The 57,671-nt window shown below is 69.4% G+C and carries 46 protein-coding genes (2 of these 46 only partly in view); 20 read left to right on the plus strand and 26 right to left on the minus strand.

What is annotated here, in order from left to right:
* Nucleotides 1–892 carry the final stretch of a LuxR C-terminal-related transcriptional regulator gene (locus ACFSJG_RS10495; RefSeq protein ID WP_378485142.1) on the plus strand. Its footprint begins 1,823 nt before the window's first position, so the window shows 892 of its 2,715 coding nt (coding positions 1,824–2,715); its start codon lies off the left edge, out of view; the stop codon is at nucleotides 890–892.
* A gap of 2 nt (nucleotides 893–894) precedes the next feature.
* Here the strand turns inward: ACFSJG_RS10495 and ACFSJG_RS10500 are convergent, their stop codons facing one another.
* Nucleotides 895–2,316, minus strand: a complete 1,422-nt coding sequence (locus ACFSJG_RS10500) for an ABC1 kinase family protein (RefSeq protein WP_378485143.1) — start codon at nucleotides 2,314–2,316, stop codon at nucleotides 895–897.
* A gap of 187 nt (nucleotides 2,317–2,503) precedes the next feature.
* Between ACFSJG_RS10500 and ACFSJG_RS10505 the strand changes: the two genes are divergently transcribed.
* The gene (locus ACFSJG_RS10505; protein ID WP_378485144.1) at nucleotides 2,504–3,949 is read left to right on the plus strand and encodes a DUF4185 domain-containing protein; all 1,446 of its coding nucleotides are present in this window, start codon (nucleotides 2,504–2,506) and stop codon (nucleotides 3,947–3,949) included.
* Nucleotides 3,950–3,979: 30 nt separating this feature from the next.
* Nucleotides 3,980–4,465: a hypothetical protein gene (locus ACFSJG_RS10510; RefSeq protein ID WP_378485145.1), complete on the plus strand. Its 486-nt coding sequence runs from the start codon at nucleotides 3,980–3,982 to the stop codon at nucleotides 4,463–4,465.
* Nucleotides 4,466–4,542: 77 nt separating this feature from the next.
* On the opposite strand, the gene ACFSJG_RS10515 is transcribed toward ACFSJG_RS10510, so the two are convergent.
* From ACFSJG_RS10515 to ACFSJG_RS10535, 5 genes are all read right to left on the minus strand, one after another.
* Nucleotides 4,543–4,989 (minus strand): hypothetical protein, encoded by a 447-nt coding sequence (locus ACFSJG_RS10515; protein WP_378485146.1) that lies wholly within the window; start codon nucleotides 4,987–4,989, stop codon nucleotides 4,543–4,545.
* A 165-nt stretch (nucleotides 4,990–5,154) separates the two neighbouring features.
* Complete coding sequence (locus ACFSJG_RS10520) at nucleotides 5,155–7,098, minus strand: ABC transporter ATP-binding protein (RefSeq protein ID WP_378485147.1); 1,944 nt, start codon at nucleotides 7,096–7,098, stop codon at nucleotides 5,155–5,157.
* Nucleotides 7,095–8,828 (minus strand): ABC transporter ATP-binding protein, encoded by a 1,734-nt coding sequence (locus ACFSJG_RS10525; protein WP_378485148.1) that lies wholly within the window; start codon nucleotides 8,826–8,828, stop codon nucleotides 7,095–7,097. Before ACFSJG_RS10525 ends, ACFSJG_RS10520 begins: the two co-directional genes overlap by 4 nt.
* Before the next feature lie 173 nt (nucleotides 8,829–9,001).
* Nucleotides 9,002–11,707, minus strand: a complete 2,706-nt coding sequence (locus ACFSJG_RS10530) for a cation-translocating P-type ATPase (RefSeq protein ID WP_378485149.1) — start codon at nucleotides 11,705–11,707, stop codon at nucleotides 9,002–9,004.
* Between the two features lie 119 nt (nucleotides 11,708–11,826).
* Nucleotides 11,827–12,306, minus strand: coding sequence for an alpha-isopropylmalate synthase regulatory domain-containing protein (locus ACFSJG_RS10535; protein WP_378485150.1), 480 nt, complete (start codon nucleotides 12,304–12,306; stop codon nucleotides 11,827–11,829).
* 275 nt (nucleotides 12,307–12,581) lie between these two features.
* On the opposite strand from ACFSJG_RS10535, the gene ACFSJG_RS10540 reads away from it, so the two are divergent.
* From ACFSJG_RS10540 to ACFSJG_RS10550, 3 genes are all read left to right on the plus strand, one after another.
* Nucleotides 12,582–13,358 carry a hypothetical protein gene (locus ACFSJG_RS10540; RefSeq protein WP_378485151.1) on the plus strand — a complete coding sequence of 259 codons (777 nt, stop codon included), beginning with the start codon at nucleotides 12,582–12,584 and terminating at the stop codon, nucleotides 13,356–13,358.
* Between the two features lie 306 nt (nucleotides 13,359–13,664).
* Nucleotides 13,665–14,291: a hypothetical protein gene (locus ACFSJG_RS10545; protein WP_378485152.1), complete on the plus strand. Its 627-nt coding sequence runs from the start codon at nucleotides 13,665–13,667 to the stop codon at nucleotides 14,289–14,291.
* Nucleotides 14,292–14,751: 460 nt separating this feature from the next.
* The gene (locus ACFSJG_RS10550; protein ID WP_378485153.1) at nucleotides 14,752–15,159 is read left to right on the plus strand and encodes a hypothetical protein; all 408 of its coding nucleotides are present in this window, start codon (nucleotides 14,752–14,754) and stop codon (nucleotides 15,157–15,159) included.
* A 93-nt stretch (nucleotides 15,160–15,252) separates the two neighbouring features.
* On the opposite strand, the gene ACFSJG_RS10555 is transcribed toward ACFSJG_RS10550, so the two are convergent.
* The 3 genes from ACFSJG_RS10555 to ACFSJG_RS10565 form a co-directional block, all read right to left on the minus strand.
* The gene (locus ACFSJG_RS10555; protein ID WP_378485154.1) at nucleotides 15,253–16,260 is read right to left on the minus strand and encodes an NAD(P)H-dependent glycerol-3-phosphate dehydrogenase; all 1,008 of its coding nucleotides are present in this window, start codon (nucleotides 16,258–16,260) and stop codon (nucleotides 15,253–15,255) included.
* 113 nt (nucleotides 16,261–16,373) lie between these two features.
* Nucleotides 16,374–17,024, minus strand: coding sequence for a YdcF family protein (locus ACFSJG_RS10560; RefSeq protein WP_378485155.1), 651 nt, complete (start codon nucleotides 17,022–17,024; stop codon nucleotides 16,374–16,376).
* Between the two features lie 158 nt (nucleotides 17,025–17,182).
* A complete protein-coding gene (locus ACFSJG_RS10565) occupies nucleotides 17,183–19,411 on the minus strand; it encodes an MMPL family transporter (RefSeq protein ID WP_378485156.1) in 2,229 nt (742 codons plus the stop codon).
* Between the two features lie 140 nt (nucleotides 19,412–19,551).
* On the opposite strand from ACFSJG_RS10565, the gene ACFSJG_RS10570 reads away from it, so the two are divergent.
* Complete coding sequence (locus ACFSJG_RS10570) at nucleotides 19,552–21,294, plus strand: cholesterol oxidase substrate-binding domain-containing protein (protein WP_378485157.1); 1,743 nt, start codon at nucleotides 19,552–19,554, stop codon at nucleotides 21,292–21,294.
* A gap of 75 nt (nucleotides 21,295–21,369) precedes the next feature.
* Here the strand turns inward: ACFSJG_RS10570 and ACFSJG_RS10575 are convergent, their stop codons facing one another.
* Nucleotides 21,370–22,425, minus strand: a complete 1,056-nt coding sequence (locus ACFSJG_RS10575; RefSeq protein ID WP_378485158.1) for a serine hydrolase domain-containing protein — start codon at nucleotides 22,423–22,425, stop codon at nucleotides 21,370–21,372.
* Between the two features lie 187 nt (nucleotides 22,426–22,612).
* Between ACFSJG_RS10575 and ald the strand changes: the two genes are divergently transcribed.
* The 3 genes from ald (at nucleotide 22,613) to ACFSJG_RS10590 (ending at nucleotide 25,221) form a co-directional block, all read left to right on the plus strand.
* Complete coding sequence (ald, locus tag ACFSJG_RS10580; RefSeq protein ID WP_378485159.1) at nucleotides 22,613–23,683, plus strand: alanine dehydrogenase; 1,071 nt, start codon at nucleotides 22,613–22,615, stop codon at nucleotides 23,681–23,683.
* A 51-nt stretch (nucleotides 23,684–23,734) separates the two neighbouring features.
* Nucleotides 23,735–24,535, plus strand: a complete 801-nt coding sequence (locus tag ACFSJG_RS10585; RefSeq protein ID WP_378485160.1) for a crotonase/enoyl-CoA hydratase family protein — start codon at nucleotides 23,735–23,737, stop codon at nucleotides 24,533–24,535.
* A 77-nt stretch (nucleotides 24,536–24,612) separates the two neighbouring features.
* Entirely contained in the window at nucleotides 24,613–25,221 is a 609-nt protein-coding gene (locus ACFSJG_RS10590; protein WP_378485161.1) for a ribonuclease H family protein, read from the plus strand.
* A gap of 33 nt (nucleotides 25,222–25,254) precedes the next feature.
* On the opposite strand, the gene ACFSJG_RS10595 is transcribed toward ACFSJG_RS10590, so the two are convergent.
* The 3 genes from ACFSJG_RS10595 to ACFSJG_RS10605 all read right to left on the minus strand — a co-directional run bounded on the left by ACFSJG_RS10595 (nucleotide 25,255) and on the right by ACFSJG_RS10605 (nucleotide 28,108).
* Complete coding sequence (locus ACFSJG_RS10595) at nucleotides 25,255–26,172, minus strand: amidohydrolase family protein (protein ID WP_378485162.1); 918 nt, start codon at nucleotides 26,170–26,172, stop codon at nucleotides 25,255–25,257.
* 249 nt (nucleotides 26,173–26,421) lie between these two features.
* Nucleotides 26,422–27,423: an acrylyl-CoA reductase family protein gene (locus ACFSJG_RS10600; RefSeq protein ID WP_378485163.1), complete on the minus strand. Its 1,002-nt coding sequence runs from the start codon at nucleotides 27,421–27,423 to the stop codon at nucleotides 26,422–26,424.
* Nucleotides 27,424–27,433: 10 nt separating this feature from the next.
* Entirely contained in the window at nucleotides 27,434–28,108 is a 675-nt protein-coding gene (locus ACFSJG_RS10605; protein ID WP_378485164.1) for a TetR/AcrR family transcriptional regulator, read from the minus strand.
* 91 nt (nucleotides 28,109–28,199) lie between these two features.
* On the opposite strand from ACFSJG_RS10605, the gene ACFSJG_RS10610 reads away from it, so the two are divergent.
* Together ACFSJG_RS10610 and ACFSJG_RS10615 are read left to right on the plus strand one after the other, a co-directional pair.
* The gene (locus ACFSJG_RS10610; RefSeq protein ID WP_378485165.1) at nucleotides 28,200–29,996 is read left to right on the plus strand and encodes an acyl-CoA dehydrogenase; all 1,797 of its coding nucleotides are present in this window, start codon (nucleotides 28,200–28,202) and stop codon (nucleotides 29,994–29,996) included.
* A gap of 114 nt (nucleotides 29,997–30,110) precedes the next feature.
* Nucleotides 30,111–31,661, plus strand: a complete 1,551-nt coding sequence (locus tag ACFSJG_RS10615) for an AMP-binding protein (protein ID WP_378485166.1) — start codon at nucleotides 30,111–30,113, stop codon at nucleotides 31,659–31,661.
* On the opposite strand, the gene ACFSJG_RS10620 is transcribed toward ACFSJG_RS10615, so the two are convergent.
* Entirely contained in the window at nucleotides 31,634–31,822 is a 189-nt protein-coding gene (locus ACFSJG_RS10620; RefSeq protein ID WP_378485167.1) for a hypothetical protein, read from the minus strand. The genes ACFSJG_RS10615 and ACFSJG_RS10620 overlap by 28 nt on opposite strands.
* A 40-nt stretch (nucleotides 31,823–31,862) precedes the next feature.
* Entirely contained in the window at nucleotides 31,863–35,339 is a 3,477-nt protein-coding gene (locus tag ACFSJG_RS10625; RefSeq protein ID WP_378485168.1) for an indolepyruvate ferredoxin oxidoreductase family protein, read from the minus strand.
* A 151-nt stretch (nucleotides 35,340–35,490) separates the two neighbouring features.
* Here ACFSJG_RS10625 and ACFSJG_RS10630 point away from each other — a divergent pair, with 151 nt between their 5' ends.
* Entirely contained in the window at nucleotides 35,491–36,003 is a 513-nt protein-coding gene (locus ACFSJG_RS10630; RefSeq protein ID WP_378485169.1) for an Lrp/AsnC family transcriptional regulator, read from the plus strand.
* Here ACFSJG_RS10630 and ACFSJG_RS10635 read toward each other — a convergent pair.
* Genes ACFSJG_RS10635 through ACFSJG_RS10660 form a run of 6 tightly spaced genes read right to left on the minus strand, consistent with a single transcriptional unit; the run spans nucleotide 35,948 to nucleotide 43,262 of the window.
* Nucleotides 35,948–36,376 (minus strand): WhiB family transcriptional regulator, encoded by a 429-nt coding sequence (locus tag ACFSJG_RS10635; RefSeq protein WP_378485170.1) that lies wholly within the window; start codon nucleotides 36,374–36,376, stop codon nucleotides 35,948–35,950. The genes ACFSJG_RS10630 and ACFSJG_RS10635 overlap by 56 nt on opposite strands.
* 47 nt (nucleotides 36,377–36,423) lie before the next feature.
* On the minus strand, nucleotides 36,424–37,404 hold the full coding sequence (locus tag ACFSJG_RS10640; protein ID WP_378485171.1) for a UTP--glucose-1-phosphate uridylyltransferase: 981 nt from the start codon (nucleotides 37,402–37,404) through the stop codon (nucleotides 36,424–36,426).
* Nucleotides 37,401–38,699, minus strand: coding sequence for a UDP-glucose dehydrogenase family protein (locus tag ACFSJG_RS10645; protein WP_378485172.1), 1,299 nt, complete (start codon nucleotides 38,697–38,699; stop codon nucleotides 37,401–37,403). Before ACFSJG_RS10645 ends, ACFSJG_RS10640 begins: the two co-directional genes overlap by 4 nt.
* Nucleotides 38,700–38,713: 14 nt before the next feature.
* A complete protein-coding gene (locus ACFSJG_RS10650; RefSeq protein WP_378485173.1) occupies nucleotides 38,714–39,655 on the minus strand; it encodes a glycoside hydrolase family 26 protein in 942 nt (313 codons plus the stop codon).
* Nucleotides 39,655–41,667, minus strand: coding sequence for an acyltransferase family protein (locus tag ACFSJG_RS10655; protein WP_378485174.1), 2,013 nt, complete (start codon nucleotides 41,665–41,667; stop codon nucleotides 39,655–39,657). The genes ACFSJG_RS10650 and ACFSJG_RS10655 overlap by 1 nt, the downstream gene beginning before the upstream one ends.
* An 11-nt stretch (nucleotides 41,668–41,678) precedes the next feature.
* Nucleotides 41,679–43,262, minus strand: a complete 1,584-nt coding sequence (locus tag ACFSJG_RS10660; RefSeq protein ID WP_378485175.1) for a glycosyltransferase family 2 protein — start codon at nucleotides 43,260–43,262, stop codon at nucleotides 41,679–41,681.
* 518 nt (nucleotides 43,263–43,780) lie between these two features.
* On the opposite strand from ACFSJG_RS10660, the gene ACFSJG_RS10665 reads away from it, so the two are divergent.
* Both ACFSJG_RS10665 and ACFSJG_RS10670 read left to right on the plus strand, forming a co-directional pair.
* On the plus strand, nucleotides 43,781–47,650 hold the full coding sequence (locus ACFSJG_RS10665; protein ID WP_378485176.1) for an nSTAND1 domain-containing NTPase: 3,870 nt from the start codon (nucleotides 43,781–43,783) through the stop codon (nucleotides 47,648–47,650).
* Nucleotides 47,651–47,686: 36 nt separating this feature from the next.
* A complete protein-coding gene (locus ACFSJG_RS10670; protein WP_378485177.1) occupies nucleotides 47,687–48,613 on the plus strand; it encodes a DNA-3-methyladenine glycosylase family protein in 927 nt (308 codons plus the stop codon).
* A gap of 50 nt (nucleotides 48,614–48,663) precedes the next feature.
* Here the strand turns inward: ACFSJG_RS10670 and ACFSJG_RS10675 are convergent, their stop codons facing one another.
* Nucleotides 48,664–49,257: a helix-turn-helix domain-containing protein gene (locus tag ACFSJG_RS10675; RefSeq protein ID WP_378485178.1), complete on the minus strand. Its 594-nt coding sequence runs from the start codon at nucleotides 49,255–49,257 to the stop codon at nucleotides 48,664–48,666.
* Nucleotides 49,258–49,397: 140 nt separating this feature from the next.
* Here ACFSJG_RS10675 and ACFSJG_RS10680 point away from each other — a divergent pair, with 140 nt between their 5' ends.
* Nucleotides 49,398–50,522 carry a lipase family protein gene (locus ACFSJG_RS10680; protein ID WP_378485179.1) on the plus strand — a complete coding sequence of 375 codons (1,125 nt, stop codon included), beginning with the start codon at nucleotides 49,398–49,400 and terminating at the stop codon, nucleotides 50,520–50,522.
* 61 nt (nucleotides 50,523–50,583) lie between these two features.
* Here ACFSJG_RS10680 and ACFSJG_RS10685 read toward each other — a convergent pair whose 3' ends face one another.
* Both ACFSJG_RS10685 and ACFSJG_RS10690 read right to left on the minus strand, forming a co-directional pair.
* The gene (locus ACFSJG_RS10685; protein ID WP_378485180.1) at nucleotides 50,584–51,327 is read right to left on the minus strand and encodes an SDR family NAD(P)-dependent oxidoreductase; all 744 of its coding nucleotides are present in this window, start codon (nucleotides 51,325–51,327) and stop codon (nucleotides 50,584–50,586) included.
* 9 nt (nucleotides 51,328–51,336) lie between these two features.
* Complete coding sequence (locus ACFSJG_RS10690) at nucleotides 51,337–52,260, minus strand: 3-oxoacyl-ACP reductase (RefSeq protein ID WP_378485181.1); 924 nt, start codon at nucleotides 52,258–52,260, stop codon at nucleotides 51,337–51,339.
* 206 nt (nucleotides 52,261–52,466) lie between these two features.
* Between ACFSJG_RS10690 and ACFSJG_RS10695 the strand changes: the two genes are divergently transcribed.
* The gene (locus ACFSJG_RS10695; protein ID WP_378485182.1) at nucleotides 52,467–54,068 is read left to right on the plus strand and encodes an acyl-CoA synthetase; all 1,602 of its coding nucleotides are present in this window, start codon (nucleotides 52,467–52,469) and stop codon (nucleotides 54,066–54,068) included.
* Between the two features lie 150 nt (nucleotides 54,069–54,218).
* On the opposite strand, the gene ACFSJG_RS10700 is transcribed toward ACFSJG_RS10695, so the two are convergent.
* Nucleotides 54,219–54,701, minus strand: coding sequence for a nuclear transport factor 2 family protein (locus ACFSJG_RS10700; protein ID WP_378485183.1), 483 nt, complete (start codon nucleotides 54,699–54,701; stop codon nucleotides 54,219–54,221).
* Nucleotides 54,702–54,723: 22 nt separating this feature from the next.
* Complete coding sequence (locus ACFSJG_RS10705; protein WP_378485184.1) at nucleotides 54,724–55,593, minus strand: LLM class F420-dependent oxidoreductase; 870 nt, start codon at nucleotides 55,591–55,593, stop codon at nucleotides 54,724–54,726.
* Nucleotides 55,594–55,802: 209 nt separating this feature from the next.
* On the opposite strand from ACFSJG_RS10705, the gene ACFSJG_RS10710 reads away from it, so the two are divergent.
* The 3 genes from ACFSJG_RS10710 to ACFSJG_RS10720 all read left to right on the plus strand — a co-directional run.
* Nucleotides 55,803–56,687: an IclR family transcriptional regulator gene (locus ACFSJG_RS10710; protein WP_378485185.1), complete on the plus strand. Its 885-nt coding sequence runs from the start codon at nucleotides 55,803–55,805 to the stop codon at nucleotides 56,685–56,687.
* Nucleotides 56,688–56,773: 86 nt separating this feature from the next.
* The gene (locus ACFSJG_RS10715; RefSeq protein WP_378485186.1) at nucleotides 56,774–57,643 is read left to right on the plus strand and encodes an alpha/beta fold hydrolase; all 870 of its coding nucleotides are present in this window, start codon (nucleotides 56,774–56,776) and stop codon (nucleotides 57,641–57,643) included.
* A protein-coding gene (locus tag ACFSJG_RS10720) for an FAD-binding protein (RefSeq protein ID WP_378485187.1) crosses the window boundary here: on the plus strand, nucleotides 57,640–57,671 show its 5' end (the start). Its footprint extends 1,681 nt past the window's final position; the window shows 32 of its 1,713 coding nt (coding positions 1–32); its start codon is at nucleotides 57,640–57,642; the stop codon falls past the right edge of the window. The genes ACFSJG_RS10715 and ACFSJG_RS10720 overlap by 4 nt, the downstream gene beginning before the upstream one ends.

Consider the following 57,671-nt stretch of genomic DNA (forward strand, 5'->3'; position numbering starts at 1 on the left):
CGCCGCCGACGCCGGACTGGGATGGACGTCGATCGCCGAAGGATCCCGAGCGATGATCGACGTTCTTCGAGGAAACTTCTCTTCCGCCACAACGAGATTGGAGAGTTTCGCCGAATCGGGTGCGCTCAACCAGTTCGGTCTGCCGGTTCCGGCGCAGGCCGAGATGCTCCTGCTCGAGGCGCAGCGCAAACTGAGACCGGCGGCGGCACTGGCGTCCGAGGTCTGTTACACGGCAACAGGCCTCGGGCTGTACGGCTGGTTTCCGTCGCTCGCCGTCGACTGTGCCCGTATCGCCCACCGCACCGCGGACGACGCTCTCGCTGATCAGATAATTGCGGGGCTCGCCGAGATGCCCGAGCCGGCACCCGAGGCTCGTCTCGGTCCGATCGCGCTGGCCCGCGCACTGTGCTCGGGTGATCCGGAGCGGATCGGCGTGGCGTCGACCGACTGCGCCAGAGCGGCACACGACCTGGGTGATGCCCTGACCGAGGCGGCCGGCTGGGAGGAGGCTGCCTGTGCCGCGATCGCTGTCGGCGACAAGTCCACGGCACGTGACCACTCTCGTTCGGCGCTCGTCATCACCCAGAACATGGGTGCCTCGGCGTTGTCCACGAGGATCACGTCGCGGTTGCGGGCGCTGGGCCTGCGACTGGACCCGCGCGCGGTGCGGGATCGGCCGCGCACCGGCTGGGACAGCCTCACCCGCACCGAGGTGACCATCGCCGAGCTTGTCGCAGCAGGTCTCAACGGGGCCGAGATCGCCCAGAAGTTGTACATCTCCCAGCGCACCGTACAGACCCACGTGTCCCATGCACTGGCCAAGATGGGGTTGCGCACCCGCGTCGAGCTCGCCGCTGCCGTTGCCCGCAGAGACCCCGAGCCGGCCCTCTGACGTCAGTCCTCGGGCAGGACGACGCCCAGTTCCGCGGCGCGTGCCGCGACCTCCTCGGGGAACACGTTGCGGAACAGGTACAGGTCGGTGCCCATCACCCAGCCGGGTGCCATCCGCGTCGCGTACCGCTCGAAGTAGCCGAGTTGTTTCCCGAACAGCACCAGTTCCTCGGGGCTCGCGACACCCCACTGTCGGCCGATCGTGACGAGCGCGCCGATCAGGGAGCTCAGCTTCAGCTCACCGAGGTCGTTCGCGAAGACCGGCGCCAGGACCGAACCGACCTGGGCGCCGATCTCCGCGTCGGAGGCGTCGAGCTCGGCGGTGTAACCGAGCGAACGGATACCGCGCGCGACGGCGGAGTAGTCGCCGTCGAGCAGCGTCGCGTGGAACATGTTGCGCAGGATCTCCCGCCACACCTCCGGCAGTTCCCCGACGATGCCGAAGTCGAGGAGCGCGACGCGGCCGTCGTCGAGCAGCCACAGGTTGCCCGCGTGCACGTCACCGTGGAACGGGCCGTGGATGGTGATCGCCTCGATCCACGCCTTCACACCGCGTCGGATCAGCAGTCGGGTGTCGATGCCGGCGTCCGCACCGGGGGATCCGGGCTCGATCCTGTCGAACGGGATGCCGTGCATCCGTTCCATGCAGATGACGCGCGGCCCGCAGTACGGCCAGTACACCTCGGGCGCGGTGACGCCGTTGTTGTCGCCGAACGCGCCGAGCGCGTCCCGGAACCGGGTCTGGCGGTCCGCTTCGACTGCACTGTTGAGCTCGGTCATCGTCGCGTTGTGCAGGTCGCGGATGATCGCTGTGGCGTTCGCGATCCGGAAGAAGTCGTGCAGGCGTTCCAGTTGACGTGCACCCCAGTACGCGGTCCGCAGGTCAAGCAGCATGCGGTGACGGATGCCGGGCCGCTGCACCTTGATGACCGCCTCGCGGCCGTCGGGCAGGACGCAGGCGTGAACCTGGGCGACCGACGCCGCCGCCAGCGGACGGTCGTCGAACTCGGTGAACAGCTCGCCGATCGGGTGTCCGAGGTCGGCCTCGATCACCGCGCGCGCCTGGTCGGCGGGCACCGGCGGGACGTCGTCGAGGCAGCGCAGGCACGCGTTCGCGAGCGGCGGCGGGAACATCCCCGACGACGACGCCATCAACTGCCCCAGCTTCACGAACGTGGGGCCGAGGAACTCGAAGCCGTTGACGACACCCTCGGACGCGGCGTCGGCCCACCCCATGTTCCGGCGGGTCAGCGGCTTCGTGACGGTCGCGAACAGGGCGCATGCGGTGATCACGACACCGACGACCAGCGCCCGCCACAGCTGTGCGGGGCCGAACCGGTCCAGGTCGGGGATGTGGACCGTCAGCGAGTCGGCCGGCGGCCCCGACGAGTACGGGCCGATCGGGCGGGGCGGGGAGTCGTGCACCGGTCACCTCACTTCGGGTTCAGCCCGATCAGAGTAGGAGACGGACGCCGATCCGTCGATCACCCGTCGGACCCGATGCCCGGGATCGACGCGGTTGCGGTTTCGTGGCGATGTCGGGCGGGCGGCGCGTCCCGGCGGGCGGCGGGCCGTGTCGTCGGGCACGCTGTTGCGACCGGAGGAGGTGACGATGCCCGTGCGGATGGTGGCGGTGGCGGCGATCGCGACGGTGGTCGCGGCGAGTGGAGTGATCGGCGGCCCCGCGGCGGCGGCCCCGGTGGTCGGAACGGGACCGTGCGCGTCCGACCCGCCGGTGGAGCACGAGTCGATCATCCCGGAGAAGCTGGACATTCCGATCCCCTATCCGTGGATCGAGCCGGTGCCCTTCCCCGCACCCGAACCGGCACCGGTCCGCATCACCCCGGAGCCGCTACCCGCGGACCCGTGCCAGAGCCCGTGTCCGGACCTCACCGACGTGCCCGACCCGATCGGCGGACTGTCCTCGCAGATCGGCATCCCGGAGATCGGACTGGAGTTCAACCCGTTCGTGTTCGGGATCCCGGTCCCCGGCCCCGACCAGGAGACCCCGCCGCCGCCCGAGCCGGCCGACCCCGACGTCGAGCCAGGACCGACCGCGCCGAAGCGGCCGACCCCGGAGCTCGGTGAGGTCGGCATGGTCGCGAAGGTGACCGGTGCGAGCTCGACCAACCGCACCGACAAGCGATGGCAGGTCAACGGCACCGACCTCGGGATCATGTGGGAGTCCCGGCCCGGTGAGGTGGCCGTCGCGTTCGGCGACACCGTCGGGCGAGGCTTCCATCCGCCCGGTGGGCAGGGTGACGACTGGCGGTCCAACGTGCTCGGCTTCAGCACCGACACCGACCTCGCCGACGGCCTCACCATCGACACCTTCGTGCAGGACAGCCGCTGCCACGCGGCGGAGGTGCTGAGCAGCCGCAAGATCGACAACGTCGAGATCACCACGATTCCCACGTCGGGTTTCGCGATCGGGTCGCGGCAGTACATGAGTTACATGTCGATCCGAACCTGGAACAGCATCCCGACGACGTGGTTCACCAACCACGGCGGTATCGCCTACTCGGACGACGGCGGGCAGACGTGGACGAAGGACCCGTACGCGCGCTGGGACAACATCTTCGGTCTCGGCCGGTTCCAGGTCGCGGCGATGGTGCCGCAGGGCGGCTACGTCTACATGTTCGGCACCCCCAACACGCGGCTCGGCGAGGTCGCGCTGGCGCGGGTCCCGGAGGGCGACGTGCTCAACAAGTCCGCGTACCAGTACTGGAGCGACGGCGAGTGGACGCCCGTCGGTGGCCCGCGCGCGGCCACCCCGATCATCCGGGGGACCGCGGGTGAACTGTCCGTCGACTACGACGAGACGCGCGGCGTCTGGCGGATCAGCTACCTCGACACCCTGCGGACCGGCATCACCCTGCGCGAGTCCGACGCACCGCAGGGCACCTGGTCGGACCCGGTGCGGATGGTCGGCGTCGAGGACTACCCCGAGTTGTACGGTGGGTTCATCCACCCGTGGTCGACCGCCGAGGACCTGTACTTCACGCTGTCGACGTGGTCGGACTACAACGTCTTCCTGATGCGCGCCGAACTGGACTGAGCGCGGCGCCCGAGTACGAGGAGTACCGCCGTGCAGCAGTGGCCTGCGGACTGGCCGCGTCCGGCGAAGGACATCGCGACGGGCACCGCGGTGGCGGTTACCGCGGCGGTGGCCGGCGAGGCCGAGGCGTTCACCGACGCGGTGGACCGGCTGCTCACTGCCGACGCCGATCAGGTCCGGTCGGTGCACTCGGCGATGGTCCGGGAACTGCTCGAGGACACCCACGCGGACGGGCTGTCGGGGGAGGCGGTGCAGGCGGTGCTCGAACGCTGCGCCCGCGCCGCCGCCCCGTGGGCGCCGAACCTCGACGTGACCGCGCTCGCCGTCGTGCTGACGGGCGCGCTCGGCCTCACCGACTACGACGAGGACACCCTGCGGGTGGGCTGGCCGGTGATCCTGCCGCACGCGCTGCTGGTGGTCGCCGATCTGGTCGCCGCCGGCAAAGCCCCGGTGGACCGGTACCTGCGTCGCGCGATCGGCGAGATCGCGCGCGCCGAGACAGTCGAGATGCCCTGACCGGGTCGGTCGAGATGCCATGACCGGGTCGGTCGAGTGACGTCCTGACCGGGTCGGTCGAGTGATGTCCTGAACCGTTAGGAAACGGCCTGCTTGACGAGGGCGCGGAGCCGCGTCTCCACCACGTCCGTCACCGCGACGACCGCGAACGACGTCGGCCACATGTCGCCGTCGTCCAGGTTGGCCTTCTCGTCGAAGTTCACCGTCGGATACCGGGTGTCGAACTTGGACTTGGGCTGCACGAACATGACGACCTTGTCGTCGGTGTCCGCGTAGGCCGGGAACCCGTAGAACGTCTTCGGTCGCAGGTCGGGAGCCTCCTCTCCGACGATCCGGTGGAAGGTCGTGGCAACTTCGCGGTCGATCCCGGCGAGTGCGTCGATCGCGTCGACGCACGCCTCGAGCTCGCGGGCCTGCTTCGCGGCACCCTTGAGGCCCTTGGTCGAGCGCAGCTCTGCGGCGCGCTGCTTCATCGCGGCCTTCTCGTCGGCGGAGAACCCTGTGTTTTCGCTGGTTGCGTTCATGACAGCCACGCTACGACGGGCCGGCCGGGGCCGCTTCTCGATTCCTGATCGGTTCGTCGGCAGAAGCGCGATGTTCCCTGATGTCACATCGGGTCACCTCACGACCCTCGATGTGACATCAGGGAACCCCCGGGGAACCGGGAACGATTGGCGGAGCGGGCGGCGTCAGCCGCCGTGCACTACGACGACCTCCGGATCCTCCTCGATCGGCCCGGTGAACTGGCTGATGTACAGGTCGCGGTAGGCGCCGCGCGCGGCGAGAAGTTCGTCGTGGGTGCCCTGCTCGACGATGTGGCCGTCTTCCATGACGACGATGACGTCGGCGTCGCGGATCGTCGAGAGCCGGTGCGCGATGACGAAACTCGTCCGGTCCGTGCGCAGGTTCGCCATGGCCTGCTGGATCAGCAGTTCGGTGCGGGTGTCGACGGAACTCGTGGCCTCGTCGAGGATCAGGATCACCGGCTTGGCGAGGAACGCGCGCGCAATCGTGATCAGCTGGCGCTCACCGGCGCTGACGCCGCCGCCCTCCTCGTCGAGCACCGTGTCGTAGCCGTCCGGCAGTGCCCGCACGAAGTGGTCGACGTGGCTCAGCTCCGCGGCCTCCATCACCTCCTCGTGCGACGCGGACGGGTCGCCGTAGGCGATGTTCTCGTAGATCGTGCCGCCGAACAGCCACGAGTCCTGCAGCACCATGCCGGTGCGTTCGCGCAGGTCGTCCCGCGTCATCGCGTGCGAGTCGACCCCGTCGACGCGGATGGTCCCGGAGTCGACGTCGTAGAACCGCATGATCAGGTTCACCAGCGTCGTCTTGCCCGCACCAGTCGGCCCGACGATCGCGACCATGTGCCCGGGTTCCGCGGAGAGCGTGAGGTTCTCGATGAGCGGCTTGTCAGGGACGTAGCGGAACGACACGTCGTCGAACTCGATCCGGCCGCAGTTCGTGTCCGGGGTCTGCGGGTGCGTCGGGTCGGAGACCTGCTCGTCGGCGTCGAGGATGTCGAAGATGCGCTCCGCGGAGGCGACACCGCTCTGCAGGAGGTTGAACATCGCACCGATCTGCGTGAGCGGCATCGTGAACTGGCGCGAGTACTGGATGAACGCCTGCACCGAGCCGAGGCTCAGCGAGCCGGACGCCACCTGCAGGCCACCCACGACGGCGATCGCCACGTAGTTGATGTTGCCGAGGAACATGATCGCCGGCTGCACCATGCCGGAGATGAACTGCGCCCGCCAGCTCGACTCGTAGAGCTTCTCGTTGCGGGCGTCGAACTCCTCCTCGACCGCGGCCTGGCGGCCGAACGCCTGCACCAGCTCGTGACCGGTGAACGCCTCCTCCACCTGTGAGTTGAGCTTGCCCGTCGACGACCACTGCGCCAGGAAGTGCGGCTTGGACCGCTTCGCGATCAGTGCCGTCGCGACGATCGCGAGAGGGACGGTGGCGAGCGAGATCAGGGCGAGCATCGGGGAGATCCAGAACATCATCGCCAGGATCGCGACCACGGTGAGCACCGAGTTCAGCAGCTGCGCGATGGTCTGCTGGAGGCTCTGCGACAGGTTGTCGAGATCGTTGGTGACGCGGCTGAGCAGGTCTCCGCGCGGGGTGGTGTCGTAGTAGCGCAGCGGCAGCCGGTGCAGTTTCGCCTCGACGTCCGCGCGCAGTCGGCGGATCGTTCCGACGACGACGATGTTCAGCAGGTAGGCGCCGATCCACGACAGCACCGACGCGCCCACGTACAGCGCGAGCACGACGAGCAGGGTGCGCCCGACGGCCGTGAAGTCCACGCCCACGCCGGGGGTGACGTCCATCGAGCTCACCATGTCGGCGAACGTGCCCTGGCCCTGCTCGTGCAGCGCCGTCACCGCCTGGTCCTTCGTGACGCCGGCCGGGAGCATGCCGCCGATGACGCCGTTGAAGACGAGGTCGGTGGCGTGCCCGAGGACGCGGGGTGCGAACGCGTTGAGAACCACCCCGACGACCGTGGCCGACAGGATGGTCACCATGAAACCGCGGTAGGTGAGCAGTAGCCGTGCGAGCCGCTTGATCGACGGGCCGAACGACCGCGCCTTCGTCTGTGAGGGGGCGCCCATCGGCCCCCGGGGGCCCGTCACGACTGTTCCTGCACGGCGAGCTGGGACTCGACGATCTCGGTGTACGTCGGGCAGGTGTCGACCAGTTCGTCGTGTCTGCCCAGCCCGACGACGTGACCGCGGTCGAGGACGACGATCTGGTCGGCGTCCATGATCGTCGACACCCGTTGCGCGACGATGATCACCGCGGACTCCCTCGTCTCGGGACGCAGCGCCGCCCGCAGCCGGGCGTCGGTGGCCAGGTCCAGCGCGGAGAACGCGTCGTCGAACAGGTACACGGCCGGCCTGCGGACGAGTGCGCGGGCGATGGCCAGGCGTTGCCGCTGCCCACCGGAGACGGTGGTGCCGCCCTGCGCGACCGGGGTGTTCAGTCCCTGCGGCATGGCGCGGACGAAGTCCTCGGCCTGCGCGATGCGGAGGGCGTCCCACACCTCGTCGTCGGTGGCGTCGGGGCGGCCGTGCCGCACGTTGGACCCGATCGTCCCGGAGAACAGGTAGGCGCGTTGCGGCACCAGCCCGATCGCGGACCGCAGCGCGGCAGGGTCGAGGTCGCGGACGTCGGTGCCGCCCACGAGCACCTGGCCGGCGGTGGCGTCGACGAGCCGGGGGACCAGGCCGATCAGGGTGGTCTTGCCGGATCCGGTGGACCCGACGATCGCGGTGGTGGTGCCCGGCTCCACCCGGAACGTCAGGCCCTCCAGGACCGGGGTGTCCGCGCCCGGGTAGCGGAACTCGGCGCCGCGGAACTCGACCCGCGCCGGATCGCCCGTGAACCCGACCGGGTCGGTGGCCTGCGCGACCGACGTCTGCGTGTCCAGGACGTCGGAGATCCGCTCGGCGCACACCGCGGCACGCGGCGCCATCATCGCGAGGAACGACGCCATCATCACCGACATCATGATCTGCATGACGTACGAGATCATCGCGGTCAGGGCCCCGATCTCGACGGTGCCGTCGGACACCTGGTGACCGCCGAACCAGATGATCGCAACGATGGTGACGTTCGAGATCAGCAGGACCGCGGGAAACATCAGCGCCATCATGCGTCCGACCCGCAGTCCGGCGTCGGCGAGAGAGTCGTTCGCGACCGCGAACCGATCGATCTCGTGCTGTTCACGCACGAACGCGCGGACCACCCGGATGCCCGTGATCTGTTCGCGCATGATCCGGTTCACGTCGTCGAGGCGCGTCTGCATCGCACGGAAGCCGGGGATCATGACGCGGATGATCATGGCCATCACGACGCCCAGGATGGGCACGGCCACCACCAGGATCCACGACAGTCCGGGTGCGACGTGCACGCCCATCGCCACGCCGCCGATGCACATGATCGGTGCCATCACCAGGATCGCGGCGCTCATGACCAGCAGCAGCTGGATCTGTTGGACGTCGTTGGTGGCGCGGGTGATCAGCGACGGCGCGCCGAACGTCCCGACCTCGCGCGCGGAGAAGCTGTTCACCCGGTGCAGGAGGTCGTGCCGGATGTCGCGGCCCACCCCGAGTGCGGCGCGGGCTCCGAAGAACTGCCCGACCACGGTGCACAGCATCTGCACGAGGGTGACGGCGAGCATCCATCCGCCGATCCTCAGGATGTATTCGGTGTCGCCCTTCGCGACGCCGTTGTCGATGATGTCGGCGTTGAGCGTCGGCAGGTACAGCATCGCGGCCGTCGCGACGAACTGCAGCGACACGATCGCGACGAGGTGGCGGCGGTACCGCGACAGATACGTTCTGACGAGTGTGGTCAGCACGACGGCCCCGGGAGGTCACGAATCCCGAGCAGTTTCTTGCGGCTAGTCACGAAGCCCCCACACCCCTGTCCGATTTGGGCGATCCACGGCCACAACGACTTCGGTGGCACGTGGACGGTCATTGCGCGAGTGTATTCCCGGCGTCGGATCGGGACCAGTGAGTATCCGGGTGGTCATCGCCAGACCATCCTGACGACGGCCTTGCGGATCTCCTCGACGACCACGATCGACGCGGCGACGGCGATCGCGAACGCCCACTGCTCACCCGTGAGCGCGGTGGTGTCGAACAGGTCCTGGAGGAACCCGGCGTTGACGACGGCGACGTGCAGCACCACGACCGCCACGAGCGCCACCCAGATGGTGTGGTTGGTGAACGTCTGGGCGGAGAACACCGAACCGCGGTCCGAGCGCACGTTGAGCAGATTGAACACCTGGTAGAAGACGAACGTCGTGAACGCGAGTGTCGTTGCGAACAGCGGATTGTCGGCATCCTCCGGGAAGACGTCGTCCGCGAACTCGAGAACCAGGATGGTTCCGACCGCCATGACGACACCCAGGGTGAGGATGCGCAGAATGCGGTTCCGGGTCAGCAGGGGCTCGTTCGGCCGGCGCGGTTTCTCCTTCATGATGTCCGGGTCCGTCGGGTCGACGCCGAGGGCGAGGGCGGGTGGTCCGTCCATGATGATGTTGACCCACAGGATCTGTAGCGCGGTGAAGGGTGCGCCGCCAGCGATGCCGAACACGCCTGCGGCGAGGAAGATCAGCACGAAACCCCAGGCCGTCGTGAGCTGGAACTTCACGAACTTGACGATGTTCTCGTAGATCCCGCGCCCCTCGCGGACAGCGGCGACGATGGTGGCGAAGTTGTCGTCGGTGAGGATCATCTTCGCGGCGCCCTTGGACACGTCGGTACCGGTGATCCCCATCGCGATACCGATGTCGGCCTGCTTGAGGGCGGGAGCGTCGTTGACGCCGTCGCCCGTCATCGCGACGACGTTGCCGCCCGTCTGCAACGCCTCGACGTACCGGATCTTGTGCTCCGGCGCGACCCGGGCCAGGACCCCGAAATGTGCTGCGCTGTTCTGTAACTCGCCGTCGCCGAGGTCGTCGAGGTCGGTTCCGGAGACGGAGTCGCCGGTGATGCCGAGGTCGTGGGCGATCGCCGACGCGGTGGTCAGGTGGTCGCCGGTGATCATGTGCACCTCGATACCCGCCTCGTGCGCGACCTCGATCGCCTCCCGCGCCTCGGGCCGCGGCGGGTCGAGGATGCCGACGACGGCGTACACGGCGAGGTCGCTGACGGACTCCTGCAGCGCGTCCGCGTCGTCCGGGAGGCCGTCGAGCGTGCGGCCCGCGACCATCAGCGTGCGCAGGCCCTCGCGGGCCATCGCGTCCACCGCCTCGGCGATCGTTGCGCGGTCGTCGTCGGTGAGCGGGCGGTCGGTGTCGCCGACCCGGACCCGATCCGCGCGGGCGAGCAGGACACCGGGGGCACCCTTCGCGTAGCAGCGGACCCGTTCGTCGCCTTCGGGGGTGACGGTGGTGTGGAAGGTCGCCATGAACTTGTAGGCCGAGTCGAAGGGGACCTCGGCGAGCCGCGGATGTGCCCGGCGCGCCCCGGGAACGTCGATCCCGCCCTTCTCGGCCAGCACCACGAGCGCACCTTCGGTCGGATCCCCGACCAGCGTCCCCTCGGTCACGGACGCGTCGTTGCACAGCGCCATCGCGAGGAAGCCGCGCCGCATGTCCGGTACCGGTTGTTCGCCGTCGGAGAGGAAGGTGCCGGTCGTCGAATAGCCCTCACCGGTGACGCGGAATCTCTGCCCCGCCGATTCGAGGCGGCGCACCGTCATCTCGTTGAGGGTCAGCGTGCCCGTCTTGTCGGTCGCGATCTGCGTCGTGCTGCCGAGCGTTTCGACGGCTGCGAGCTGCTTGACGATCGCGCCGCGTTTCGCGAGCCGCGATGCGCCCATCGCGAGTGTGAACGCGACGACCGCCGTCAGCCCCTCCGGGATCGTCGCGACGGCGAGCGAGACGGCGGTCAGCAGCAGGTCCGACCACGACTCGCCGCGGGCGAGGCCCAGGGCGAACACGATCACGACGACCACCAGGGCGATCACCGTGAGCAGTGTCGCCAGCTGGTCGATCCGGCGTTGCAGGGGTGTTTTGTCGGTGCCCGCGTCCCCGAGCAGCGTGGCGATGGCACCGATCTGGGTGTCCATCCCGGTTCCGGTGACCACCATCGCCGCGCGCCCGCGGGTGACCTCGGTGTTCATGTACAGCATGTTGGCGCGGTCCCCGATCGGCAGATCGGGATCGTCGAGCGCGTCGACGGTCTTGTCGACCGGCTGTGACTCACCGGTCAGCGCGGACTCGGCCACCTGCAGGCGCGCGGCGTCGACGATCCGGCCGTCGGCGGGGACCGCGTCACCCGCCTCCAACAGCACGATGTCACCCGGGACCAGTTCGGTTCGGGGAACCTGCTGCTCACGGCCGTCGCGCCGGACCCGGGACTGCGCGACCGACATGTCCCGCAGTGCCTGCAGACTGTCCTCCGCGCGGGTCTCCTGCACGTAGTTGAGCACCGTGTTCAGGGTGATCACCGCGAGGATGACGACCGGTGTCTCCCATTCCTTGGAGACGAGTGCGCTCACCGCGGCCGCGACCACCAGCACCAGCGTCATCTTGTCGGCGAGCAGTCGGACGATCTTCCGCAGCGCCGACGCGCCCGCCTCCTCCTGCAGCACGTTCTCGCCGTGCTCGGTGCGACGACGCACGACCTCGGTATCCGACAACCCCCGGTCGGCGTCGACTCCGAGCTCGGCGAGAAGGGTGGGCACGGGCGCGGTGTGGACCTCGCCGGACGTGGTCGCAGTCATCGGTTTGCTCCTGCCGAAGTGCCTACACGGGTGAATCGGAGGGTGCCGATCTCACTGTAGGAGCGGGCGAGCGTGGGTGCAGGCGGAGCGGGTCCGTGGGCGCGTCGCCGGTGCCGACCTCAGCCGTGGAGCAGGTTGGCGCCCGCGATCATCGCCTCGATCGACGACTCGGTGGCATCGGAGCCGAAACCGATCGCCCAGTGCCGCCGGCCGTCGTGCTCGCACAACAGCACGGTCGCGGTCCGGTCGGCGGCGATGCGCAACTGGTGGAAGGAGAGGATCTCGATCTGGAAGCCGGCCTCGTACAGCATCGAGGTCAGCGCGGACACCGGGCCGCACGCGGTCGCGGTGGCCTGCGTGATGACGTCACCGATCGCGAGGGTCGCCCGGAACTCGCTGTTCCCTGCGCCGAGCGGGGTCGTCGACCAGCGACCGGAACGGATCGGGCCGCCCGACGAGGAGTAGGTGGCGAGGAAGGTGCGCCAGCTCATCCCGGCGCACTCGGCGCGCATCTCGGCGGGCAGCGGCATGCCGAACCGGACCGAGAAGGGGTCTGCGGCGGTGGCGAAAGCGTGAGTGGTGTTCGACGAGGCATTCATGGGGGTGGTCTTCCTGGAATGAAGGGAGGACCAACGCGTAGCTCTACGACCCGCAACGAGGGGTCGGTCCGGATCAGACCCCGCTGCGGCGGCGAACTACGAGAATGCGCGTCATGGCCGCCACCATAGGCGGGTTCGTGAGGCTGTGCAACAAGCGTGTCGCAATTACCAAACTGGACGCTTGTCTTATATAACGGGTGCGAAGGTGGCGGACACCTGGCATCACTCCAGCAAACCGCCGTGCCCGCTCGTTTCACTGTCTCCGGAGGATCTGCATGTCACGCAAGTCGATGCGCCGCGCCGCATCTGTCGCCACCGCTACCGCCCTGATCGCCGGTGGCCTCCTGGTCGGTGCGGGTGCCGCAACTGCCGCCGGGGCGTCCGACCTCCTCGGTGGTGGGTTCTCGGCGGCCGCCGCCGAGCAGAAGCCGCACGCTGCCACCAAGACCACGAGCAACATCTCGGTGACCAAGCAGGTCGTCGGTAACGGCAAAGTCGCGCCCGGCCAGAAGGTGACGTTCCGGACCACGTTCACGGTCCCGAGCGGCCTCGACCGCTACATCACCAAGATCAAGGACGTTCACCCTGCCGGCTTCCAGTACGTCGAGGGCAGCGCGACCATCAACGCCTGGCACCTGATCGGCGGACAGAAGACCGAGGGTGTCACGCCGGAGGTCAACATCGAGGGCAACTACGTCCAGGTGGGCAACCCCGGGGGCTGGCTGATTTCGACCACCGGCTCGAAGACCGTGACGTTCGAGGCGACCTATCTGGTGCCCGCGAACGCTCAGATCGGCGCTGCTCTCGACAGCGGCCTGGGCTTCGACGTCCAGTTCTTCGCGACCAGTCAGGGTTGGGACCCGATGGGCGTGTTCGCGACCATCCGCACGCCGAACCTGGGTGAGGGCGCGGCCACCGGATCCGCCGGTCTCGGCCTGGGGTCCTCCGACGGCGAAGGCGGGACCACCGGTTCGGCGGGCTCGGCGATCATCGAGGATCCGGCCGGATTCGTGGCCGACGTGATCAGCGGCGTCGTGGCCAACGGCAGCTGACAACTCGACGACGAGGGGCCGTCCGGCGTGTGCCGGGCGGCCCCTTTCTCGTCGAAAGGCGCGACGCCGGGCGGGGTGGCGTGCGACGGTTCGGGTGAAACGGAAGCGCGTGTCCGGGCGATGTGTGTGATGAGGCGGCTCTCGTCCAGCACAACACGGCCCTATGGGCATCCGAAAAGCTCAGTCCTACAACATTTTTGATTCTCCAGCGGGAATCGGTCCGCATTCTTACGATGACCCGACGCACGTTCGTCGAGACCGGGGACCGATGCGCGGCGCGCCCACCCGAATGAATGGAGATCCTGCATGTCCCGTACCACGTTGCGTCGTGTCGTATCCGTCGCCGCTGCCACCACGCTGCTCGCCGGCGGCCTCTTCGCCACCGCGACCACCGCCTCTGCGCAGTCCTCGATCCTGGGCGACTTCGGTTCGAGCGCGAGCGTCCCGGACATCCCGGCTTCGGCCACCGTGAAGGTCGACAACCTCTCCATCACGAAGTCGATCGTCGGAGTGAACTCGATCGCGATCGACGGCGAGGTCACCTACCGCACCACTATCTCCGCCTCCGACGGCCCCGACCGGCTGATCAAGCGACTCGTCGACCTCAACCCCATCGGGCTGCTCTACGTCGAGGGGTCCGCCAAGGTCACGGCCTGGCAGGACGGCCAGATGGTGACCTCTTCCGTCGACGCTGCCGCGTCCGTGGACGTCGGAACCGTGGTCAGCAACGCCGCAGGCTGGCTGGTCTCGGCCATCGGCAACAAGTCCGTCACGTTCGAGGTCACCTACTCGGTGAAGGACCTCAACTTCACCCCGGGCGTCTTCGACAGCGGCCTCGCCCTCGAGGTCGACGGCATGGCCGAGCTCGAGTGGCCGGAGATGGGCGTCAAGCTCAACCTCGTCGGCTCCGGAAACTCCATCTTCTCCAGCTGAGCGTCGAACGGGCCGTTGTCGGGGCATCCGCCGAGTGCGGACCCCGGCAACGGCCCGTTCGCGTCGAAAACGAGGACGCGCTCGCCGCGTGGTGTTTCACGCTTCAACTGGTGCGACAACGGTATTCGCATTTCCGTCCCGGACCGGTCGATCGGCCATACGCTGGTCCGGCGCGGGCGGGGCCGGGGGTGACATGGCACCGAGGTGCCGCGTTCGATCCCTACCGAACGGAGTACACGTGTCTCGTGTTTCACGACGACGATTCGCTTCCCTGGTTCTCGCCTCGGCCCTGCTTACCAGCGGCCTCGCAGCGGGGGCGGGCACCGCAATCGCCGCGCAAGACACCAGTTCGGGTCCGGCCGTTGGCACGACCTTCGACAACATCTACGTCCAGAAGGGTTCGTCAGGATCGGGCAAGGCCGTGTCTGCCGCTCCGGGCGCAGAAATCACCATTCACAACTTGTTCCTGACCCGCGAGGGTGACGACCGGATCCTCACCCGCGTCACCGATCATGTGCCGGCAGGCTTCGAGTTCGTCGGCGCGACGCTTGCGATCCGTGGAGGCGATCTCAGCTACCAGCTGATCCCGGTAACTCCCGAGGTCGGTGCAGGCGTCGTCACGGTGGTGGCGTCCGGTGCGGGCTGGTCGGTCCCCTCGACAGCGGGATGGCTCGAGTTCGTCGTCACCTACCGTGTTCCGCAGACCGCGCCGTACGGAGCCGTTTACGACACCGGTACCAGCTTCGATCTCGCCGGTGGTGACGACAGCGTGAACTGGAATCCGTCGGGCCTCCAGGTGCGCATCACACCCGACTTCGGTTCTGTCGACTTCGGCTCCTCGTTGGGCGGACCGGCCCAGCAGGGCTGATGCACAGGGACATCGCGCTCGAACGGGCCGTTGTCGCCGGCATCCGCCCAGCGCGGATACCGGCAACGGCCCGTTGGCGTCGAATGCGCGGGCTCAGGCCAGGTCTTCCTCGTCCCCCGGCTCGACGTGCCGCAGTCCGCGGTAGGCCTCCTCGGGGGTGCGGCGTCCGGCGACGACGGCCTCGACCTCCGACGCGATGGGCATCTCCACGTCGTGGTCGCGGGCCAGCTCCATCACCGTCGGCGCGGTCTTGACCCCCTCGGCGACCTGCCCGAGCTCAGCGACGGCCTGCTCGGTCGTCATGCCCTTCGCCAGGTACTCGCCGACCCTCCGGTTCCGTGAGCTGGGACTGATGCAGGTGGCGATCAGATCCCCCACCCCCGTCAGTCCGGAGAACGTCCGGGGATGTGCACCCATCGCCTCGCCCAGCCGGATCATCTCGGCGAGACCGCGCGCGAGCACCATGGCGCGGGTGTTGTCGCCGACGCCCAGACCGTCGGCCATGCCGGACGCGATCGCGACGATGTTCTTCAGGATTCCCCCGAGTTCACAGCCGAGGACGTCGGTGTTGCGGTACACCCGGAACACCGGGGACGCGAACAGCGGTTGCAGCGCGGTGGCCACCCGCTCGTCCTGCGTCGCGACGACCGAGGCGGCGGCCATGCCCGCCAGGATCTCCTTCGCCAGGTTCGGGCCGGCCAGCAGCCCGACGGGATGCCCGGGCAGGCATTCGGCGATCACCTCGGTCGGCCGTTGCCGGGTTCCCGGTTCGAGCCCTTTCGCCAGCGACAACACAGGCACCCAGGCGCGCACCTCGTTGGAGATCTCGTTCAGGGTCTCCCGGACGGCATGCGAGGGCACACCGACGACGAGGACGTCGGCCTCGTGCGCAGCCTCGACGATGTCCGACGTCGCCCGCAGGTCGGCCCGCAGCGGGTGATCGCCGAGGTAGCGGGTGTTTCGGTGCTCGGTGTTGATCTCGTCGGCGGAATCCGCGTCCCTTGCCCACAGCAGCGTCGGGGTGTTCCGTGCGGCCAGTGACGCCACGGTCGTCCCCCACGACCCCGCGCCCAGGACGACCACCCGTACCGGCCGTGCCATCAGCGATCACCCCGACGTGCGTTGGCAGTCATGATCTCAGGCTGCCATCGCTGTTCGCGGCACGGCTGACGATTCATCGAATCGAGACCGCATCCGGACCTTGCCTCGCACGGTCAGAACGGTGCGACCACCCCCGCGACAGGGATCCGGCCCGCGACGGCGGTGCGGAAGTCGACCATCGCGCGCTGCAGGTGGTCGGGGGAGGTGACGACTACGGCGCTCGTCGCGCCGCGTCCGGCGAGGATGCCGTTGGTGTTGCGGGCGTTCTCGACGGTGGACCGGGAGGTGTTCTCCTCGGTGATCCGGAACCAGGGGATGCCGTTCGCGATCAGCCAGCCGCGCATGGCACCGGCCTCGGTGACGCCGTTCTTCGGCACACCGCCCGAGACGATGATCGGGGACAGCGGGTAGCGGCGGGCCACCTGGAGTGCGGCCTGCAGGCGGGAGATCAGCACGGGCCGCATCGTTCCGTCGGCGTGCAGGCCGGCGCCGAGGACGACGATGTTCGTCCCGAGTTGGTTGATGTCGAGGACGACGGGGAATTGGGTGGTGAGGGTTTCCAGGCGGGTGCAGCCGACGATGGCGTCACGGACGGGGCTCTGGCAGCCGCCGACGGTGGACAGGACGCCGTTGATCAAGGTGGTGGGGGTGATGTCGGCGTTCGCGGTGGCGGGAACGGTGACGGCGGCGGCGGAGGCGAGAAGCGCGGAGAGCGCTGTGAAGGTGAGGCGTCTGAGACGCCTCGATTTCGAATAGTGCTGCATGACACTCCTTTTCGTGTGGAATTCCCCCGACGGAAGGTGGTGACAGCCTTCGAGTGTGCCTCAGTGAGGCGGGCTGCGCACAACCTTCGGTCAAGTCGGGCGCGTCGCGTCGGCGTGTCGTACCGGACGGACTCTGGACCGAGCGTCCGGTCTGTTTCTCAGCGTTCGCCGCGGGCCAGTGCGGACGGCCACCAGATCGAGCGCCCGATGTCGTGGGACAGCGCCGGAACCAGCACGCTGCGCACGACGATCGTGTCGAGCAGGACGCCGAACGCGACGGCGAACCCGACCTGGGCCAACGGGACCAGGGGAAGTACCCCGAGGACGGCGAAGGTCGCGGCGAGGACGATCCCGGCCGAGGTGATGACGCCGCCGGTGACCGCCAGTCCGCGCAGCACGCCGGAGCGGGTGCCGTGCTGTAAGGCCTCCTCGCGCACCCGGGTCATCAGGAAGATGTTGTAGTCGATGCCGAGCGCGACGAGGAAGACGAACGCGAACAGTGGGAAGGACGCGTCCGCTGCGGCGAAGTGGAAGACGTGGGTGAAGACGAATCCACAGACCCCTAGGGTTGCTGCGAACGAAAGAACCACCGTCGCAATGAGAATCACCGGCGCGAGCAGCGCCCGTAGCAGCAGTGCCAGGACGACGAAGATGACCGCGAGCACGATCGGGATGATCACGTTGCGATCCCGGACGGACGCGGCCTGCACGTCCGCGGTGGCCGCGGTGTTGCCGCCGACCAGGGCATCGGCGCCGGGTATCGCGTGGAGGTTCTCGCGGAGGCGTTCGACGGTGGCGAGCGCCTCCGGGGTGTCGTAGCCGTCGGCGAGGGTCACGTTCACGACGGTGCGACCGTCGATCGGCGCGACGGTGAGAACATCTGGTGGGCAACCTGACTGGGCCGGGGCGCCTCCTCCGGCGCCGAGCCGCGCCAGGTCGGCGAGCTTGGCGTAGTCGACCTGCAGGCACACCGCACCGGGCCCGGCTGCGACGCCCGGGGTGGCCTCGGCGGCCGCGATCACCGCGTCGACCTGGTCGGCGTTCGTCACGACGACGGCCGGGGCGCCGGTGCCGGGATCGAAGTGTTCGTCGTAGATCTCCTGCCCGACGACGGCGTCGGGTTTGGTGGTGAAGTTCTCCCCGGCTGTCAGTCCGCCGGTGTTCAGGCTGCCGATGCCGATTGCGCACAGCACGACGAGCAGGGCGGTCGCGCCGATCCAGGCGGGACGGTCGCGGCGCCCGACGGCGGTCGCGATGCGGCCCCACATGCCGTGGGTGGCGAGGTCGGCAGCGTGATCGGGGTGCGGGACCCGGGGCCAGAACACCCACCGGCCCGCCACGGCCAGGGCGACCGGCAGGAAGGTCATCATGACCAGGTAGGTGCAGCCGATGCCGATCGCGGCGACCGGGCCGAGGCCCCGGTTCGAGTTCAGTTCGGAGAAGCCGAGGCAGAGCAGTCCGAGGACGACCGTCGCGGCGGACGCGGTGATCGCAGGCGCGGATTCCCGCCACGCCCGGATCATCGCGTCGAACCGGTTGGGGAAGGTGTGCAGTTCCTCGCGGTAGCGGGCGATCAGCAGCAGCGCGTAATCGGTGCCCGCGCCGAGGACGAGGACCATCAGGATGCCCTGGCTCTGGCCGGTCAGCGTCAGCACCTCGGCCTTGGCGAGGAAGTAGACGATCATCGACGACAGTCCCAGCGCCAGCCCGGCCGAGAGCAGCGGGAAGATCCACAGCACCGGCGAGCGGTAGACGACGAGCAGGATGGCGATCACCACCAGCACGGCGGCGAGCAGCAGGGTGCTGTCGAGGCCCTCGAACGCCTCGATGAACGCGACCAGGATGCCGCCCGGGCCGGCGGGGAGGACCTCCAACTCCGCGGTGGCCGCGGCCTTCGCGGCATCCATGACCTGCCGCTCGGTGGCGGCCAGTTCGTCCCCGTTGACGGTGGTGCCGTCGGACTTGGCGACCAGCGGGACGTACAGCGACGCGGTGGTGCCGTCTGCCGAGTACTGCGGCGGCGTCATTCCCGCCGCGTCCACGCCGTTCACCTCCGCGACCGCCTTCGCCGCGTCGGCGATCGCGGCACGGTCGGCGTCGGTCAGTGGCCCGTCACGGTGGAAGACGACGAAGCCGGGGATCGTTTCGACGGACAGGAACCGCGCCGCCTCGTTCGCGGCGATCGTGGACTCGGCGGACTCGGGCAGGAACGAGGCGTTGTCGTTCTTCTGCACCTCGGCGAGCCTGGACTGGAAGCCGCCACCCGCGCCGCCGACGAGGAAGACGAGTACCGCAAGGGCGATGACGGTGAACACGGGCCAGCCGCGGCGCGGCGCGGTCGGCTGTGGCTCCTCGGCAGAGTCGGCGTCCAGCTTCGAGTCGGTCATCGGGGTCTCCTCGAATGCGGAGTTCGGGCAACACCAATGCGATCGAGTACACCACGGCGGACACGCCGATGGTGGTGTGACCGGACCGCCGCGAGCAGTTTCGATACCAGTGGCCTTGAAATTGCTCTATCTTGTCCGGCATGACTTCATCGGACATGTCCAGGCGGAACTTCCTCGCCGCGGCCGCGGGTGCGGCCGCACTGACCACGGTCGGCTGGACCCCCGCCCATGCCCTGTCCTCGGACGACCCGCGCGTGACCCTGCCGACGCCACCGTCCTTCCCGGACGGCATCCCGCTGTTCCAGCAGGGCTACGAGAACTGGGTGCAGGAGATCGTCTTCGACGAGGTGTGGACCTGTACCCCCGCCGACGCGAAGGACGTCGTGCGGCTCGCGAACTGGGCGCACGCCAACGGCTACCGGCTGCGCCCACGCGGCACCATGCACGGCTGGAGCCCGCTCACCCTCGTCCCCGGCCAGGACGTCGAGAAGGTCGTCCTCGTCGACACGCTGACCCGGCTGAATCACGTCACCGTCGACGCCGCCGCCGAACCCGGCCGCGCCACCGTGACCGCAGGCGCAGGCGCGCTCCTCACGGCCGTGCTCACGGCGCTCCAGGACCACGGCCTCGGCTGGGCCAACTCGCCCGCCATCGGGGAACTGTCGATCGCCGGCATCCTCGCGATCGACGCCCACGGCGCGACGCTGCCCGCCGACGGCGAGACCGTCCTGCCCGGCGCCTCCTTCGGCTCCATCAGCAACCTGATCACCCGGCTGACCGCCGTCGTGTGGGACGGCGGACGCGGCGAGTACGTGCTGCGGGAGTTCACTCGCGCCGAGGACGCGATCCGGCCCCTCCTCACCCACCTCGGCCGCACCTTCGTCACCGAGGTCACCCTGCAGGCCGGACCGAACTACCGACTGCGCTGCGAATCCAGCACGGACATCCCCTGGCGGGAACTGTTCGCCCCCGCCGGATCTCCGGGCCGCACCTTCGAGAGCTTCGTCGCCCGTTCGGGCCGCGTGGAGGCGATCTGGTTCCCGTTCACCGACACCCCCTACCTCAAGGTCTGGACACCGACGCCGACCAAGCCGCCGCAGTCGCGGGAGGTGACCGGCCCGTACAACTACCCGTACTCCGACTCCATCCCGAAGCCCCTCACCGACCTGCTCGGACAGATCGTCGCGGGCGTCGGGTCGGCCACCCCGCTGTTCGGGCAGACCCAGCTCGCGACCTTCCAGGCCGGACTTGCCGCCACCGGCGGCCACGACCTGTGGGGCTGGTCCAAGGACGTCCTGTTCTACCTGCGCGCCACCACCCTGCGGATGACGGCGGGCGGCGGCGTCGTCCTGACGAAGCGGGCCGACATCGCCCGCGTGATCAACGAGTTCGTCACCTGGCACCACGCCCGGCAGCAGGAACTCCAGGCGCAGGGCCGATACCCGATCAACGGCCCCTTCGAGGTGCGACTGTGCGGCCTCGACGACCAGTCCGAGGTGACGGTGGAAACGTCCGGACCGCCGACCATCTCGGCACTGCGCCCGCGTCCGGACCACCCCGAATGGGACACCGCGATCTGGATGAACGTCGTCGGAGTGCCCGGCACTCCCGGTATGTCCGCGTACTTCCGGGAGATGGAACGGTTCATGCGTGCGAACTACAGCGGCGACTACGCCACGTTCCGGCCCGAATGGGCGAAGGGCTGGGCGTTCACCGACGACGCCGCCTTCCAGGACGCCGAGACCATCGACTCGGTCATCCCGGACACCTACCGGGCGGGCGTTCCGAACGGCGACGACTGGGACTCGGCGCGGGCCGCGTACAACGCACACGACCCGCACCGGATCTTCTCGAACCCGTTGCTGGACAGGCTGCTTCCATAGGGCATACCTCCCGATCCCTTGTCGGCGCACCTGGTGCATCCGAGAGGGATTGCGAGACATGCCCTCGGCAACCGATCAGTCGCCCAGGGTCTTCAGCAGGTCGAACGCGCCGTTCTCGAGGCCTGCAAGCCTGTTGGTCGCGATGACGAGCGCCCGGCCTGCTTCCCGGTCCAGGACGATGACGCTCTCGAATCCGCCTGTCCCGCCGCTGTGCACGGTGTACTCGCGGCCGTCGCGTGAGATGACCGCCCACGACATCGCGCTGCGCACGCCGAAGGGCCGGTCCCAGCGCGGGGTCATCGCCTCGGCGCCGGGAGCGGTTCCGTCCAGCAGGGCCCGGGCGTAGCGCGTCAGATCGGGGACTGTGGAACGGAGCCCGCCCGCAGGGGAGTAGGCGTCGATCGGCCAGGCGTCCATCGGCCTGCCCTGCTCGTCGAAGCCGGTGCTCGCATCGGCAGGGAGGTCGCTCGCGGTGAGCGGCAGCCAGGTGTCGCTCATGCCGAGCGGTTCGACGATGCGCTCGCGCAGCAGCGTCGTGTAGTCGGTGTGGGCAGCCGCCGCGACCGCCTCGCCGAGCAGGGCGTAGCCGAGGGTCGAGTACCCGAATGCGCCCCTCGTCAGCAGTGGCGCGCAGCGAGCGTGGGCGAGGAGCTCCTCACGGTCGAAGCTGAACGGGTTCTTGCCTTCGAGTTGCCATTGGATGCCGCCCAACACCATGTTCGGGGCGATGGCGAACTGCGGCAGGCCGGACGTGTGCGCGGCCAGCTCGACCAGCGCCACGTCGGCCACCGGGGTACCGGCGACCGGGAGAAGTTCCCCGACCTTGGTGTCCTCGCGGACTTCGCCGCGGGCGACGGCGTCGGCGAACAACTCGGCGGTGAACGTCTTTGTGATCGACCCGATCTCGTACTCGGAGTCCTCGGTGGTACCGAAGTAGGCGTACCGGACTCCGGTGGCGTCGATGTACGCGACACCCGCCTGGTCGTGGGGTGCTCTCTCCAGGATCGGGCGGGCGGCCTCGGCCAGTGCCGCGTCGCCCGTCCCGGTGAAGGGAGCGAGCGCACCGGCCCCCGGTGCGATGCCCACGGTCAACGCGATCACGCAGGCTCCGACGATTCCTGACCTTCTCATGCAGACAATTCCCCCCATAGAAACGACAACGGTCGGTTTGTTGTCGGATCGACAACGGCCCGCGTTACCGCGCACCGCATCGAGACCAAAGAGTTGTTGGTGGGAGGCCCGGCGGATCGCGCGGGGATCACATACTGGAGTTGGCGCCCTCCGCGCCGTCCGGTTGCGCCGAATCGAGGTGGCCACCATGAGGATCGGGATCCCCCGCGAACTCAAGGACCACGAGTTCCGCGTCGCCCTGACCCCGGCCGGGGTGCGTGAACTCGTCGCGCACGGGCACCGGGTGCTCGTCGAGACCGGCGCCGGTGACGGATCGTCGCTGTACGACTCCGACTACCGCGCGGCGGGCGCCGAGATCGCCCCCGACCGCACCGACGTGTGGGAGGACAGCGACCTGGTCCTCAAGGTGAAAGAACCGATTCGCGAGGAGTATTCGCTGCTGCGCGCGGATCAGGTGCTGTTCGCGTACCTGCACCTCGCGGCGTCCCAGGAGTGCACCGATGCGCTGCTTGCGGCGGGCACCACCGCCATCGCGTACGAGACGGTCCGAGGGCCCGGCGGCTCGCTGCCGCTGCTGGCGCCGATGAGCGAGGTGGCAGGTCGGCTCGCCACGCAGGTCGGGTCCTACCACCTGATGGCGCCCGGAGGCGGTGCCGGCGTCCTCATGGGCGGGGTGCCGGGCGTCCGGCCCGCAGACGTCGTCGTCCTCGGCGGCGGGGTCGCCGGCCGGAACGCGACCGCGATGGCCGTCGGCATGCACGCCTCCGTCACCGTCCTCGACATCGACCCCGCCCGGCTGCGCGAGCTGGACACGCAGTACCGCGGTCGGGTCCGGACGATCGTCTCGACGGCGCACGACGTCGAACAGGCGGTCACCGAGGCCGACCTGGTGATCGGGACCGTGTTGATCCCGGGTGCGCGCGCCCCGAAGCTGGTGTCGAACGAGGCGGTGTCACGGATGCGTCGCGGATCGGTGCTGGTGGACGTGTCCGTCGACCAGGGCGGCTGCTTCGAGGACACCCGTCCCACCACCCACGCCGACCCCACGTACCGGGTGCACGACAGCGTCTTCTACTGCGTCGCGAACATGCCCGGCGCGGTCCCGCACACCTCCACCTACGCGCTGACCAACGCGACGCTGCCGTACGCCGTCGCGCTCGCCGACCTCGGCTGGCGGGACGCCACCGCCGCCGACCCCGGTCTCGCCGCCGGCCTGGCCACTCAAGGCGGCTCCGCCACCTGTGCGCCTTCCTGGTAGCTCGCACTACCAAAAAGGCGCACAGGCACCGGAGGTGCCTAGGGTGAGGGCATGAGCGACGCGATCGAGATCAGCAGGGACGGCGACATCGTCACCTGGACCCTCAACCGGCCCGAGACCCGCAACGTCATCTCCGAACCCGACATGGTCGCCGCGTTCGAGGACGCCGTCGCCGCCGTCAACGCCGACCGCACGGTCCGCGTCGTCGTGCTCGCGGCGAACGGCCCCGCCTTCTCCTCCGGCGGCAACGTCAAGCACATGCGGGACCGCGTCGGCATGTTCGGCGGTGCCCCCGCCGAACTGCGCGACGGTTACCGAGGCGGCATCCAGCGCATCCCGAAGGTGCTGTACCACTGCGAGGTTCCCGTGATTGCCGCAGTCGGTGGGCCCGCGATCGGCGCCGGCTGCGACCTCGCCCTCATGTGCGACATGCGGGTGGCGTCCACGGCGGCGAAGTTCGCCGAGAGTTTCGTCAAGCTCGGGATCATCCCCGGCGACGGCGGAGCCTGGCTGCTTCCGCGGGCCGTCGGGCTGGCGCGGGCCGCGGAGATGGCCTTCACCGGCGACGCGATCGACGCGGAGACCGCCCTCGACTGGGGACTCGTGTCGCGGGTCGTCGAACCGGACGAGCTGCTGCCGACCGCGCGGGCACTCGCGGAGCGGGTCGCGGTGAACCCGCCGCAGGCGCTGCGGATGACGAAGAAGCTGATCCGTGAGGGGCAGCACCAGAGCCTCGAATCGCTGCTGGAACTGTCCGCCGCGATGCAGGCGCTGGCACATCACACCCGCGACCATCACGAGGCCGTGGCGGCGATGCTGGAGAAGCGACCGGCGGTCTTCACTGGGGAGTGACGCCATCCACGAAACGGTGGTGGGAGATTGGCCACGTCCGCACCTTTTGTCGTCCCGTCACCGTAAAGTGTGCGTCCGTGATCATCGTCAGTACGGACGGCTCCTGCCTGCGGAATCCAGGTGGCGCGATCGGCTGGGCTTGGGTCAACCATCACGGACCGAGCCGGTCGGGTGGTGAGCGGTCGGGCACCAACCAGATCGCCGAGTTGCGTGCATTGCTCGAGGCGATCCTCGCCCACCCGGGCGACGAACCGCTGCTGATCGAATCCGACTCGCAGTACGCGATCAAGTGCGCGTCCGAATGGGTCAAGGGCTGGAAGAAGAAGGGCTGGCGCACCTCCTCCGGCGACCCCGTCAAGAACGTCGACCTGATCCGCGACATCGACGACGCCCTCGCCGCCCGGACGGGACCGGTCCGGTTCCGATGGGTCCGAGGACACGTCGGCAATCACTACAACGAGGAAGCGGATCGGCTCGCCGGTGAGGCGGCCCGTGCCGTCGCGGCGACCGCCGCGCACACCCCGCCGCCGCGTCCGGTCGTGGACCGCGCCGTCGCGCCTGCCGGTGCCGCCGGGTCCCCCGCGAAGAGGACCCGGCAGATCCGTCGCCGGCCTGCTCGCGTAGCCGAGCCCGAGCCCACGTTGTTCGACCTGCCGGCCGACTCCAAGGAACTCACGCTCTTCTGACGCCCCGAGCCGGCTTCCGGCGGGCGCGGGCGGTCAGAGCCCGAACACCCGCACCGCGTTGTCGTGGCAGACGGCGCGCACCCAGTCGTCACCGATGCCGAGGCGGGCGACGGCGTCGAGGGCGTGGACGTACGGGTACGGGATGTTCGGGAAGTCGCTGCCGAACAGGATCCGGTCGCCGAGGTCACGCAGCCGGTCCGCGTCGGCGGGGTCGGACGGGGCCATGTCCCCGATGAAGTCGGTGAACGCCATCGTCGTGTCGAGGAGAACGGACTCGTACCGGCCCGCCAGGTCGAGGAACGCCGCGTACTCCGGCATTCCCATGTGCGCGATGATCAGCGGCAGTCGCGGGTACCTGGCCATCAACTTCTCGATCCGGTCCGGTCCGGTGAACCGTCCCGGGGCGGGGCCGGAGCCGCAGTGGATGACGATCGGAACCCCGGCGTCCTGGATCTGCCCCCACACCTCGTCGAGCAGTGGGTCGTTCGGGTCGTAGTCGCCAACCTGGATGTGCGACTTGAACACCCGTGTCCCCGCCGCGAGTGCGTCGGCCACGTAGCCGGGCGCGTCGGGCTCGGGGTAGAAGGTGCTGGTGTGCAGGCAGTCGGGGTTGCGGGCGGCGAACTCGACGGCCCACTGGTTCAGCCACGCCGCCATGTCGGGACGGTGCGGGTAGATCATCGACGTGAACGCGGAGACCCCGTACGACCGCAGCCGATCCAGTCGGACGTCCTCGTCGTGCCGGTAGTGGATCGGCCACACCGCGCCGGTCAGCGGACCGGCCGAGTCGAAGTACGCCCAGACCTTGTCCATCACGCGTTTCGGCATGAAGTGGGTGTGGACGTCGACGATCCGGTCGAGGCCGTGGTCCGCGCGGAAGCGGACGACCGCCTCGACGTCGGCCTGACGGTCGTCCGAGGCCGCCGATTCGAGGTCGTGGGATTCGCACATGGCCCCACCCTGTCACGACCGGTGGGAGTGTCGGTCGACGGTGCCGGGCTGCGCGGGGGATCCTGAATATGATCACTGACACACCGACGAGAGGAACGTGCATGATCACCAACGCGATCAACTGGATTCTCGGCTCCTGGGGCACCGTCGCCGCAGGTAGCAGCGGCTATTACCTCCAGCCGGGAACCCTGCCGTTCGGTCTCTGAGCAGTGCACCCGCCGGGCCGGCATCCGGCCCGGCGGGACTCCGTCAGAACCCGCCCGCGACCCTGACCACCGCGCGACCGGTCTGACCGCCGCCGCGAATTCGATCCAGCGCCGCCGGGACGTCCCGCACCGCGACCTCCTCCGTGAGGGCGTCGAGGTGCCGGGGACGCAGGTCCGACTCGATCCGGCTCCACAACGCGCGCCGACGGTCGTTCGGCAGCTGCACAGAGTCGATGCCGAGCAGGTCGACGCCGCGCAGGATGAACGGCATCACCGTCGTGTGCAGCGCGGCGCCACCGGTGAGGCCGCTCGCGGCGACCGCGCCGCCGTACTGCACGGTGCTCAGCACGTCCGCGAGGGTGGCGCCGCCGACGCAGTCCACGCCGGCGGCCCACAGTGCCTTGCCCAGCGGGCGCGGCTTCGCGTCGGGGTCGGCGGGCAGGCGCCCGATGACGCGAGCGGCGCCGAGCGACGTGAGCAGCGCGTGCGCGGACTCCTTGCCGGTCGACGCGACCACCTCGAACCCGGCGGCGGCCAGGAGGTCGACGCTGACGCTGCCGACACCGCCGGACGCGCCGGTGACCACGACGGCACCGTCGTCCGGCGTGAGGCCCCGGTCGAGCAGGGCCTGCACGCTCAGCGCAGCAGTGAACCCGGCGGTGCCGACGAGGGCGGCCTCGCGGGTGGTCAGCGAGGTGAGCGTGACGACCTGGTCGGCGGGGACGCGCGCGTACTCGGCGTAGCCGCCGTGCCGGGCGGTGCCGACGTCGAAGCCGTGCACGACGACCTTCGCGCCGACGGCGACGTCGGGGGAGTCGGAGGCGACGACCTCGCCTGCGATGTCGATGCCGGGAACGATCGGGTACTCGCGGACCACACCGCCGCGCGGTGTGACGGCGAGTGCGTCCTTGTAGTTGACGCTGGAGTACTCGACGCGGATCAGCACCTCGCCCGGGGGTAGCGCGCTGTCGTCGAGGGTGTCGGCGGTGAGGGTGATGGCCCCGTCGGACTCGCGGGCGACGAGGGCGGTGAAGGTGAGGGTCACGGAATCGAGACTAGGACGTGGGGGCGGGCGGTGTGTGTGCGACCGGGACGCCGAGCATGGCCGCGGCGAGGTCGGCGTACTGCTCGACGAGGATGTCGGGGTCGGTGCGCCTGCCGGGCTGGTACCAGCGGGCGACGTCGATTCCCATCGACAGGATCGCGCGTGCCGCGGTCGGGACCGAGGGGACGGTGAAGTCGCCCGCGTCGACCCCGGACTGGATCTCGTCTCGGACGAAATGCTCGGTCTCCCTGCGGATGTCGGCGATCTCCCGATAGTGGTCGTCGGTCAGCGCGCCGATCTCGTACTGCGCGACCCGGCAGACGGTGTGGTACCGGATGTGCCAGGCGGTGAAGGTCCGCACGAGTGCGCGCATGCGGTCGGTCGGGGTGTCGGCCTGGTCGGCCGCGGCGCGGATGGCGTCGAGCACGCCGATGTGCCCGATGCGGCTCACCTCGTGCAGCATCGCCTCCTTGGAGGGGAAGTGCACGTACAGCGCGGCGGGGCTGAGGCCTGCGCCCTCGGAGATGTGCCGGGTGGTGGTCGCGTGGTACCCGCGGTCGGCGAAGGCCGCGACGGCCGACCCGATGAGGCGACGCGCCACATCCGAGGTGACGCCGGTGAACAGCACGTCCACCTCGGGTGCGTCGCGCTCGAGAGAACTCGCGGGTGCGGATGGCTTGCTCATGGGAGCCTCTCTGCGGGTGGTGCGATGCCTTGACATCATGCACCACCGACGGTCTACTAAGTGAGCGCTTAGTAAAGGAAGGTGTCCCGAAATGACCACCGCACCGCTGTCCCGTCGCGACCTCGACTTCCTGCTCTACGAGTGGCTCGACGTCACCTCCCTCACCGAACGCAAGCGTTTCGCCGAGCACTCCCGCGAGACGTTCGACGCGGTCCTCGACCTCAGTGCGGACATCGCGGTCAAGCACTTCGCCCCGCACAACAAGAAGGCCGACGCGAACGAGCCGCACATGCGCGCCGACGGCAGCGTCGAGATGATCCCCGAGGTCGCCGAGGCGCTGAAGGTGTTCGCCGACGCCGGGCTCGTCGCCGGACAGTTCGACGAGTCGCTCGGCGGCATGCAGCTGCCCGCGGTGCTGGCGCGCGCCTCGATGGCGTGGTTCCAGGCGGCCAACGCGAGCACGTCGTCGTACCCGTTCCTGTCGGTGGGCAACGCGAACCTCCTCGTAGCACACGGCAGCGAGCAGCAGATCGACACCTTCGTACGGCCCATCCTCGAGGGTCGGTTCTTCGGCACCATGTGCCTGTCCGAGCCGCAGGCGGGTTCCTCGCTCGCCGACATCACCACCAAGGCCGTGCGCCAGGACGACGGCACCTATCGGCTCACCGGCACCAAGATGTGGATCTCGGGCGGCGACCACGAGCTGACCGAGAACATCGTCCACCTGGTGCTTGCGAAGGTTCCCGGCTCGCCGGCCGGCGTCAAGGGGATCTCGCTGTTCGTGGTGCCGAAGAAGCTGGTCGAGGAGGACGGCTCCCTAGGCGAGCGCAACGACGTCACACTCGTCGGCCTCAACCACAAGATGGGCAACCGGGGCACCACGAACACGCTGTTGAACTTCGGCGACGGCACCCACACTCCCGGCGGTGAGGCCGGGGCGGTCGGCTACCTGGTCGGCGAGGAGAACAAGGGCCTGTCGTACATGTTCCACATGATGAACGAGGCCCGGATCGGTGTCGGATTCCTCGCGATCTCACTCGGCTACGCGGGCTACCTGCAGTCGGTGGAGTACGCCGCCACCCGCACCCAGGGCCGCGCCGCGGGTGACAAGGATCCGTCGTCCGCGCCGGTCCGGATCGACAGGCACGCCGACGTGCGCCGAATGCTGTTGGCGCAGAAGGCGTACGTCGAGGGCGCGATGGCGCTCGGTCTGTACTGCGCGAAGCTCTTCGACGACCAGGAGACGGCGGAGGGCGAGGAGGCCTCGCGGGCCGCGCTGCTGCTCGACACCCTGACCCCGATCGTGAAGAGCTGGCCGTCGCAGTGGTGTCTCGAGGCGAACAGTCTCGCCATCCAGGTGCACGGCGGCTACGGCTACACCCGCGACTACGACGTCGAGCAGTTCTACCGGGACAACCGTCTGAACCCGATCCACGAGGGCACGCACGGCATCCAGGGGCTCGACCTGCTCGGCCGAAAGGTCACGATGGGCGGCGGCTCCGGCCTCGCCCTGCTGGCCGAGACGATGGGGGCGACGATCGCGCGGGCGAACGCCGTCGGCGGGGCGGCGGCCGAGTACGCGGACCTCCTCGGCGCCGTCGTGGGCCGCGTGGCCGCGACCACCGGAAAGCTCTGGGGTACGGGTGATCCCGAGGTCGCACTGGCGAACTCGTCCACCTACCTCGAGGTCTTCGGGCACATGGTGGTGGCGTGGATCTGGCTGGAGCAACTGCTCGCCGCCGAGGGCTCCGAGGGCGACTTCTACGACGGCAAGCGGGCCGCGGCCCGGTACTTCTTCCGGTACGAGCTGCCCCGGACCGGTCCGCAGCTGGACCTGCTGGACAGCCTCGACCGGACACTGCTCGACGTCGACCCGGCCTGGTTCTGACGCTTCGGCGGCCATGATCCGACCCGTCGGGTCATTTGATTGGGAAACGACCCACGCGAGCCGCCTCCTGGGGTATGAACGACTGAGAATTGACGTTCACTTCAGGAGGCGCTCGTGTACGTGGGGAACTTTGTCGACAGCACGCCCGACAAGCCGGCGATCATCCGGCCCGCCACCGGCGAGCAACTGACGTATCGCGAGCTCGACGAGCGGTCCACGCGCCTCGCCAAGTATCTGCGCGCAGCCGGTGCGAAGCTCGGCGACCACCTGGCCCTGATCTCCGGGAACGACCTGAGGGTGCTCGAGGTGTACTGGGCGGCCGTTCGGTCCGGGCTCTACATCACCGTCGTCAACTGGCACCTCACGCCCGCGGAAGCGGCCTACGTCGTCAACGACTGCGGAGCGAGCACCCTCATCGTGTCCGCTGACGTCGCCGACGCGATCGACCTTGCCCCCGACGCCTTCCCGAACGTCACCAGCCGTCTCGTCTTCGGCGGCGCACTCGACGGTTTCGCGGACTACGAGCAGACCCTCGCCGCGTACGACGCGTCACCACTCACCGACCAGCCGCGCGGCCAGGACATGCTGTACTCGTCCGGCACCACCGGCCGCCCCAAGGGCATCAAGCCGAAGCTGACGGGCGGTCAGGTGCACGACACTCCCGACCCCTACACCGCGGTGTTCGCGCCGCTGTACGGGTTCGACGCCGACACCGTGTACCTGTGCCCCGCGCCGCTCTATCACGCTGCGCCCCTGCGCTTCGTCGGTACGATCACGTCCGTCGGCGGCACCGTGATCCTGATGGACCGGTTCGACGCCGAGCAGGCACTCGACCTCATCCAGCGCTACCGCGTCACCGCGAGCCAGTGGGTGCCGACGATGTTCGTGCGCATGCTCAAGCTGCCCGCCGAGGTTCGCGACCGGTACGACGTCTCCAGCATGAAGGTCGCGGTGCACGCCGCGGCCCCGTGTCCGCCCGAGGTCAAGCGGTCGATGATCGAGTGGTGGGGTCCGGTGATCAACGAGTACTACGCCTCCACCGAGGGGTCCGGCGCCACGTTCATCAACAGCGAGCAGGCCCTCGCGAAGCCCGGATCCGTCGGCCACGACGGCGTGCTCGGCATCGTGCACATCTGCGGCGACGACGGCGTGGAACTGCCGACCGGGGAGATCGGAACCGTGTGGTGGGAACGCGACGAGCACCCGTTCGAGTACCACAACGCCCCCGAGAAGACGAAGGAGGCGACGCACCCCGACCATCCGACGTGGACCACCAGCGGCGACATCGGCTACCTGGACGAGGACCGCTTCCTGTTCCTCACGGACCGGGCCGCGTTCATGATCATCTCCGGCGGCGTCAACATCTACCCGCAGGAGACGGAGAACGTCCTGACGCTGCACCCGCTGGTCTTCGACGCGGCCGTCATCGGGGTGCCGAACGAGGAGATGGGCGAGGAGGTCAAGGCGGTCGTCCAGTTGGAGCCGGGCACGGAGCCGAGCGACCAACTTGCCGCAGAGCTCATGGAGTACGTCCGTGAGCGGGTCGCGCACTACAAGGCACCCCGTAGCATCGACTTCACCGACTCGCTGCCGCGTACGCCCACCGGAAAGCTGGTCAAGCACCAGCTGCGGGCGCGCTACGTCTCCGCACCCACCACCCGCTGACCCTTCACCTCATCCGGCACCCACCACCACTGGCTGAACGCGGCGTTCATTCGTTTCAACGAGATGGACGCCACGTTCAGCCGGAAGGGGATGCGGAGAGTCGCCTGCGGATTGATATGGCTGAAAGTGGCTTTCATGCGCATCAGCGAGATGAAAGCCACTTTCAGCCATGGGTGGGTTGTGGTTCGGGGCGGGGGTGGGTCAGGGCGTGGTGACGCCGAGCTCGCGGAGGCGGGCGCGGTAGGTCTCGACGTTGCCGAGCTTGACGGACTCGTAGCCGCGTACCAGGTCCGGCAGTGCCGCGATCTCGACGGCCCGGTCGTACGACTCGACGGTCAGCGTCGCCGCCAGCTCGCGCACCGTCTCGGTATAGTGCGCCAACAGTTCCCGCTCGACTCGGCGTACGTGGGCGTAGCCGAAGGGGTCGAGCTTCGTGCCGCGGAGCACCTTGCCCTTCGCAAGGAGCTTGAGTGCCCCGTGCGACTTCGGTGCGAACCCGATCTTCTTCTTACGGCCCAGGGCGCGCAGCGCGGGCGGGTGCAGCTTGTACGTCAGGCGGGTACCGCCGGCGACCTGCGACTCGACGTCCGCGAGGAACTCGGGGTCGACGAGCAGGCGCGCCACCTCGTACTCGTCCTTGTACGCGGTGAACTTGTGCAGGCCGCGGGCCACCGCCTCGCTGAAGTCCGTGCGTTCGGTGACGGCCCGCTCGGCCTCCCAGATCGCCTGCACCGCGAGGACATACCGCAGGGCAACCTTCTCGGACTGGAAGTCGACCAGATCCGCGGCGCGCAGCCCGACGAGGCGACGGACCTCACCGTCCAGCGTTGTCCCGGACAGCAGTTGCGCAGGAACGGCTTTCGGTGCCCGCGGCGTGTGCTCGGTGGCGGCGTGAAACGCATCCGGGTCGGCGACGGCGACGCGTCCCCAGCGGAAGGCCGCGAGGTTGGTGGCGACGGAGACCCCGTTGATGCCGATGGCCTCCTCGATCGCGTCGGCCGGGATGCGCAGTCCACCCGACTGGTATGCAGCGCCGATCAGCAGGAAGTTCGCGGATGTCGTGTTGCCGAACAGCTCCTGTGCGGCGGCGAGCGCGTCGAACGAGGACACCGTCCGGGACACGGCGCCGACCCGGTCCAGCAGCTGCTGCTCCTCGGGGTAGCGAACACCCTTGTCGTACACCATCGCTCCGGTCGGGGTCCGGCTGGTCGACGCGACCGTGACCGTCGACGAGGGATCGCCGAACGAGAGGTTCTTCGGAGTCGCGGTGGTGAGCAGGTCGAACGCCAGGATCGCGTCTGCGCTGCCCGGGGTGAGCCGGTTCGACGGCTCCAGTGTGCCGGTGCCGAAACGCAGGTGCGAGACGACGGGGCCGGCCTTCTGGCTCAGGCCGATCTGGTCGAGCGACTCCACCTCGTAGCCGGCGCGCAGGGCCGCGGTGCCGAGCACCTGGTTCACGGTGACGATGCCGGTGCCGCCGATGCCGACCAGGTACACGTTCTGGGTTCCGGTCGGCGCGCTCCGCGTGGGGTCCGGAACCGCGGGCGGTGTCGGATGGGACTTCTTGGCGGACTTGGCCTTCCCGGCCTTCGCTTTCGCCGGCGCCTGCTCGACAGTGACGAAGGAGGGGCAGTCGCCGTCGAGGCAGGAGTAGTCGGTGTTGCAGGACGTCTGGTCGATCCGCGTCTTGCGGCCGAACTCCGTCTCCACCGGCTGCACCGACAGGCAGTTCGACTTGGTGCCGCAGTCGCCGCAGCCCTCGCACACCGCCTCGTTGATGACGACACGTGTCGTGCGTTGGGGGAGGGTGCCGCGCTTGCGCTGTCGGCGCGCGTCGGCGGCGCAGTGCTGGTCGTAGATCAGCACCGTCACGCCGTCGATCTCGCGGAGCATGCGCTGCGCCTCGTCCAGTCGGTCGCGGTGCCACAGCAACGTGCCCTTGGCGAGTTGCTTCCTGTTGTGCCGCTCGGGCTCGTCGGCGCAGATGACGATCTTCTTGACGCCCTCGGTCGTCAGCTTGTGGGTCAGCTGCGGCACCGTCAGCATGCCCTGCGCGTCCTGGGCGCCGGTCATCGCGACGACCTCGTTGTACAGCAGCTTGTAGGTGATGTTGACGCCCGCGGAGACGCACGCCTGGACGGCGAGCTGTCCGGAGTGGAAGAACGTGCCGTCGCCGACGTTCTGGAACATGTGCGGGATGTCCGTGAACGGGGCCTGCCCGATCCACTGGGTGCCCTCGCCGCCCATCTGGGTCAGGCCGGTGACCTTGCTGTCCTCGCGGTCCGACAGGGTGACCATGGTGTGGCAGCCGATGCCGCCGCCACCGATCGACCCCTCGGGGAGTGCCGTGGACCGGTTGTGCGGACAGCCGCTGCAGAAGTACGGGGTCCGATTGGTGGGCAGCACCTCCAGCGACAGCTGCGGCGGCAGTGCGCGCGTCGTCTCCACGACGCCGCGGAGCACGCGGCGCAGCGGTCCGGCCAACCGGCCTGCGGTCAGCTCACCGTCCATCGGCATCAGGGGCCGCCCGTCCGCGTCCCGCTTGCCGAGGATCTGCGGCGTGCTGTCGGTGCCGTAGAGGATCTCCCGGATCTGGGTCTCGACGAATGCAACCTTGTCCTCGACCACAACGAGGCGTTCGAGACCGGCAGCGAACTCGAGGACCCGTTCGGCGGCGAGGGGGGTCGGCATGCCGATGCGCAGCAACCGGATTCCGGCGCGGTGCATCGCCGGTTCGTCGACGCCGAGGTCGACCAACGCCTGACGCAGGGCGTCGAAGGTGGTTCCGGTGGCGGCGAATCCGATCCGCGCCGACCGCGGGTCCACCTCGACGACGTCGAGTCGGTTGGCGTCGGCGTACGCGCGGACCAGTGCGGTGCGAGGGCCGTGCAGGTCGGCTTCGGCGATGATGCTGTCGGTCGGCGCGGCCATCGGACGCTGCAGGTAGGTGAAGGGGCGTCCCTCCCACTCGACTCCGGGGACGGTGATGTCGAGGTCGGAGAGGGTGCCGTCGATGCTCCAGGCGCCGTCGGCGACGTCGGCGACGATCTTCAGGGCGACGACGCAGCCCGACGCCCGGGACAGCGCGATCCCGTGCATGCCCATGGTGACGATCTCGGCGGCATTGCGCGGGAACAGGACCGGAATGCCCATGGCGGCCAGCGACCGTTCGCTGACGGCGGGCACGGTGGACGACTTCGAGGCCGGGTCGTCGCCGACGAGGAGCAGCATGCCGCCGCGCGCGCTGACGCCGTACATGTTCGCGTGCCGCAGAGCGTCGGTGGCCCGGTCCACGCCGGGCCCCTTGCCGTACCAGACGCCGACGACGCCGTCGTGGGTTGCGGTGCCGCCGAAGGCGCTCAGGTCGGCCTGGCTGCCCCACACGGAGGTCGCGGCGAGTTCCTCGTTGAGTCCGGGGACGAAGGTGATGTCGTGTTCGGCGAGCACGTCCGGCATCCCCGACAGCATCTTGTCGACGGTGCCGAGGGGGCTGCCCTGGTAGCCGGAGACGAACGTTCCGACCCGGTGGCCGGACCGCAGGTCCCGCACGTGCTGCTCGACGAGGAGGCGCGCGATGGCCTGGACTCCGGTCAGGAGCACCGGGCCCGTTCCGGGCCGGTACCGGTCGTCGAGGTCGTACGGTCTCGCGACGGACGGGCGGTCGGCGAGTTCGGTCATGTTGCGGCACCTTTGCTGGTGGCGGTGGCGACGAAATGCGTTCCTGAGGTGCAGCAAGGATGAAATGAGGTGTCGTCCGCGTCAATAGTTGGCCGATCAGCGTGGCAGTATGCTCAGTTGTGACCCGCATCACGACGGAGGGGCTAGCACCGTGATCAGTATCGACGAGCTCGACGCCGCACTGCTGGAACTGCTCACCGCCGATCCGCGGGCGCAGATCATGGATCTCGCCGCCCGGCTCGGCGTCGCCCGCAACACCGTCGCGTCCCGGATGCGGCGGCTCGAGGAGACCGGGGTGGTGTCGGGCTACCGGCCGGATATCGACCTCCCCACGCTGGGCCTTCCGGTGCTGGCGTTCGTCGGCGCCGAGACCGTGCAGGGCAGGATCAAAGCCGTCCTCGAGGAACTGCGCGACGTCCCCGAGGTCCTCGAGGCGCACACCACCACCGGCCGCGAGGACCTGCTGATCCGCATCGCGGCCCCCTCACACGAGGATCTGCTGCACGTCCTCGAACGGATCCTCGGCATCGACGGAGTCGCACACACCTCGACCACCCTGGTCCTGACCACGGGAATCAAGTACCGCACGCAGCCCCTGATCGACCACATCACCCACCAGGCAGGGCACGGCCGGTCTGCGGCAGGTGGACAAGAGGAGCGCTGACCGTGTCGCTCTCGGCCGGCGCGATCAGCTGTACGGGCGCTCGGCGGAATCCCGGCCTGCCCACCGCGACCGGCTCGCAGTTCGGCGCAGGCGAGTGTGCGATCCGGTGGAGCACGACCCTCCGGTCCGGGTCGGCGACGTGCTGGAGGTCCACGCCGGCACGGATGCCGTAGCGGTCGTCGCAGGTCCGGGCGTCGTCCGCGCACTGGGCCCGCACCGGGCACCCGACGCACAGCGCGGCGATCCGGGCGGTCACGATCCGGGACGTGCGGGCCGGCGGGAACCACCACGACTCGGGAGTCCGCGCGCAGGGCCGACCCGGGTCGACCCACCAGCTCGCGTCGTCGTCCGGTCGCGGGATCGCGGTTCCCACCAGTGGCTCCTCGTTGTCGGTGGCCCCGCGGCGAGTGCGGGCTCACCTCACTCTCGTGGGTCGGCGTCGCCGGCACCAGGGCCGAACGTCCCGGCTCCCCGGTCCAGCCTTTCGTCGAGCCACCGGCGCAGAGGCGGGCCGTACTCGTCGTGCGACAGCGCGAAGTCCACCGCGGCACGCAGGTATCCGCCCGGGTTCCCGAGATCGTGCCGATCGCCGCGATGCACCACCACGTGCACCGGATGGCCCTCGTCGATCAACAGGGCGATCGCGTCGGTCAGCTGCAGTTCCCCGCCCTTGCCCGGCGGCGTCCGGCGTAGCGCGTCGAAGATGGCCCTGTCGAGGACGTATCGCCCGGCCGCCGCGAGCGTGGACGGGGCGTCCTCGACGTCCGGCTTCTCGACCATCCCCACCACCCGGAGGACGTCGAGATCACCCTCGGCATCGTCGCCGTTTCCCTGAGCAGCGACGACGTCGAAGACGCCGTAGGCGCTGATCTGGTCCTTGGGAACGTCGATCGCGCACAGCACGCTGCCGCCACGCTCTGCCCGTGCCCGGGACATGGTCTCCAGGACGCCGCGCGGCATCACCAGGTCGTCCGGCAGCAATACCGCGATCGCATCCTCGTCGTCCCGCAGGACCGATTCCGCGCACGCGACAGCGTGTCCGAGCCCGCGGGGTTCCTCCTGGATCACCGACTCGACGGACAGCAGCCCCTGCGCGCGGCGGACCTTCTCCACCAGGTGCGTCTTACCGCCCGCACGCAGCCTGCTCTCCAACGCCGCGTCCTCCGCGAAGTGGGCGACCACCCCGTCCTTGCCTGCGGACGTCACGATCACCAGCCGGTCGGCCCCCGCCTCGGCGGCCTCGCCCGCGACGAGTTCGATTGCGGGAGTGTCCACCACGGGCAGCAACTCCTTCGGCACGGACTTCGTCGCGGGGAGGAAGCGGGTGCCCAGGCCGGCGGCTGGAACGATCGCGGTGCCGATTCGTGTGGCGCCGGCGGTGCCGATGTGTGTAGCGGTCATGACCGGTACTCCCATCCCGCCGTCTGCCAGCGTTGCCGATCGAGGCACAGGCGGCCGTCGACCACGGTTCTGCCGCGGGTCACCGCGGCGACCGCGCGCGGGTCGAGGTGCACGAACTCGGGCCACTCGGTCAGGACGAGGACGGCGTCCGCGCCCTCGCACGCGTCCATCGCCGAGGACGCGTAGTCGAGGGTCGGGAACACCCGACGGGAGTTGTCCGCGGCTTTGGGGTCGTAGACGGTGACGGTTGCGCCCTGAAGCTGAAGCTGCCCTGCGACATTCAGTGCCGGTGAGTCTCGGACGTCGTCGGAGTTCGGTTTGAACGCCGCGCCGAGGACGGCGATGCGGGCACCGAGGAGCGATCCGCAGGCGTCGCGGGCAATATCGACGATGCGACCGCGGCGCCGCATGTTCACACTGTCCACCTCGCGCAGGAAGGTCAGCGCCTGATCGGCACCGAGTTCGCCGGCACGTGCCATGAACGCCCGGATGTCCTTCGGCAGGCATCCGCCGCCGAATCCGAGTCCGGCGTTGAGGAACTGGCGACCGATGCGGGGGTCGTGACCGATCGCCTCGGCCAGCGCGGAGACGTCGGCGCCCGCGGCCTCGCACACCTCGGCGACCGCGTTGATGAACGAGATCTTGGTGGCGAGAAAGGCGTTGGCGGACACCTTCACGAGTTCTGCGGTGGCCCGATCGGTGACGAGGAACGGGATTCCCTCCTCGATCAGTGGGCCGTACACCTCGCGGGCCACCTGTTCTGCGCGCCCGCCCGGGACGACGCCGAGCACCACTCGGTCGGGATGCAGGGTGTCCGCGACCGCATACCCTTCGCGCAGAAACTCGGGATTCCAGCTGATCTCGACGTCGATTCCCGACGCGAGCGCGTTCGCCCGCTCCGCGAGCCGTTCGGACGTGCCGACCGGCACCGTCGACTTGCCGAACAGGACGGCGTCCCCGCCGAGCCTCGGGACCAGGTGGTCGACGACAGCGTCGACGTGGCGGAGGTCGGCTCCCAGGTCGCCCTTCTTCTGTGGTGTCCCGACGGCGATGAAGTGCACGTCACCCCAGGCGGCGGCCTCCTCGTAGGAGGAGGTGAACGTCAGGCGGCCGAGGTCGATGTTGCGGCGCAACACCTCCGCGAGCCCGGGTTCGAAGAAGGGGACCTCTCCGGACTCCAGTTTCGCGATCCGTCCGGGGTCGACGTCGACACCGAGGACGTCGTGTCCGAGTTCCGCCATGCAGGCGGCGTGGGTGGCTCCGAGATAGCCGGTGCCGATCACTGTCATTCTCATGGGTGCAACACCTTTCACCAGATTCTCAGAGCGTGTCGTGCGGTGGCGGTAGTGGCGGGCGTACTGGTGAGCCGCCAGTCGGGCTTCTCGGCGTCGTCGATTTCGAACCACACCAGCCCGCTGACGCGGGTCGTGCTCAGGTAGTCCACGAGGCCGGTGATCCAGTCGTTCTTGTCGGGTCCGGGAGCGCAGCCGGTCTCGTTGATCCACAACGGTTTCGAGTCGTCGATGGCGTCGATGGCCGCGAAGGTGGGACCGAAGACCCCCTCCGGGGACAGGTGCGCGGTGCCGTACTCGGCGGCACTGTAGCCGTCCACCGCGGTCACGTCCACCACGTCGCTGCCGGGATAGCAGGCCGCGAGGAGCGTGGGGTGGTCCGGGTGCACGATGTTGGGACACCACACCCACCGGACGTTGGTGGCGCCCTCCTCGGCGAACACCCCGTGCAGCCATCGCCACGTCTCGACGAAGAGGTCCGGAGACCCACGGTTGACCGTGACGGACCACGGGTACCAGTCGCTGTTCATCTCGTGACCGAATCGGAGCAGCACGTCCCCGTCTGTGCCTGCCGCTGCGCGCGCCCACTCGCGAACGTACGGCTCGTGGTCGGCGAGTGCACCGAGTCGGTACGCGCACTGCTCCGCACCTCGTGCGGGATGCCAGGGCTCCCAGGTGATCTCCGGGGTTGCGCCCATCTCCCGGATCGCGGTGACCGCTGCGGTGGGGAAGGGGTTTCGCCACTCCCAGGCGTCGAACAGGCTGACGACGTCCACCGTGCGGCCGAGGGTGGCGCCGATCCGGCCTGCGTGGTCGGCGCTCGCCGGCGACGTCCCGGTCGCGGAGACCCCGAACAGTCGAGGCCCCACGTTGCCCGAGAGGCGAGAGAGTGCGGTACCGAGCACGGCCCCGCCCACCGCTGCTCCCCCGAGCGTCAGCAACGCGGACCGCCGCGACATCACCGGATCCCCTGACTGTCGAGGGCATCGGACAGTGCGGGAGCCAGAAGGCGAGCCGCGGTCGCCGACAGGTGCGATTCGTCCCGGTAGAGCAGCGTCCCGTTGCGGACTGCAGCGCAGTCGTTTCCGTCGCACAGGTAGCCGTTCAGATCGACGACGGAGACCCCGGACAGGTGACCCGAGGTGGTGCCCGCGATCACCGGGTCCACCCGGTCGGACGCCGAGAACGAGCACGCCGCCCAGTCGTCCAGAGCGGACGAGATGCACTCGGGTACATCGCTTCCCGGGTACGGGGTGTCCCGGATGTAGGTAATGCGTGCACCCGAGTCCCGGAGTCGGTCCAGGCTCGCCGCCCAGGCGCTCAGCAGTTCGTCGTGCTGTGGGATGTACATGTTGAGGGACGACAGCACGATCAGGCTCGGACGCATCGCGACGATGCGGTCGATCTGTTCGGCGCGCCAGTCGGTGCAGTGCGACTGCGAGAACCGGGCCGACTCGCCGGCGCGGGGCGCGATGTCCGGCACCGGGCATCCGGACTGGGCGATCACGGTGAGTTCCCAGCCTCGTTGCTCGGCGAGCACCTGCAACGTGGGCTGCCACTGGTGCGCATGGCTGTCGCCGAACAGCACGACGGGGGTCCCACCGCTGACCCCGAACGTGCAGTCGGGCTGCGTGGACGTGCGGTCCAGCAAGCAGTCGGCGCGTTCCGGGATGTCGGCGCGTGCATCGATGGGTACGGGATTCACGGCACCGGAGTTCGCGGTGGTCGAGGTCCCGAACACCTGCGAGAAGCTCGCCGCGGTCGGGGCCTGTGCGCCGGTGCTCAGCTCGTCCACCGCCCGCGTCCCGGTGGCGAGTACGACTGCGGCGGCGACGACGGTCGCGGTCAACCCGACCGCGGCCGCGGCAGGCATCCGCGACTGCAGGTCCCGCGACCGCATCAGCGGCGCCTCCACCAGCAGGTACGTCGCGGCGGCGAGTGCGAGGGAGACTCCCGAGAGAGCCAGCTTCGCCGGCCAGCCCAGCTCGCCGAGGTACGCCTCGGCCACCACCAGGACCGGCCAGTGCCACAGGTACCAGGAGTACGACCACCGTCCGATGATCCGGAGCGGCGGGGTCGACAGGAGTTGTCCGGACACCGATCTCGGGCCGGCCGCGATCAGGGCGACCGTGCCGAGCGTCGGCACGACCGCTGCCCAGCCCGGGTACGGGGTGTGGGAACCGAACACGACCATCGAGGCCAGCACGGAGAGCAGGCCGACGAACCCGACCGCATCGGCGGCGAACGTTCTGGAGGCGAGCCAGGTCCCGCCGAGCGCGAGGAGTGCACCGGCCCCGAACTGCCATGCCCGGGTGTACGTCGCCATGTATGCCAGACCGGAGTTCGTGTACGTCAGCCACAGGGATGCCGCGAACGAGCCGGCGGTCACCGCGCCCACGGCCGCGACGGTCGCGGTGCGCGGCGACCAACGGACCCGCCGGGCGACCCAGAACACGCCGATCAGCAGCGCAGGCCACACCAGGTAGAACTGCTCCTCGACGGCGAGCGACCAGAAGTGCAGCGCGACACTGTGATCAGAGGATGCCGCCAGGTAGTCGTTGCCCTGTGCGATGAACCGCCAGTTCGACACGTAGAACAGTGCGGCCAGCAGGTCGAAGGCGGAGCGGAACACCCCGAGCAGGGGGAGCACGAACCAGATGGCGACCGCGGACGCGGCGATCACCAGTGCCGCGGGCGGCAGGAGGCGGCGGGCGCGGCGGGCGTAGAACGCGCCCAATCGGATCCGGCCGGTGCGTTCGTGTTCCCGGATCAGGAGCCCGGTGATGAGGAAGCCGGAGATCACGAAGAAGACGTCCACGCCGACGAAGCCCCCCGTGACGGTCGGGACCCCGGCGTGGAACAGGACGACTCCGAGGACGGCGATCGCGCGCAGTCCCTCGATGTCGGTGCGGAATCGCGATCGGGGCGCGCCGTCCGCAGGCGCTGTGGGCTGGGTGAGTGTCGTGGTCATGACGGTCCCCCTCAGAGCCACGGAAGCATCAGGTCGAAGCCGCCGAGCGCGACGACGGCGAGCAGGACGATGACGAGGGTGTACGCGACGGCCTCGTAGCCGCTGATCCGGTTCTCCGTCGCCGCGACGGCAGGGGCCGCGGGCCGCCGCGGCGGGCCGATCACCTCGAGGGTGCGCAGGAACGCCACGAGCAGCGGCAGCGACAGGTACGTGTAGCCGAGGAGGAAGATCGCCATCATCCAGAACTCGGTGACGCCGTAGTGGACGACGTCGTACCCCCACGCTCCCCAGGACGCGACGAGCCCGACGGCGATCGTCACGGACCCGAGGATGCTGATCGTCCGGGCCAGGGAGCTCTTCTTCCCGACGGCGCCCGTCGCGACCCAGCCCTTGGTGCGTCCGGTCAGTTTGTGGGTGATGGCGAGCGCGTGGCAGAAGCTGTACGCCATCTGCACCCGCATGACCTCGAACCGCCACGTCGACTTCGACACCCGCGGCAGCAGCACGAAGTACACCCAGGCACCGGCCAGGAACGGGACGAAGTGGGCGGCGCGGACCTCGAGGGGGACGAAGACGGCCATGATGACGCCCGGGATGTGGATCGCGAAGACGTTGATCGCTGTCGAGATGTAGTACATGAATCCGGCCCAGAAGCAGATCCGCTGCCGGAGGCTCAGCGGATGCCGATGCGCGTTGCCGCTGCGCAACAGGGTGATGGACCCGTTGCACCACCGGTACTGCTGGTTGAGGAACCCGGCCGTGTCGGACGGGCACAGTCCCTTCGACACCAGGATCGGGACGTACTGTGTCGCGAAGCCGGCGCGGAGCAGGAAGATGCCGGTGTGGACGTCCTCGCTGTGCTCGATCTGGGCGAAGCCCCCGGTGGCGGCGAGAGCAGCCCGGCGGTAGACGGCGCAGGTGCCGACGCAGATCGGCGCGCCTGCGGCGTCCCGGGACGGCTGCACCCACCGGTAGAACAGCTCCTGGGTCGCGCCCGCGGTGCGTTCGAGCCAGTTCATCGACGGCGAGGTGTCGAAGTACTGGGGGCTCTGCACGATGCCGACCTTCGGATCGTCCATGTAGGGGACGAGGTGGTCGAGGAAGTCGGGACGCGGGCAGAAGTCGGCGTCGAGCACGACGATGAACTCGCCGTCCGTGCTGTCGTACGCGTGCTGCAGGTTGCCTGCCTTCTTCATGTGTCCGCGGTTGGGGCGGACCAGGTACCGGAAGCCGTGCGCGCGGGCCTCGGCCGCCACTTCGGGTCGGTCGGCGTCGTCGAGGACCCACACCGTGAGCTCGCCGGACCAGAGCATGCGCTCGACGTGGTGGTAGGTGTTGCGGAGGACGTCGAGATCCTCGCCGCACGTCGGGAGGAAGACGTCGACGGACGGTCCGACGGGGTTCTGTCGCGCCCAGGTCTCGACCGTGCGGCGGTGCGAGTCGGCCGAGATCCGGCGCCGGTTCCACCCGGACAGCGCGGAGATCACCGATCCGCAGATGTTCACGGCCAGTACGGCCAGCAGCGGCCACAGCCACACGCTGTTGGCGGCGAAGCGCGCGAGGCTGAGCGCGGCCAGCCCGAACGCGACGGTCATGCACACCTGCACCCAACGGCGTTGCGGACCGAGATATGCGTAGAGCTCGGAATCGTCCGGTGGCGAAACAGGGCCTTCCGGAATTCGTGTCGAATCGACTTCCGGGCGTAATTCGATGGTGGTCGCCGTCATCCCCCGACCCTTCTGAGAAGAAATGGTGTGGGTGAATCCGCCGGAGAAATGCGCTGCGAGGGAGCGGCGATCTCTCCGGCGGATTCACGAATTGCACGCCACCCCTCCGGGGCCCGAGGCCACCGGATCCGTCGTGCAATGCGCCAAGTATCGGCGGCGGGCCGGCCGTCACGCGGGGCTTGATCGCATGGTCGGAGCGTTGTCGCAGTTGACGGCGCACAAAGTTCCGTCCGGTCCGGACGCGGTCCGGCGACCGCGGAATCCGCGCCCAGGTGCGGATTCGTGACGTCGGTCTCAGACCCCTGGGCAAACGCCGTCCGGTCTGGAATAACAACTGCGCGCGCCTCCTTCGTGAGGGCGCGGACCACTCGAATTTCGGAGCCCACATGGACACCCACCCGGACAGTGAGAATCCAAGGGTTCAGTTCGCCGCCAGATTCGCGCTCCTGTACGAACTGGCGGGCCGGCCCGTTCTCAAGAGACTTGCCGATCGGGCGAATTCCACGATCGTCACGACGGACACCCGACGCACGTCGTTCGTTTCCGCTCAGCGCCTTTCCGACTGGCGCAGCGGAAAGAACGTCCCCGCGCGTTTCGACGGACTCGCCGCGGCCCTGCGCGTCCTCGTCGCGGCGGCCCGCACTCGGGCACCGGAGCCGCCCGTCGACGGCCTGTACTCGCTGCACCGGTGGCAGGCCCTCTGGGAGCGGGCGCAACGGAGCAACCCCATCGCGTCGGCTCCCACGACCGCCGCGACGCCACCACCCGAGGTGGCGGGGGAGATCCCCAGCCCCTATCGCGGTCTCGCGGCGTTCGGTCCCGACGACAGCGCGTTGTTCTTCGGCCGGGGCCGCGCGACCGCGGCGCTGCTGGCGAAGGTGCTCGACGACACCGACGAACTCGCGATGACGTTCGTGGTCGGGGCGTCCGGGGCAGGCAAGTCGTCGCTGCTGCACGCCGGGCTGCTGCCGGCGCTCGCCCCGGAGCGGTCGGCGATCGAGCTCTCACCCGGCCGCGACCCGCTGGCCGCCCTCGACGCGGCACTCGAATCGCGGCCGGGTGGTCCCTGCATCCTCGTCGTGGATCGCTTCGAGGAACTGTTCACCCAGTGTGGCGACGAAACTGCGCGGGACAGTTTCGTCGAGCGGCTCGTCGCCCTCGCCCGCGACCGCCGGTACCGCGGTGAGCGGGTCGACGCGGTCGTCGCTGCCGTCCGCGCCGACTTCTACGAGCACTGCCTGCGGATCCCCGACCTCGCGCGGTGCCTCGAACACCATCAGATGGTGCTCGGGGCGATGACCCGCGACGAGATCGCGCTCGCCGTCACCGGACCCGCCACCCTCGTCGGGGTCGACGTGGAACCGGGCCTCGTCGACGTCGTCGTGCGGGACCTCGGCGTCGGCAGCGGAGCCGGGACGGCGTCACAGGGCCACATCGGGGCGCTGCCCCTGCTCGGGCACGCGATGCTCGCCACCTGGAACGCGCGCACCGGCCGCACCCTGACCGTCGCCGCGTACGAATCGGTGGGCGGGGTCCGTGGCGCCGTCGCGCGAACCGCCGAGGAGATGTGGTCCACGCTGACCGCACCCCAGCGCGACGCGGCGCGGCAGATGCTGCTGAACCTGGTCACCGTGTCCGAGGACGGCCGCGACACGCGCCGACGGCAGTCCCGTGACCGGCTGCTCGACGTGTTCTCGGACACCGGAGCCGCGACGACGGCACTCGGCGCGCTGACCGCCTCCCGGCTGGTCACGGGGGATGCGGCCGGTGTCGAGCTGACCCACGAGGCCGTGTTCGAGGCGTGGCCGCGGTTCGCGGAGTGGCTCGACGAGGACCGCGCGTACGCGGTGCTGCGTCAGCGGCTCGACCGGGACGCCGAGGAATGGCTGCTCAGCGGCCGTGACCCTTCTCTGCTGTACCGCGGACCGCGACTCGACTCGGCCACGACCTGGGTGTCGGACGGCTCCGGGAACGTCGGGGCCGCGGCCCGAGAGTTCGTCGAGGCGGCGCGGGCGCAGGACCGGGCGACGCGTCGGTGGAAGGGCGGCATGGTCGCCGCACTCGTGATCGTCACCGTCGTCGCGACAGTTCTCGCGATCACCGGACAGATCCAGCGGGCCGCATCCGACCGGCAGCGTGACGACGCGCAGTTCGCCGAGGTGCTGGCTCAGGCGGCGCGCGCCCAGAACTCGGATCCGTCGTTGTCGGCGCAGTTGTCGATGGCCGGCGCCGACATGAGGCCGGACGACGCGACGGCACACGCGCTGGTGCTCGCCGGTCAGAACGCGCCGCTGGCACGTCCGCTGACCGGCCACGACGGCGCCGTGTACGACACGGCGGTGGCGCCGAGCGGCATCGTCGCGACCGCCAGCTACGACAGGTCCATCCGGCTGTGGGACCCGGTTTCCGGTCGTTCGGTGGGGGTGCCGCTGACCGGGCACACCTCCTGGGTGACCAGCGTCGCGTTCAGCCCGGACGGCACCCTCCTCGCCAGCGGCAGCGGCGACGGGACGCTGCGGCTGTGGGACGTCGCCGACCCCGAACGGCCGAAGCCGATCGGCGGACCGGTCACCGGGCACACCGGCGCGGTCTACATGGTGGCGTTCAGCCCGGACGGGCGGACGGTCGCCACCGCGGGCGACGATTCCACGGCCCGGTTGTGGGACGTCGGGAACCCGCTCGCGGTCGTCCCGCTCGGCACGCTCGCCGGGCACACCGCACCCGTGCGGTCCGTGGCGATCTCACCGGACGGGCGGACGGTCGCCACCGGCAGCGACGACGGCACCGCCCTGTTGTGGCGCATCGGGTCCGGCCGGCCGGTGCCGTGGGGGCCGCCGCTGCGCGCGCGTTCCGACTCCGTGCACTCCGTCGCGTTCAGTCCGGACGGGCGGCTGCTCGCGACGGGCAGCGACGACCACAGCGCCAGGATCTGGCGGGTCGAAGATCCGAGTGCACCGACGCCGGGCAGCACGCCGCTGATCGGGCACGAAGGGGCCATCTGGTCGGTGTCGTTCAGCCCGGACGGTCAGTCGCTGGTGTCGGCGAGCTGGGACGGGACCGCCCGCGTATGGGGGCTCACGGACCCGGACCGTCCCACCGACCTCGGTGGACCGCTCGTCGGCAGCAGCGGCGGACTGACCACGGCCGACTTCACCCGAGACGGGTCCGCGGTGATCACCGGCGGGCAGGACGGCGTGGTGCGGGTCTGGACCCTGTCGGCCGCGGTCCTCGCCGGGCACACGCGCCGCGTCGCCACCCCGGCCGTCGACGGCACCGGATCGGTGATGGCGACGGGGTCGCTCGACGGGACCGTGCTCGTCTGGGACATCGGCGACGGTCGCACGCCGACGGTCCGGCAGCGGTTCCGGTCGCTCGACGGGCTGGGCATCGAGAACATCGCGCTGGCCGCGGACGGGGCGACGCTCGCGACGTCGAGCATCGGAGGCGGTCGGGTGCAGCTGTGGGACCTGGCCGCCGCCGCGCCCGAGCCCCTCGGGCCGCCGCTGGAACTCGCTGCCCGCTACACCCACGAACTCGCGTTCAGCCCGGACGGCGGACTGCTCGCGACCGCTGCCGACGACCTGTCCGTGCAGTTGTGGCGGGTGCAGGACCGGACCCGTCCGACCCGCGTCGGGTCCCCGCTGACCGGTGCCGCGGGGTGGGTGAACGCGGTCGCGTTCAGCCCGGACGGTTCGACGCTCGCCGCCGGCAGCAGCGACAAGACGGTCCGTCTGTGGGACGTGTCGAACCCGGACATGGCGTCGCCGTCGGGCGTTCCGCTGGAGGGACACGACGGCGCGGTGAACTCGGTGGCGTTCGCACCCGACGGGCGGACGGTCGCGAGTGGCGGCGACGACCGCACCGTGCGGTTGTGGAGCCTCGACGATCCGGCCGGGAACGAGCGGATTCTCCACGGGCACACCAGTACCGTGCGATCGGTCGCCTTCAGTCCGGACGGCCGCACGCTGGCGAGCGGGAGCGACGACCAGACGGTGCGGATCTGGGACGTCGACGGTTCGGAGCACGCGGTGGACGGCCGCTCGATCGTCCCCAACGGCACTGTGCGCTGGCGAGTGGTGTTCGACCCGGCGAGCGATCGGTTGTTCGCGGCCGGGGAAGGCGGTGCGGTGCGCTCGCTCGAACTGGACAGCGATCGGGTGGCCGACCGGATGTGTGCGGCGACCGACGGAACCCTCACCGAGGAGCAGTGGTCGCAGGTGCTGCCGAACCTCCCGTACCGGCCGCCCTGTGACTGATCGCCGCGCGTCGGTGCGCCCGCCTAGGCTGGCTGCATGACTGTCTCCGCCGACCCGCTGGAGACGCTGCACACCAGCGACCGGCCGCTGCTGATGGCGGCGACGCTGGCGCCACTGGGGCGCGGTCGCGGCGATCCGTGCCATCGCGTCACCGCCGACGGATCGCTGTGGCGGACGACCCTGATGCCGAGCGGGCCCGCGACGTGTCGACTCGTGCAGGTCGACCGGTGTTCGGTGCGGGTGACGGCATGGGGCGACGGCGCACACGAGTTCCTGGACTCGGTGCCGGATCTGCTCGGAGAGTGCGACACCGCAACGGATTTCGCTCCCGAACACCCGATCCTGGTGGAAGCGCATCGACGTTACCCGGGGCTCCGCATCCCGCGAACGGGCCGGGTCCTCGAGTCGCTGGTCCCCGCGATCCTCGAACAGAAGGTGCACGGCATCGCGGCGCGGGCCTCGTGGCGCCGCCTGGTCACGGCCCACGGTGAGGATGCGCCCGGTCCGGCGCCGACCGGGATGCGCGTGCCGCCGCCCGCCGAGGTGTGGCGGCGCGTCCCGTCCTGGGAGTTCCACCGCGCCGGCGTCGACCCGAAGCGGTCGCGGACGATCGTCGCGGTAGCCGCCGTCGCGGATCGCCTGGAGGAGGCGGTGACGCTGTCACCGGTCGACGCGGCACGCCGGTTACGGATGGTGCCCGGGATCGGGCAGTGGACCGCCGCCGAGGTCGGGCAGCGGGCCTTCGGAGACGCGGATGCGTTGTCGGTGGGGGACTTTCACCTGGCCGCGATGGTGGGCTGGTCGCTCCTCGGCCGCCCGCTGGACGACCCCGGCATGGTCGAGTACCTGGAACCCCTGCGCCCGCACCGCTACCGGGCGATCCGCCTGCTGGAGGTCAGCGGCACAGCGGTGAAGCCGAAATTCGGCCCCCGAACCGCCGTCACCGACCACCGGTCGCGCTGACGCGCCTGTGCGCACTTCTGGTAGTGGGGGCTGCCAGAAGTGCGCACAGGTCACGGCGCCTGGAGCACGGCGAGGGCAGTGCTGAACAGTTCGCGGCGCAGGTCGTCGAGCGGCACGACCGGGTCGTCCTCACGTTCCCACGCGGCGAGGGCGCCGATGACGTAGCGGCCCATCAGTGCCACCCGCCGGTCCCGCGAGTCCTCGGGAAGGTGGTGGAGTGCGTCGCGGATGTCCATCAGGAGTGCGTGCACGACCATCACCGACTCGGTGCGAGGCTGGTCGGCCTCGGCTTCGGCGTCGAGTGTCAGGTAGTCGAGGTTGATGGTGGCGAGCCACTGTTCGGAGAAGCGGGCCCAGTAGCTCGGGCTGTGCCGGGCCATGTCTGCGACGAGTGGGTCGAGGTATGCGCGCATCATTGCCTGCAGGTCGAACCGGTCGTGGTCGCGGGCGTCGGCGACGAGTGCGGCGCGTTCGATGTTGATCGGAATGGTGTGCGAGTCCCACACCGCGAAGAGCAGTTTCTCCCAGGACCCGAAGTGATAGGTGACCGCGGAGTTGTTGCGCTGACCGGCCTCCTTGACCACTTCGCTCACCCGCACTCCGTGGAGTCCGCGTTCGGCGACGAGGCGCTCGGCGGCCTGCACGAGCGACTCCCTACCCCTTGACTGTTGCGTCCTTGTCACGGTACTAAGAAATCCTTCTTAATCGTAATCGAGGTCACATCGCCCTCGTTTCTGTGTCCGGAGGCATCATGCACCCCTTTGGTTCCGCTTTCTCGCTCCGCATGATAAGAGGGATCGCGGCCGCTGCGACCGTCTGGACGGGCTCCGTCTCGACCGGCTCCAGCGACATCGTGCCTGTTCCCGAGGCCGGCGACGTCGTCTCTGCGCAGCCGCTCACCAACGCGGCGGTGCTGCCGAGTGCGGCCCGGAGCGAATCCATCAGCTACATGTCGGAGAACGGCAGCGGCAACCCGATCGTCGTGACAGGCACCGTCGCGATTCCGGCGGGTACCGCCCCCCAGGGCGGCTGGCCGGTGCTCAGCTGGGCGCACGGCACCACCGGCATCGCCGACCAGTGCGCCCCCTCGCGGGACACCGTCGACGGCCCGGTCCACGACTACGTCGGCGCAGTGAGCGCCACCCTCGACGAGTGGGTGAAGGACGGATACGTCGTCGTCCAGACCGACTACGAGGGCATGGGCACCCCCGGCGACCATACCTACCTCAATGCGCGGTCCGAGTCGAACGCCGTGACGGACATCGTCAGGGCAGCAAGGAATCTCGACCCGAGTATCGGCAACCGGTGGGTCGTCGGCGGCCACAGCCAGGGCGGTGCCGCGGCGATCAGTGCCTCCGAACTGGCCGTCGACTACGCGCCCGAGCTCACGCTGCTCGGCGCGATCTCGGTCGCACCGGGCAGTGGTCTGAGCCAGACCCCGACGTACATCAAGTCCGGCAACCCGGCGATCGCGCCCGCGCTGGCGTTCTACCCGATCATCCTGCTGGGTGCGGCCGCCGCTGATCCGGCCGTCAAGCCCGAGGAGATCGCGACCGCGGAGGCCGAGCCCCTGATGGCCGCCGCACGCAACGGCTGCATCGCCGACATCCGTGCGGCGATCCCGTCGGTGCCGGTGGACAAGGCGATCCGCCCCGAGGCAGACCTGGGTCCGTGGACGCAGTACCTCGTTGCACAGGAGCCGGCCAACGCGTCGCCGAAGGTTCCGGTGCTCGTCGCGCAGGGCACCACCGACACGCTGGTTACCCCGGCTGCGACCGACGTCGTGGTGAAGAGCCTGCGGGACAAGGGCGCTCAGATCGACCTGCGCACCTACGAGGGGGCCGATCACCGTGCCAGCGTCGGCGCCTCTCTCGAGGACGCGCAGGCGTTCGCCGCGTCGCTTCGATAGTCGCCTGCGGCGACCTGTGCGCACTTTTGGTAGCTCCCACTACCAAAAGTGCGCACGGGTGTCAGCGGAGCTTGATGCTGCCGCCGTCGACCATCAGGGTCTGGCCGGTCATGTAGCTCGCGTCCGCGCTGGCGAGAAACACTGCCACGCGGCCGATGTCGGACTCCGGGTCGCCGAAGCGGTGCAGCGGAGTCTTCGCCAGCAGCATCTCCTCCACACCGGGGTTCGCCTCGATGTACGCCTGCACGCCCTCGGTCAGGGCCAGCGGCGAGATGACGTTGACGTTGACGTCGTCGGCGGCCCACTCGTTGGCGGCGACTCGGCTGATGGCTCGGATCGCCTCCTTCGCAGCGGCGTACGAGCCCTGCGTGAGCTGTCCCTCGATGCCGGCGCCGGACGCGAAGTTGATCACGGAGCCGTGATTCGCGGCGAGCTGCGGATGCGCGGCCTTCATGAGCCAGAACGTCGGGTAGAAGCCCGTGCCGAACGACAGGTCCAGCATCTCCTGCGTGGTCTGCAGGAGCGGCGCCTGGCGGGAGGCGTGCGCGTTGTTGACGAGCGCGTCCACCTTGCCGAACGCCTCGACCGCAGCCGCGACGATAACCGCCGCGTTCTCCTCCTTGGAGATGTCCACGTTCAGGAACCGTGCAGCGGAACCGATTTCGTCCTCGAGTGCGCGTCCTGCCTCGTTGGCGATGTCGACGAAGAGGACCTTCGCGCCCTCCTTGGTGAAAGCGCGGACGATGCCGCGGCCGATGCCGCCCGCACCGCCGGTGACAATGGCGACCTTGTCAGCGAGTCTCATGTCCGTGCCTCAGTCGACCGCGAGCGCGGCCTTCTCGAGCTCGGCGACGCTGTACGCGGAGTAGGTCTCGTACTTGCCGCGGCCGGTGAAGTACGAGGACAGCTGCTGGTCGAGCTCGTCAACGGTGAACGCGGAACCGGCTGCGTCGAAACGGTTCTCCACCTTCGGGGCGGCCATCAGCGCGACCATCTTGCCGTACACGACGAAGACCTGACCGGTGATCTCGTGAGAGGCGGGGGACGCCAGGTAGGACACCAGGGTGCCGACGCGCTCGGGGGCGAGCGGGTCGAGGCCGGTGTTCGCGCCGTCGGCCTCGCCGAACGCCTCGGCCGTCATCGCGGTCCGTGCGCGCGGGCAGATCGCGTTGGCGGTGACGCCGTAGCGGGCCAGGCCCTGCGCGGTGGACAGCGTCAGCGCGGTGATGCCCGCCTTCGCGGCGGAGTAGTTGGGCTGGCCGGCGGAACCGAACAGGAACGCCTCCGAGGAGGTGTTGACGACGCGGCCGTACACGGGTCCGCCTGCGGTCTTGCTCTTCTCCCGCCAGTGCACGGCGGCGGCGTGGGAGGTGGCTGCGTGGCCCTTGAGGTGCACGCGGATCACGTCGTCCCAGTCGGACTCGGTGAGGTTGAAGATCATCTTGTCGCGCAGGATGCCGGCGTTGTTGACGAGGATGTCGAAGGAGCCGAAGTTGGCGACGGCCTCGTCGATCATCCGGGCGCCGAGCGTCCAGTCGGAGACGTCACCGGTGACGGCGATCGCCTGGCCGCCGGCGGCGCGGATCTCCTCGGCGACGGCGTGGGCCGCGTCGCCCATGTCGTTGACGACGACCGCTGCCCCGGCTGCTGCGAGGGCCAGCGCCTCGGCGCGTCCGAGTCCGGCGCCGGCGCCGGTGACGACGGCAGCGCGGCCGTTCAGGCTGACGGTTTCACCCATCGAATGTCTCCCATGCTCGTGGTCGCGGTTCGTTCCGCGGGACCCTGTCATCCGAAATTAGTATTCGTTCTACTTTCGGGCAATGTCCGGTCCCGGTGGCAAGGACTTCCGTGGGCGGCGCCGATCCTGCTCTGTGGGAGTGGTGCGAACCACACAGGGCCCGGCTGGGAGCGTGCCATCACAATTCGTTTCACCGAAAGGTCACCATGTCGCTGAACCTCGCAGACCTGTTCGAAGCTGCCGCGGATACCGTGCCCGAACGCACCGCCATCGTGTGCGGCGACGAGCGTCTCACCTACGCCGAGCTCGACGCCGCAAGCAACCGACTGGCACACCACCTCGCCGATGAGGGAATCGGTCCGGGTGACCACGTCGGCATGTACATGCGCAACAGCATCGAGTTCGTCGAGGCACTGCTCGCGTGCCTGAAGGTCCGGGCCGTCCCGATCAACGTCAACTACCGCTACGTCGACGCCGAACTCGCCTACCTGTTCTCCAACGCAGAGATGGTGGCCGTCGTCGCGGACGGCGAGTTCGCCGCCACCACTGCCGCCGTGCTGCCGCAGGCTCCGACCGTGCGGCACGTCGTCACCATCGGAGACACCGGCGATGTCGAGTGGGGCGACGTCACGGCCGTCGACTTCCACGCCGCGGTCGCGGCGCAGTCCGGTGCCCGCGACTTCCCGGAACGCAGCGCCGACGACCTCTTCATCGTCTACACGGGCGGCACCACCGGCATGCCGAAGGGCGTCATGTGGCGCCAGGAGGACTTCTTCCATGCAGCGCTCAGCGGTGGCAACCCGTTCGGCGACCCCTACGACGGCACCGAGGCACTGGCGGCGGCGGTACCGCACATTCCGCCGATGACGTGGGTGCTGACCGCTCCACTGATCCACGGCGCCGCGCTCTACTCGGTGTTCACCGCGTTCTGCCTCGGCGCGACGCACGCACTGATGCCGAGGTTCGACGCCGAGGAGGCGCTGCGCATCGTCGAGCGGGAGCGCGCGACGACGCTGACCGTCGTCGGCGACGCGATGGCTCGTCCCGTCGCGGACGTCATCACGCAGCGGGGCTCGGACTTCGACCTGTCCTCGCTGCTCGTCGTCAGCTCCGGCGGGGCACTGTTCTCCCTGTCGGTGCGTGAACAGCTTGTCGCGGAGATGCCGGGACTCACCGTCCGCGACGGCTTCGGTGCGTCGGAGTCCGGGGTGGACGGCAACCTCGAGATCGGTGCCGACGGCCTGATGCGGATCGCGGCGAAGCCGAACGTGCGGGTCCTCGACGAGAACCGTCGGCCGGTCGCGCCCGGGTCCGACGAGATCGGGTACATCGCCCGGTCGGGCAACGTGCCGCTCGGCTACTGGGGTGACGCGGAGAAGACGGCCGCGACCTTCCCGGTCGTCGACGGGGTGCGGACGGCGGTGCTCGGCGACATGGGCCGGGTCGAGGCAGACGGGCGCATCGTGCTTCTCGGCCGCGGGTCGACGTGCATCAACACCGGTGGCGAGAAGGTGTACCCGGAGGAGGTGGAGATGGCGATCAAGAGCCATCCCGCCGTGTTGGACGCACTGGTCGCCGGCATCGACGACGAGCGGTACGGGCAGCGGGTCGGCGCGGTCGTGCAGGCCCGCGACGGCTTCGACCTGCCGGAGCTCGACGAGCTGATCGCGCACGTGAGCACGCAGGTGGCCCGCTACAAGGCGCCGCGCTCGATGGTCGCGGTGGACGCGATCGTCCGCTCGCCCGCGGGCAAGGCCGACTATCGCTGGGCGAAGGCGACCCTGCAGGAGCAGGCCGCCGCTCTCTGACCCACCGCCCCGGAACGGCTGAAGGCCACGTTCATGCGCGTGAAGCGGATGAACGTGGCCTTCAGTCACTACGGGTGAAAGGGCTGAACGCCACGTTCATGCGGGTGAAGCGAATGAAGGGGACGTTCAGCCATTAGGGGAGAGGGCGGGTCAGACGCCGGAGGAGAGGATGCCGCGACCTTCGTCGCCGCCGTCGAGGACGCGACCGACGCGACGAGTGACCTTCCACCCGCCGTCGATGCGGGAGAGCTCCCAGCGATTCGCGGTGATCCGCGCGACGCCGTACACACCGGTCTCGGTATTGCGCAGCACCAGCTGCGAGTGGCAGGTCGCGACGGCGGTGTCACCGTTCAGCTGGATGTGCGGCGGGTAGAGCAGATGGCCGCTGCCGCCGTGGATGTAGGACTGGTGGTTCCTCGAGTGGACCATCGCCTCGATCTCGCCGCGACCGTTCATCGCGCCGGTGTCGACGTCGTACAGGCCGTCCTCGGTCCACAGGCCGGAGACCTTCTCCGCCTGACCGCTGTCGACGGCCGGACCGTACGAGCTGATGAGGTTCATGATGGCCAGCTTGTCCTCGAGCAGCTGGACGCGGTCGGCGAGCTGGGCGACGAGCTGGGCGGTGTCGGTCATGCGTGGTCCTTTCGGTTGTCGGTCAGTCGAATTCGATGCCCAGTGGGCGGGCGAGCTGTTCGAGCGCGGACAGCTGGTCGACGTAGTGGTCGACGCCGGACGCGTCGATCGTGACGCCTGCGATCGTGGCTCCCGCGTCGCGCAGCCGGGTCAGGGCGCGTGCGGCGGCGTCGGCGGAGCCGAGCGGGTCGAGGGGCCGTCCGGCGGCGAGCACGACGTCCATGCCCGGGGGCGGCGGCGTCGCAGCGAGCATCGTCGCCAGATCGTCGAGGCGCAGGCCGAACGGAACCCAGCCGTCGCCGAGTGCGATGGCCCGGCGCAGCGAGCGGGGGGTCCGGCCGCCGATCCACAGCGGGACGCGCTCGGACGCGGCGTGCGGTTCGACGATCACGTCGGCGAAGTCGTAGAACTCGCCGTGGTACTCCGGGGTGGGCCGGCCGAGGGCCGCGCGGAGTGCGCGCAGTGCGTCGTCGGCGCGGGCGCCCCGCCCGTCGAACGGGGCTCCGAGCAGGTCGAACTCCTCGCGGAGGCTGCCGACACCGAGACCGAGGACGACACGGCCGCCGCTGATCCGGTCGAGGGTGCCGTAGCGCTTGGCGATCTCCAGCGGGTGGTGGTAGCCGAGGACGAGCACCTGGGTGGCGAGCCGGATCCGGGTGGTGCGAGCGGCGAGGAACCCGAAGGTGGACAACGGATCCCAGTAGGTGCCGCCACGTTCGGCGGCGATGTCGACGGGCACCGCGACGTGCTCACTGCAGGTGACGTGGTGGTAGCCGAGACGGTCCGCGGCCGCTGCGATCGTGGCGACGTCGTCGATTCCTGCGCCGGTCTCCCAGTCGCCTCGGGTGCCGGGGTGCTGGATGAGTACCGGTGTGACGATCCCGATGCGCATGACGGCGGGCCTCCGTTGTTCGTGGACCGCTCGCCGGTCCGACTGGGTTTCTATCGCGTGGGCGCCGACGGTCGAAGAGGCTTTCCGGTGATCGGGACGGGAGATTCGGCGCCCGGGTGGCCTGGATCACTTTTCGTGAGGTACGGTATCAGAATTGATTTCAGTTTTGCGGATCGAGGATGATCCGCCGGACCCTTCGAGGAGTCGTCATGACGGTCGTTACCGACGCCCCCGCTGCCAAGGCATCCCGCGAGGTCCCGCCCTCGATGGTCGAGCGGATGACGCTGATCCTCGACGCCTTCGACGGGCGTGCCGCGCGCCTGACCCTCGAAGAGGTCGCCTGCCGGTCCCGGCTGCCGCGCTCCACCGTCCACCGCATCCTCGACTCGCTCGTCAAGCTGAACTGGGTCGAGCACGCCACCTTCGGCTACCGCCTCGGCCGGCGAGCGCTCGGCACCGGCGGCGACAACGGACAGTCCGAGATCCGGGAGGCCGCCGCGCCCCTCCTGCACGAACTGCACATGCAGACCGGCATGGTGGTGCACCTTTCGGTGCTCGACGGCCACGAGATGGTCTACCTCGACAAGGTCGGCGGGCGGATGGCGAACACGATCCCCTCGCGTGTCGGCGGCCGCGCACCCGCGCACTCCAGCGCCGCGGGCAAGGCGTTCCTCGCGTGGCTCGACCCCGAACGGGTCGACGTGCTGTGTGGCGGCAACCTCGTCCGGACCACCCCGAACACCATCGTTGCCCTGCCGACACTGCACCTCGAGCTGAACCGGATCCGGCAGCGTCGCGGCCTCGCCTTCGAACGGGAGGAGTCCGCGCGCGGCGTGGCATGTGTGGGTGCGGCGATCCGCGGGCCCGAGGGGCCGGTCGCGTCCATCTCCGTCAGTGGCGACGTCCGCACCGCGCCTCTCGAGCGGGTCGCTCCGCTGGTCGTCGAGGCCGCGCGGGAGATCGGCCGCACCCTGTACCCCGAACTGACCGCACCGCGGCGCCCCGCCCGGCCCGCGGTCCCCGTCCCCACCGACACCTGGTCGCCGGAGGCACGTGCGCGTGTCCTCGGTGGCCGCGTCGGCGGCTGGATCTGACCGTCGCGCGCCCGCGCGCGGAAAACATTCTCGCTGATCGGGAACTCGCCTCCTTCAGCGAGCCTCCAACTGAAAGCGTCGACCCCATGAGCGAACTGACCTACGAGTCCACGAAGCGGGAGGTCGCCACCGACATCGGCGTGCTCCGGTACCACGAGGCAGGCGACGGCCCGCCACTGCTGCTGCTGCACGGTTCCGGACCCGGTGTCACCGGCTGGCGCAACTACCGTGGCGTCCTCGGCGACTTCGCCGAGCACTTCCGGTGCCTCGTGCTGGAGTTCCCCGGGTTCGGTGTCAGCGATCCCGGTGACGGGCATCCGATGATGATGGCGGGCGCCTCCGTCGGGAAGTTCCTCGACGCGCTCGGCATCTCCGAGCCCGTGCACATGATCGGCAACTCGATGGGCGGGATCGTCGCGACCAACGTCGCGATCAACGCCCCCGAGCGGGTGAACAAGCTGGTCACCATCGGTGGCATCGGCAGGAACGTCTTCGCGCCCGGACCCGGTGAGGGCATCAAGCTGCTCATGGAGTTCACCGACAACCCGACCCGCGAGGGACTGGTCCGGTGGCTGCACTCGATGGTCTACGACCCCGCCGTGGTCACCGAGCAGCTGATCGAGGAGCGCTGGGAGCTCGCGACCGAGCCGCTGACGCTGGAGATCGCCGCCCGCATGTACAGCAGCAAGGCGTTCGCCGCCAACACCGCCGCGGCGAAGGCCTCTGGTGCCACCCCGTACTGGGCGCAGCTGCACAAGGTGCAGGCTCCGACGATGCTCACGTGGGGACGCGACGACCGGGTCAGCCCGGTCGACATGGCGATGATCCCGATGCGCGACATCCCCAACGCCGAACTGCACGTCTTCCCCAACTGCGGACACTGGACGATGATCGAGGCCAAGGAAGCCTGGACGTCCGCCGTGCTCGCCTTCCTGACTCGCAAGGACGCACGATGACCGACCAGCACGTGGACACGACTGCACA

Source organism: Rhodococcus gannanensis, assembly GCF_042681175.1.
In the GTDB taxonomy this organism is placed as follows: Bacteria; Actinomycetota; Actinomycetes; order Mycobacteriales; family Mycobacteriaceae; genus Rhodococcus_G; species Rhodococcus_G gannanensis.

What these genes read in the sequence shown, in the direction of transcription:
- ald (WP_378485159.1), top strand. Translation starts at nt 22,613, where the DNA reads ATGAGGATCGGGATCCCCCGCGAACTCAAGGACCACGAGTTCCGCGTC.
- ACFSJG_RS10515 (WP_378485146.1), bottom strand. Translation starts at nt 4,989, where the DNA reads ATGAACGCAACCAGCGAAAACACAGGGTTCTCCGCCGACGAGAAGGCC.
- ACFSJG_RS10535 (WP_378485150.1), bottom strand. Translation starts at nt 12,306, where the DNA reads ATGAATGCCTCGTCGAACACCACTCACGCTTTCGCCACCGCCGCAGAC.
- ACFSJG_RS10545 (WP_378485152.1), top strand. Translation starts at nt 13,665, where the DNA reads ATGTCCCGTACCACGTTGCGTCGTGTCGTATCCGTCGCCGCTGCCACC.
- ACFSJG_RS10575 (WP_378485158.1), bottom strand. Translation starts at nt 22,425, where the DNA reads ATGAGAAGGTCAGGAATCGTCGGAGCCTGCGTGATCGCGTTGACCGTG.
- ACFSJG_RS10540 (WP_378485151.1), top strand. Translation starts at nt 12,582, where the DNA reads ATGTCACGCAAGTCGATGCGCCGCGCCGCATCTGTCGCCACCGCTACC.
- ACFSJG_RS10625 (WP_378485168.1), bottom strand. Translation starts at nt 35,339, where the DNA reads ATGACCGAACTCGCCGACCGCCCGTCCGTCGCGAGACCGTACGACCTC.
- ACFSJG_RS10695 (WP_378485182.1), top strand. Translation starts at nt 52,467, where the DNA reads ATGTCGCTGAACCTCGCAGACCTGTTCGAAGCTGCCGCGGATACCGTG.
- ACFSJG_RS10685 (WP_378485180.1), bottom strand. Translation starts at nt 51,327, where the DNA reads ATGAGACTCGCTGACAAGGTCGCCATTGTCACCGGCGGTGCGGGCGGC.
- ACFSJG_RS10640 (WP_378485171.1), bottom strand. Translation starts at nt 37,404, where the DNA reads ATGACCGCTACACACATCGGCACCGCCGGCGCCACACGAATCGGCACC.
- ACFSJG_RS10570 (WP_378485157.1), top strand. Translation starts at nt 19,552, where the DNA reads ATGACTTCATCGGACATGTCCAGGCGGAACTTCCTCGCCGCGGCCGCG.
- ACFSJG_RS10670 (WP_378485177.1), top strand. Translation starts at nt 47,687, where the DNA reads ATGACTGTCTCCGCCGACCCGCTGGAGACGCTGCACACCAGCGACCGG.
- ACFSJG_RS10715 (WP_378485186.1), top strand. Translation starts at nt 56,774, where the DNA reads ATGAGCGAACTGACCTACGAGTCCACGAAGCGGGAGGTCGCCACCGAC.
- ACFSJG_RS10710 (WP_378485185.1), top strand. Translation starts at nt 55,803, where the DNA reads ATGACGGTCGTTACCGACGCCCCCGCTGCCAAGGCATCCCGCGAGGTC.
- ACFSJG_RS10690 (WP_378485181.1), bottom strand. Translation starts at nt 52,260, where the DNA reads ATGGGTGAAACCGTCAGCCTGAACGGCCGCGCTGCCGTCGTCACCGGC.
- ACFSJG_RS10660 (WP_378485175.1), bottom strand. Translation starts at nt 43,262, where the DNA reads ATGACCGTCGCGTTCGGGCTGGCCGCGCTCAGCCTCGCGCGCTTCGCC.
- ACFSJG_RS10645 (WP_378485172.1), bottom strand. Translation starts at nt 38,699, where the DNA reads ATGAGAATGACAGTGATCGGCACCGGCTATCTCGGAGCCACCCACGCC.
- ACFSJG_RS10665 (WP_378485176.1), top strand. Translation starts at nt 43,781, where the DNA reads ATGGACACCCACCCGGACAGTGAGAATCCAAGGGTTCAGTTCGCCGCC.
- ACFSJG_RS10560 (WP_378485155.1), bottom strand. Translation starts at nt 17,024, where the DNA reads ATGCAGCACTATTCGAAATCGAGGCGTCTCAGACGCCTCACCTTCACA.
- ACFSJG_RS10605 (WP_378485164.1), bottom strand. Translation starts at nt 28,108, where the DNA reads ATGAGCAAGCCATCCGCACCCGCGAGTTCTCTCGAGCGCGACGCACCC.
- ACFSJG_RS10610 (WP_378485165.1), top strand. Translation starts at nt 28,200, where the DNA reads ATGACCACCGCACCGCTGTCCCGTCGCGACCTCGACTTCCTGCTCTAC.
- ACFSJG_RS10555 (WP_378485154.1), bottom strand. Translation starts at nt 16,260, where the DNA reads ATGGCACGGCCGGTACGGGTGGTCGTCCTGGGCGCGGGGTCGTGGGGG.
- ACFSJG_RS10680 (WP_378485179.1), top strand. Translation starts at nt 49,398, where the DNA reads ATGATAAGAGGGATCGCGGCCGCTGCGACCGTCTGGACGGGCTCCGTC.
- ACFSJG_RS10565 (WP_378485156.1), bottom strand. Translation starts at nt 19,411, where the DNA reads ATGACCGACTCGAAGCTGGACGCCGACTCTGCCGAGGAGCCACAGCCG.
- ACFSJG_RS10705 (WP_378485184.1), bottom strand. Translation starts at nt 55,593, where the DNA reads ATGCGCATCGGGATCGTCACACCGGTACTCATCCAGCACCCCGGCACC.
- ACFSJG_RS10650 (WP_378485173.1), bottom strand. Translation starts at nt 39,655, where the DNA reads ATGTCGCGGCGGTCCGCGTTGCTGACGCTCGGGGGAGCAGCGGTGGGC.
- ACFSJG_RS10595 (WP_378485162.1), bottom strand. Translation starts at nt 26,172, where the DNA reads ATGTGCGAATCCCACGACCTCGAATCGGCGGCCTCGGACGACCGTCAG.
- ACFSJG_RS10505 (WP_378485144.1), top strand. Translation starts at nt 2,504, where the DNA reads ATGCCCGTGCGGATGGTGGCGGTGGCGGCGATCGCGACGGTGGTCGCG.
- ACFSJG_RS10655 (WP_378485174.1), bottom strand. Translation starts at nt 41,667, where the DNA reads ATGACCACGACACTCACCCAGCCCACAGCGCCTGCGGACGGCGCGCCC.
- ACFSJG_RS10700 (WP_378485183.1), bottom strand. Translation starts at nt 54,701, where the DNA reads ATGACCGACACCGCCCAGCTCGTCGCCCAGCTCGCCGACCGCGTCCAG.
- ACFSJG_RS10530 (WP_378485149.1), bottom strand. Translation starts at nt 11,707, where the DNA reads ATGACTGCGACCACGTCCGGCGAGGTCCACACCGCGCCCGTGCCCACC.
- ACFSJG_RS10585 (WP_378485160.1), top strand. Translation starts at nt 23,735, where the DNA reads ATGAGCGACGCGATCGAGATCAGCAGGGACGGCGACATCGTCACCTGG.